Source organism: Sphingopyxis sp. USTB-05, from assembly GCF_023822045.1.
GTDB lineage: Bacteria > Pseudomonadota > Alphaproteobacteria > Sphingomonadales > Sphingomonadaceae > Sphingopyxis.
The window spans coordinates 3291626-3346549 of sequence record NZ_CP084712.1; the positions used below are offsets into that span (position 1 = coordinate 3291626).

The following is a 54924-nucleotide window of genomic DNA, read 5'->3' on the forward strand; positions in this document are numbered from 1 at the left end:
TGCGCCCAGTCGAGCGCCATCACCTTTTCGAGCGGCGGGGTCTGCGAGCGTGGGTCGTCATTGGCAAGAATGCCGCCGACATCGCGCCCTAGCACTGCCGCCGGCGTCGCGTCGTTCGCCGCATATTGCTGAGGCAGCACGCGGCGGATCAACGCGAGCCCGTCGGCGCGGTATCCGGGGTGCGTAAGATAGGCCGCCATCAGCTTGGCCTGCAGCGCGAAATCCTCGGGCGAGGTCAGCGCGCTACCGCCAAAGGCATCGGTGGAGTTGCCGAAGACCGGGCTGATCGTCTTGCCTGCAAGGATCGAGCGCAGATCGTCGAGGCTGTGCGCCTCGAGCCCGCCGAGCATCAGCGACCCCGCAAGCGACACCTTCGTCGGATCGTCTCGCGTCGCGAGCAGGTTACCGCCGTCGACGCGCAGCGACAGCATGACCTTGTCCTTCTGGAAATCGGTCGTCTTGATGTTGAGCATCACATTATTGGCAAAGCGGATGCGGCGGATACCAAGATCCTCGACGCGTTCGTCGCTGACGATTTTGCCCGGGGTACCGAAACTATCGTAGGCAAAGGCAGCATTCGCCGCCTCGGTCGGTGCAGCGACGGCAACCTTGGTCGATGCCCGCAAATCGGCGAGGATCGCGGCCGTGCCGCCCTCGATCGGCTTTTTCGCCGAGACGCGCGCGAGCGGCGCACTCAGACCTTCCATTCGCTTGCGAAAAGCCGCGGTGACCGCTGCGGCGTTCAGCGAAGGCGCCGCCGCTTCGAACAATGCCTGCGACGTTTCCGGACGCACGAAGACGAAATCGCCCTCGGCCGCCGCGATCAGCGTATCGGCCAGGCCGTCGCTGCGCCGCGTCGTGACGCCCGCAACGGCATTTTTGAACGCGGTGCGGCGGTTCGCGATCTGCTCGTCGACCTCGGCCTGTGTAAAGCCATGCTCGACCGCGCGACGCTGTTCCTGCTCGACGAGCGCGAGCGCCTCTTTCCACGCGCCTTCCTTGGCGACCGCGCCGATGGTGACTTGATCGAATTTCTTCCACCCTTCGGCGTCGCTGAAATAGCCGGTCAGGATCGGCGAATCCTCATTCAGCGCGATCTTTGCGAGCCGGCGGCTGATGATCGCCTCACCGACGTCCTCGGCAAGCTTGCGCGCACGCTTCGCTTTGGTGTCGGGCTCGTCCACCCAAGGCTTGAAGCTTGCGATCGTCACAGAATCCTGGATCGCGGGATCGACGAAATCGTCCGCCGCGGATGCCCGCTTATAGTCGACATTGCCGATATCCGGGTCGGCACCGGCGGGGCCGCGCCCTTTCCAATCGGCAAAGCGCGCCTTGATCTTCGCCTCCATCGCCGCAGGATCGAAATCGCCGACCATCACCAACGTCGCGCGTTCGGGGCGGTAATAGCGCTCGTAAAGGTCACGGATACGCGATGCGGGCGCGGTCTTGATCACCTCCTCGGTCCCGACGGGGATGCGGTTCGCAACCGTCATTCCCTTCATCTGGAAATCGAGCTGGTCGATCAGATTGCGCAGTTGATAGGTATCGCGCGCGCGCCGCTCGGACAGGATGATCCCGCGCTCGCGGTCGACCGCGGCGGGATCGATCGTCAGATTACCGCCCGTCTCGCGCATCAGCATCAGGCCCGTGTCGATCAGATCGTCCGATGCGTTGGGCAGGTCGAGCTTGTAGATCGTCTCATCGAAGCCGGTCGACGCATTGGTATCGGCGCCGAACGCCAGCCCTTTGCGTTCGAGCAGCTTGATCATCTCGCCCTCGGGCACGTTGGTCGATCCGTTGAACGCCATATGTTCGAGGAAGTGCGCGAGGCCGCGCTGGTCTTCGGCCTCTGCGAAGCTGCCGACCGCGAAGCGCATGCGCAGCACGACGCTGTCCTTGGGCGTGCTGTTCTTCAGCAGCGCATATTTCATCCCGTTGGTCAGCACGCCGAAGATGATGTTCGGGTCGACCGGCACGTCGCTCGCCGCGAAGTTCCACGCCTTGGCCGCCTCGCTCTGCGGATTGACCGCCGCCGATGCGGCAACCTTTACGGCCGCTTCTCTGGCCCAGGCCGGGGCGGTGCTGGCGATGAGGAAAACGAGGGGCGACAGCGCGGTCGAAGCACGCCGGACAAAGGACTTGGTCATTCGCCAGATGTGGCCACCGCCCTGCGGGCGGTCAAGCCAGTGTTACGCGACCCGGCCGATGCTTTCGACAGACGACGTCTTCTCGCGATCGGCGGCTTTCGCAGCATAGAGTGCGCGGTCGGCAACCTCGAGCAATTTGCGCGCGCTGTCGCCATGTTCGGGCCAGCTCGCGGTGCCGATTCCCGCGCCGACGCCGATCGACCGGCCGCCGATGCGGTAGGGCGCGGCGAGCGCGGAAAGAACATGGTCGGCGAGCGATGTTTTGAGCAGGATCGACCCGGCGGGGACGAGGATCGCAAATTCATCGCCGCCTTGGCGCGCGACCACCGCATGATCGCCGCATGCGCGCCGCAGACGCTCGGCGAGTTCGCACAAGACGCCGTCGCCGATAGCGTGGCCGTGCTGGTCGTTGATCGGCTTGAAGCCGTTGAGATCGAGCAGCGCGATCGCAAACGGGCTCGACGCGTCGCCTTTCGCAATTTCCTCGTCGAGCCGCATGTCGAACTCGCGGCGATTGGCGAGGCCGGTCAGCGGATCGGTGTGCGCAAGGTCGCGCATCTGATGCTGAAGCTGGAGCAGGTCGATGAGTTGGTCATGCTGCTGAAGAATCATGCGGAGCAGGAAGATCGTGGCGACGACCAGGCTGGTGCCCGCAGCGATTTCGGGCGGGTTACCCGACGTCAGCATCAGGAACGAAATCGGCACAAGCCCGATCAGCAGGTTGATGAAGGTCGCCAGGCGGATCGACGACAGGCAATAAGCGGTCGCGAGCGAGCCCATCGCCATGATCATCGCATAATAGCTGTGCGTCGAGGGCGGAGCGGCCATCCAGTTGATCACCGTCCAGCTACTGCACATCGCGCCCGTCGTTCCCGACAGCCACATCGATTCCTTGATCATCCTCCGCGCGCGGCGCAGGCTCATTCGCCGGCCGCGATTGTGCATCAGAAAAATGAAGCCGAGCAAACCGATGATCGCGAGCGTAACCGGAAAGCCGATGCGGACGATCGGGTGAACCGTGTCGACGCCCGCATAGATGGCGGTCGGCGTCGTCGCCGCCAGCATCAGGAACAGCATCGGGGTCAGCGTTTCGACGCGATTGGCGCGCAGCAAGGCGACGTCGTCCCGAATCGCATCCGGAATCGGCGGAAAAAAGCGCGTCCGCAGCCAGTGATAGACCCCCGTCATAGGGGCTGGATAGCAAGCGCAAGTAAAGCAGGGGTTAAGGAATGAAAACCTGTCTTATCACTTACCTAACGGCTCCGCACGGGCACATGGCTTGCGAAATATTAACCATGTTTAGCGATAGCGACCGCCGAATTTATCGCGCCCGACAGGAGCAACGCCATGTCTTATCCGATGACGCCTTTGACTTCACCCGCCGCCGCGCCGACCGTGCCGATGCCGGCAAGCGATCCCACGCTGCCGCAGAATGACACGCCTGCCGAGCAGGCCGCGCGCGCCGCGCAGCTCACCGCGACGCAGGCGGTCTACACATGGACGACCGAAATCCCGACCCTGCCCGGCGTTCCACTCGCGACCGATGTGCCGAAGAGTGACGAGCCGACGATCGCCTGGTTCGTGATCCTGATCGGCGTCGGGCTCGGCATCGTGCGCAACGCGCTGACGGTAAAGCTGGGCGCCGTCGACAAGGGCGAACTTAACAGTCCGCGTGCCGAGTATGAGGCGGCATTGGTCGAGTGCGACGCGATCGAAACCTCGGCGGCGAAGATCGCGGCCGAACATGGCGTCCACACCGGTGGCAATATTTTCGAGCGCATGATCGGCGATGTCGAAAATGCGGTCGCCGCCGCGGAGCGTGATGCGCATGTCGCTTTGCTCAAGGGTTATAAGGACCGCCTCGAAGAACTGATGAAGGTCGAAGACGCCGACGGCCTCGGCAGCAAGACCCCGCGCAGCATTGAGGCGTATCGCGCACTGTTCGCGACGCTGCCGGTTCCGGGCATCAGCTATATGTTTCAGGACGATAACGAGTTCGCGCGCCTCCGCGTTCAAGGCCCGAACTGCATGTTGATCGCCGCGGTCGGCGATGCGTTGCCCGCCAATTTTCCGCTCAGCGCCGCGAAATATGCCGCCGTCGTCAATGGCGATACGCTGGCCGCCGCGCTGGCTGACGGACGCCTGTTCATGCTCGACTATGCCGCGCTCGCGGTGATCGACCCCGGCACTTATGGAACCGAGGCAAAATATATCTGGCAGCCGATGGCGCTGTTCGCGGTACCCCCGGGCGGATCGTCGCTGATTCCCGTCGCGATCCAGTGCGGACAGGATCCGGTCGACTATCCGATCTTCAGCCCCTCACCCGTTGCCGAGAAAATCTGGGGATGGGAAATGGCGAAGTTCGTCGTCCAGGTCGCCGACGGCAATTATCACGAGCTGTTCGCGCACCTTGCGCGCACGCATCTGGTGATCGAAGCCTTTGCGGTCGCGACGCACCGCCACCTCGCCGAAGTGCACCCGGTTTGGGCCCTGCTCGTCCCGCATTTCGAGGGCACCTTGTTCATCAACGAACAGGCGGCGACCTCGCTGATCGCGGCAGGCGGCCCGATCGACCATATTTTCGCGGGCACTATCGCATCGAGCCAGCTCGCCGCGGTCGATGCGCGCCTCGCTTTCGACTTTTATGGCAAGATGCTTCGCACCGACCTGTCTGCGCGCGGGGTCGGCGTCGATACTGCGCTTACCGACTATCCGTACCGCGACGACGCGCTGCTCGTGTGGGACGCGATCCACGAATGGGCGCGGCAATATGTCGACCTCTATTACGCCCATGACGCCGACGTCGTCGCCGACACCGAGCTGACGGCATGGGCGACGTGCCTCGCCGGCGAAGCCAAGATCAAAGGCTTCGGCCCCGTCACGACGCGCGCGCAGCTCGCCGAAATCTGTACGATGGTGATGTTCACCGCGAGCGCGCAGCATGCCGCGGTCAATTTCCCGCAAAAGAACATCATGGCCTTTGCGCCCGCCGTCACCGGCGCGGGCTGGCAGGCGGCACCGAACGGCCAGCGCGGGCACGACAAGCCGGGTTGGCTCGCGATGATGCCGCCGATGGCCCTCGCGCTCGAACAGCTCAATGTGCTCGAACTATTGGGGTCGGTGCATTATCGGCCGCTCGGCGATTATCGCAGCAACGCCTTTCCCTATCCGCTCTGGTTTCAGGATCCGCGCGTGACGGGGGCCGAGGGGCCGCTGGCATGGTTCCAGGCGGTGCTGCAGGGCGTCGAGGCGGAGATCGCCACGCGCAATGCCGAGCGGATGCAGCCTTATCCCTATCTGCAGCCGAGCCTGATCCCGACAAGCATCAATATCTAGTCAGACCAACCCCATCCGTTCGTGTCGAGCGAAGTCGAGACACCCCTAGGGGCAGCGCCAGGCCGAGAGGCATCTCGACTTCGCTCGATGCGAACGGGGATTAGAGAGCGAGTTGAAGCTCAGCTACCCTTTTTCTTCCGATGGCTCTCAAGGTCGAGCACCGCATTCTCGCTGCCCTCGGGCATCAGACCCAGCCGGCGCGCGACTTCCTGATAGGCCTCGACTTCGCCGCCAAGGTCGCGGCGGAAGCGGTCCTTGTCGAGCTTTTCATTCGTCGTCATGTCCCACAGACGGCAGCCGTCAGGGCTGATCTCGTCGGCGAGGATGATGCGGCTGAAGTCGCCTTCATAAAGGCGGCCGAATTCGAGCTTGAAGTCGACGAGGCGGATGCCGACCGCGGCGAACATGCCCGACATGAAGTCGTTGATGCGGATCGCCATGTCCTGAATGTCGTGAAGCTCGTCCTGGCTGCACCAGTTGAAGCAGGCGATATGCTCTTCGGCGACGAGCGGATCGCCCAGCGCGTCATCCTTGTAGCAATATTCGATCAGGGTGCGGGGAAGCTGCGTCCCTTCCTCGATGCCGAGGCGCTTCGACAGCGTTCCCGCGGCGACATTGCGCACGATCACTTCGATCGGCACGATCTCTACCTGGCGGATCAGCTGCTCGCGCATGTTGAGGCGGCGGATGAAGTGGGTCGGCACGCCGATATTGCCGAGCAGCGTGAACACATGCTCAGAAATTCGGTTGTTGAGCACGCCCTTGCCGTTGATCGTGCCGCGCTTCTGCGCGTTGAACGCAGTCGCGTCATCCTTGAAATACTGAATCAAAGTGCCCGGTTCGGGGCCTTCGTAAAGGATCTTGGCTTTGCCTTCGTAGATCTGGCGGCGACGGGCCATGGGCACAAACTTTCTGTCGGAACCAAATGAATGACCCCGGCAAAGCGACTCAGGCAGAGGCGCGGCGCCGGGGCGGTTGGGCGCCCTATAGCGGCAAAGGTCGGGCGCGTCATCCCCGGCATGACACCCTCTCCCCTTACGTTTACGTAAAGTGCTTGCGCTCGGGGCGCTCGCTTGCAAGGCTGTGCCAAACCAAGGAGAGAGATGGATGAGCTTCGACCAGATTCGCCTCGACAAGCATGAGGGTATCGCGCTGCTGACGCTGCACCGGCCCGACCGGATGAACGCCTTCACCACCGAAATGATGCTCGAAATCGTGGCGGCGCTCGACGAATGTGACGCCGACGATGGCGTGCGCGCGGTGATCTTCACCGGATCGGGCGACCGCGCCTATTGCGCCGGCGCCGACCTGGGCCAAGGTGCCGCGACCTTCGATTATGACAAGCGCACCGACAAGCAGGCAATCTTGCCCGACGGCATGTCGGCCAGTCCCGTTGCCGAAGACGGCACGATCGACTGGTCGCACCCGCTGATCCGCGATTCGGGCGGCCGCGTGTCGATGCGCATCTTTGACTGCAAAAAACCCGTGCTCGGTGCGATCAATGGCGCCGCGGTGGGTATCGGCGCGACGATGACGCTGTCGATGGACGCGCGCCTCGCCAGCGAAACCGCCCGCTATGGCTTCGTTTTCGCCCGCCGCGGGATTGTGCCCGAAGCGGCGTCGAGCTGGTTCCTGCCGCGCCTCGTTGGCATCCAAAACGCGGTCGACTGGTGCTATTCGGGGCGGCTGATCGACGCCGCCGAGGCGCATGACAAGGGCCTCGTCCAGTCGGTGCACGCCCCCGGCGAACTCATCGACGCCGCGATCGCCAAGGCGCGCGAACTCACCGAGCACAGCGCGCCGGTATCGGTCGCCCTCACCCGCCACATGCTGTGGCGGATGCTTGGCGCGCCGCACCCGATGAGCGCGCATCGCTGGGACAGCCGCGCGATCTTCGCGCGCGGGCGCAGCGCCGATGCCGCCGAGGGCGTGTCGAGCTTCCTTGAGAAGCGCCCCGCGAACTTCACCGTCAGCGTCGCGAACGATTATCCGTGGTTCGCCGAGTTCGAGGACACGCCGCCCTATAGCTGAGAGTTCAGCCCGCTGCGCTGCCGCGCTTCCTGAAATAGGGCCGGAAGAACATGTAGAGCCCGGAGAATATCAGCAGGAACAGCGGCGGCAGCGGCAAATAATAGACCCATTGGGCGGGCTCTTGCCCCGCCCCCAGCATGACGAAAATCGCTAGCACGATCGCCGAAAAGATAATCGATACCCAGCGGTGAAACTGCCGGATCCACAGACTCCAGTTCATAACTATCTCCCTGTTTCGATTATGCGCCGAGGCCCGCGACCACCTTCTCGAGATTTTCGAGGTGAATCTTCCAGCCACCCTTGGCACCGCCGAACGCCTGCTTCTGATCGGGGCGGAAACCGACCTGTTCCATGCGGAGCAAGGTGCCAGCGGCCGTCGGTTCGAGCGTGAATGTCACGGTGCTATCAAGCCGGTAGGCCGGGTCGTCGTGCGCGTAGTTCCATGTGTAGGAGAGGCTGCGGCCGGGCTCGACGTCGAGTATCTCACAATCGACATTGCCCCAGTCGCCGCGCAACTGAAAACGATGGCCGAGATCGAGGCCGAAGTCGTTTTTCATCAGCCATTCCTCGATCAGATGCTGCGTCGTCAGCGCGCGCCAGATCTTTTCGGGCGGATGCGGGATTTCACGCTCCACGGTCACGCTACGCACGTCGGTATCGGTCATTGATCCATCCTTTTGAGCAAATCTTCGAGATCGTCGAACCGCGCTTCCCAGAAGCGGTTCATGCGCCCGGTCCAGTCGACGAGCGGCGCGAGCGCGCGTTGCTGGGCGCTGTAATGCGTTTGGCGCCCCTCCTCCCGGCCCTCCACCAGCCCCGCCTGTTTGAGAATGCCGAGATGCTTCGAAACCGCGGGCTGCGATATGCCCGCGCCGGCGGTAAGTGCGCCGACCGTCTGTTCGCCGCCCAGGCAAAGCCGCTCGAACAGCGCACGCCGGCTGGGATCGGCGAGTGCCTTGAAAAGAAGGTCGGGCGATGTGTCGGTCATAATTCATAACTCTCTGGCTATGCGTTTCCAATAACCATATGGTTATGAGTGTCAAGCGCCGTCGTTATGCCGGGCGGGCCGCCGATCGGACGCTGGAGCGTACCATCGCCTTCACGTTAGATGCGGTGGTGAACATATCGGACGCCCCTCTCCGTCACTCCTCGCGTCGCTCGGTCTGTGCCGGGGTGCTGGCGGGGATAGTCGTCCCGTCCATCCGAATGACGAGGTCCCCCATGCCCAATCGCGCGATCAATCCCACCGGCGTCTCCTACGCGCAGGCGCATCTTGTCGAAAACCCGACGCGATGGCTGTTCGTCAGCGGCCAAATTCCCGTCGATGCGAAGGAGGAGGTGCCGGCGGCGTTCGAGGATCAGTGCCGGCTGGTCTGGCGCAACGTCGAAAAACAGCTCCTCGCTGCGGGGATGAATTTGCAGGACCTCGTCAAGGTCACCGTATTCCTGTCGGACCGCCGCTATCGCGAAGCGAACTACAAGGTGCGGCACGACGTGCTGGGCGGTCATTCGCCCGCGCTGACGATCATCATCGCCGACATCTACGATGCGGCGTGGTTGCTTGAGATCGAAGCGATCGCGGCCGTTTAGCCGAGCCCGTCAGCGATCCTTGTCGCGTTTCAGAATCAGCGCGGTCGTCGTATCCTCCACCCCTGCGATCAGCGCAATCCGGTCGCGCGCGGCGTTGAGCTGCGCCGAGTCCGCCGCCGCGATTTCAACGAGCAGATCGATCTCGCCGCTCAGCGAATAGCAGCGCGCAACCTCCGCCATCCCCGTCACCGCCGCAACGATCTCCGGCGAGGGCGTGCGCGCGAGCCGCAGTTGCAGGATCGCCGCGATCCCGCCTTCATCGACGATGCGCGCGTGATATCCGCCGATCGTTCCCGCGGCCTCCAGCTTCGACAATCGCTCGCGAACCGAACTGCGCGCCAGCCCGACGGTCGCCGCGATCGTCTTCAGCGGCAGGCGGGCATTGTCGCGCAGCATCGCCACAATTTGTCGGTCGATCGCGTCCATATCCTCTCCCCGCCGCCCTTTCGGCGCCGCCGCCGCCGATCGGACGATGGCCAAGCACCTGCACTCGGGCAAAGATCCTCAATGCTTCTGCTAGCGTCTTGCCGGAGAGAAAGTCCATGCCGTTTGCCAACCGCGCGCCGCCCCTCCTCTGCCTTACGGTGCTTGCCGGGTGCACCGCCGCCGCGGATACGCCCGGACCGGCTAGCGCGACGCTGTGGACTCCCGCTGCCATCTCGGGGCCCGGCTATGAATCCTCGCCAACCTTCACGCCGGACGGCCGGACGATGCTGTACCTTGCGGCGGACAAGGATTTCCGAAACTACCGGCTGATGCAGTCGCGCTGTGAAAACGGCGCTTGGGGAAAACCTGCGCCGCCGACCTTCGCCATGCCGTCGCCGGTGATCGAGGCCGATCCGTTCGTCACCCCCGACGGAAAGCGGCTCTATTATATCTCGTCGCGCCATGCGCCCGCGAAGGAGGACTTCGACATATGGTATGTCGAGCATACCACCGAGGGCGGCTGGGGCGAACCGCAGCGCCTGCCCGAACCCGTCAACTCGCCCGAGGCAGAGCTCCTCCCGCGCGCCGACGCCGCCGGCCGCCTCTATTTCGGATCGAGCCGCGCGGGCAGCGCGGGCGGCGGTGACATCTATGTCGCAACCGAAGTCCGGCCCGGCGAATGGAAGGTCGAAAATCTCGGCCCGCCGGTCAGCGCGGGCGGTTATGAATATGAGGCGGAGATTTCGCGCGACGGGCGGACGATGATCGCCGTGTCCGACCGCGGCGACCGGTCGCATCTCTATCGCTTCCGCCGCGAAGGCGATCGCTGGGTCGAAGTCGGTCGCATTCCGGCCGATCTTGACCAGTTTCAGGTCGGTCCATTGCTGTCGCCGACAGGCGATCGGCTACTCTTTGCGCAGCGATACGGCGACCGTTCGGGCGAGATGTTCGTCATCGATCTGGTGCCTGAACCAGACCGGTCGTGGCCATCCGACTGCCGCGATCAGGCGGCGTTATAGACGCGCCGCCCGCGATCTGCCGTCATGCTGTGCGTGCCCTTCAGCGCGAGCGAACGCGCCCGGATCGTTTCGACGCTGTGCCAGTTTGCCGTCACTCGCTCGGGTGCGAATTGGACAGTCACATAGCCCCGATCTGCAGTATTCGCCCATTTGAGTTGCGGCGACGCCCGGCGCAGCGCCGCGACGCGCGTTTCGTCGGAAACGCCGCGGATATAGCTTTCATAGCCCGGCGACGTGACGCTCTGTCCCGCGATCTCGATCCCCGCCGGCCGGCCATCCTCGGCGAGGTCGAAGGCCCAGGCGTTGTGCGTGTCGCCCGTCAGCGTGACGAGGTCGGCGTCGGCACGCTGCGCGGCGGCGAGCAAGCGGCTGCGCGCGGCGGGATAACCATCCCATGCGTCGAGGTTGAGCGGCAAGCCCGCCTTCGCCGCCAGCTGACCGGTTTCCACCCGCCGGCGGACATAGTCAGGCTGTTCACCCGCGAACCAGTCGCGTGTCTCGGGCGGAGTGAACAGCGTGCCCATCACGACCTGTTGAGCGCAGACCTGCCAGCGCGTACCCGCCTTGGTCGAAACCGCGAGCCCGTCGAACAGCCATTTCTCCTGTTCGGCGCCGAGCATCTGGCGCGCGGGGTCGCGATAGCCGGTTTCGGCAAACTGCTTAAGCTTCGCCGCGGCATCGCCGCCCCCTGTGACGATCTCGTCAATTTCGAATTGCCGGTCGCGCGCCGTCACGCGCGTTTCGGGAAGGAAGATCGTCGCGAGGTCGCCGACCTGATATTGGCGCCAGCGCTTGTCGGCGACGGGCATCCATTCGCGATAGGCGCGCTCGGCGGCGGCCATGCGCGCGGGCCATTCGCCCTCACCCTCATTGTGATTTTCGGCGCCGCCCTTCCAGACGTCGTTCGCGAATTCATGATCGTCCCATTGCGCGATCATCGGAAACATCTGGTGCAACTTCTGGAGGTCGGGGTCGGCACGATAGGCGGCATAGCGCAGCCGATAATCGGCAAGCGCGACGATCTCGTGCGCGGGCTGGATCTCGCGCCCCGGAAGCGCCTCTTTTGCTGACGGATAGTCGCCCGCCTTATACTCGTAGAGATAATCGCCGACATGCGCGACAAGGTCGATGTCGCCGCGCGCCGCGGCATGGCCATAGGCGGTGAACCAGCCGAACGGCATGTTCGAACAGGAAAAGAGCGCAAGGTTGAACGCCTTGGTCGATCCCTGCGGCAGGGTGCGCGTGCGGCCGGTCACCGACTTGGTGCCATCGGGGGCGACGAAGCGATAATGATACCAGCGGCCGGGCTTGAGCCCCTCGACGACCAGCTTTGCGGTATGATCGCGTTCGCCCGCCGCCACGACGCTGCCGCCCGCGACGACCCTTGAAAAATCCTCACTTTCCGACAGTTCGACGGTCAGCCTTGTGTCATTCGCCGCCGCATAGCGCGTCCACAACAGCACCGAATGCGCGCCCGGCTCTCCGCTTGCGACGCCGTGGGTAAAGCCCTGCGCCATCGCCGCCTGTGCCGCGCCGGGCAGCGACAGCGCGGCAAGCCCCGCCGTGCCAAGCTTGATGAGCAAACGGCGATCGATTTCGTTCCACAGCTGATGCATCGCATATCCTCCCGCGTCGCCGGGTCTGTGGCGCGTCTTTGTTACAGATTCGCGCCTATCCGCTGATCCCGAGCGCGAGCAGCAGAAGCATGAACCAGATTACCGAAAACAGGCTGAAAAAGAGCAGCAGCGCTGCGCGCACAAGCGATCCGAAGCGCGACGAGCGATAGGCGCCGCGAAGCTGGCGATACATATGGAAGGGCACATAGAGCATCGCAAAGAAAGTCGCGACATCGCCAATGATCGTTAGGTTCAGCAGGCGCACGACGACGAAGAGGAGCAGCATGAAGCTGATCGAGTAGGTGACGAAAACGAAATGGTCATAGGTGTGAAAGCGCCGGCTGAAAGGAAAGAGCAACCACATGAACGGCAGCGACAGCGGGATCAGCGCCCAGGCGAATTTATAGGCGTTCGCCTGCAATTTATAGAGGACGAGCGCGGGGTTCGCGAACGCCTTCTTCAGCCCGTGATCGATGAACGGCACCCCGGTATCGATCTTGTTCTGCGAAATGAAATCGGCGCTCGTCTTCACCTGCGTGACGGGGTTTTCGAGGACGGGCGGCCCCGCGGCGCGATCGGCAGCGCGTTCGGTCTTGCTGCGGCTGCGCGCAACGCCAAGATAGTCGGCGCTTTTTTGCAGCACATCGCGTTCGGTCTCCAACTCCCGGCGCTTGTCGGCGGACAGGTCCTTCCGGACCAGCTCGGCGTCGACCCGGTCGACCTCGGCCTGCATACTGTCCTTGATCGCGGTCGTGCGCGTCTGTTCGGCCGCCGCCTTGCTCAACCCCTCGCCGACCCCGCCGCCGCTGCCGACCATCGCGAGCACCGCATAGGTCAGAAAGACGGCGAACAGGAACAGCGCGAGCGGCGAGATGAAGCGCGCGCGTTCACCGTGGATATAGCGACGCGTCAGGTCGCCGGGCCGCCAACTGAGGAGTGGCAGCGTATTCCAGATCTTGCCTTCGAAATGAAAGATCGCGTGGACGAGGTCGTGTCCGATCGCGCTGAAACTGCGATGCACGTCCGCGCGCTGTCCGCAATGATGGCAATGCGAGCCCGCTAGGCTGGTGCCGCAATTCAGACAGCGCAGCGGCGCTTGGCCGTGCGCGGCACCACCGTGCCCTGGCTCGACCGTATGCCCCGCCAAACCGGCGGTCACCGCCGCCCCGATGCCTTCAATATCCCCGCTCATGACGCCCTGCCTAAAGGCGCGCGCGGCGGCACGCAACGGGACTTTCGCGGCCCGTGCAAAGCGTGATAGTGGCAGCGCCATGAACGCCGAAGCCCTCACCGCCCCGCCGATGCCCGGCGATGCCGTCGCCCTGATCGCCGACATGGGCGCGCGTGCGCGCGCCGCGTCGAAAGCGCTCGCGCTCGCGCCGACGGCGAACAAGGCCGCGGGACTGGTTGCTGCGGCATCGCAAATTCGTGCGCGGGCGGCCGACATTCTGGCCGCCAATGCCGAAGACATGGCCGCTGGACAAAAGAACGGCCTGTCCGGCGCGATGCTCGACCGGCTGCGGCTCGACGATGGACGGCTGGGCTCTATTGCAGATGCGATCGACGATGTTGCGGCGCTGCCCGACCCCTCGGGCGCCGAGATCGACCGCGTGACGCGGCCTAACGGTCTGGTGCTGAGTCGCGTGCGCGTGCCGCTCGGCGTTGTCGGCATCATCTATGAAAGCCGCCCCAATGTGACCGCCGATGCGGCGGCGCTCGGGCTGATGTCCGGCAACGCCGTGATCCTGCGCGGCGGCAGCGAGGCAGCGCATTCGAACCGCGCGATCCACGCGGCGTTCGCGGCGGGGCTGGTCGAGGTTGGGCTGCCCGCCGATGCGGTGCAGCTCGTCCCGACGCAGGACCGCGCTGCGGTTGGCGCGATGCTTCGCGCGCAGGGACTGATCGACATCATCATCCCGCGCGGCGGCAAGGGCCTCGTCGCGCGCGTGCAGGACGAGGCGCGCGTGCCCGTGCTCGCGCATCTCGACGGGATCAACCACCTGTATATCGACGGCGCCGCCGATCCCGCAAAAGCGGTCGAGCTTGCGGTCAACGCCAAGATGCGCCGCACCGGCGTCTGCGGCGCGACCGAGACGATCCTGATCGACCGCGCCTATCCCGCACCGCTCGCCATCATCGAGGCATTGGTGCAGGCGGGTTGCGAAGTGCGCGGCGACAAGGCCGTCGAGGCGCTGAGCCCGCATGTCGACGCCGCATCGGCCGGCGACTGGGACACCGAATATCTCGACGCGATCGTATCGATCGCCATGGTCGACGGACTTTCCGGCGCACTAGCACATATCGACGCGCATTCGAGCAAGCACACCGACGCGATCGTCACCGAGGATGCCGCGACCGCCGAGCGTTTCCTCACCGGCGTCGACAGCGCGATCGTGATGCACAATGCCTCGACGCAATTCGCCGACGGCGGTGAATTCGGCCTCGGCGCCGAAATCGGCATCGCCACCGGCCGCCTCCACGCCCGCGGGCCCGTCGCGCTCGAAGGGCTGACGACCTATAAATGGTTGGTACGTGGGACGGGGCAGGTCCGGCGTTGACGGCGACCAAACGCCTGTGGCGTCCCGTCGGCCCCAAGGAACTCGCGCTGATCGCCGCCAGCGGCATGCGCGAGTTCCCGCCAAGGCTTCCCGAACAACCGATTTTCTATCCGGTCACCACATTCGACTATGCGGTGAAAATCGCTCGTGACTGGAACGTCCCCGCGTCGGGATCCGGTTTTGTCACCGAGTTCGACGTCGCGACCGACTATCTCGCCGGCTACAAGATCGAGCAAGCGGGCGGGCACGCACATGAAGAATACTGGATTCCGGCGGAAAAATTGCCTGCGTTCAATGAAGCGATCGTCGGCCATATCCGAGTGGTGAAATCATTCCCCGAATGATCCCCACCGGCCTCCTCGGCGGCAGCTTCAATCCGGCGCATGGCGGCCATCGCGCGATCAGTTTGAATGCGATCGATGCGCTGGGGCTCGACGAGCTCTGGTGGCTGGTCTCTCCCGGCAATCCGCTGAAGCCCAAGGTGGGAATGGCGTCACTCCCTGCGCGCCTCGGTTCGGCGCAGCACATGGCGCAGCGGTCGCCGATTCGGGCGACGGCAATCGAGGCCGAACTCGGCACGCGCTACACGATCGATACGCTCAAAAAGCTCGTCCGGCGTTACCCGAACCGGCAGTTCATCTGGATCATGGGGGCCGACAATCTGGTCCAACTGCCCCAATGGCGCGACTGGCGGGGGATCGCCCGACTCATGCCGATTGCGGTTATCGCGCGTCCGGGCTATAATGACCGCGCCCATGCAAGACGTGCGATGGGTTGGCTTCGGCGCTTCGTCCGGCCCGTGGACCAGAAATTGCATTGGACGGACTGGAGACCGCCCGCCCTCGTGTTCCTGCGATTTTCGCCCGATGTGCGATCCGCAACTGCGATACGGCAGGCCAACCCCCGCTGGTTCGAACGCTATGAAGGCCGCGCAATGCGCGACCCGCTAACGCGTTCGCGGCTTGTGGACACGAACAGGAAAGGACGCATTTGATCTCCGCAACCCAGGATGCCGCCAATGGCGCCGCATCCGCCCAAAAGTCTTCGGACGCCAGCGTGGATACGCTCCACGCGCTGATCCTCCACCAACTGGATGAGGACCAGGCCCAGGAAACCATCTCCATCCCGCTTGCCGGTAAAAGCAGCATCGCCGATCATATGGTGATCGCGAGCGGCCGGTCGACGCGCCATGTCTCGGCCATCGCCGAGAAACTTGCGCAGCGTATCAAGCAGGAAGCGGGCCGCCAGGTTCGCGTCGAGGGACTGCCCAATGCCGATTGGGTGCTGCTCGATGCGGGCGACGTCATCGTCCACCTGTTCCGCCCCGAGGTCCGTAGCTTCTACAACCTCGAACGCATGTGGTCGTTCGGCGACGCGCCGCCGGTTGCCGCCGCAAATTGACGTCCGCCCCGCCTACCGGCTAGGCGGACGCTCATGTTGCTGCACATCATCGCGCGCGGGCGCATCGGGCGCGGGCCCGAGGCCGAGCTGGTCGAGCGCTATATGAAGCGCGTGACCTGGGCGCAGAAAATTTCGGAGCTTCCCGATACGGGCGGCCGCATGCCAGCTGCCGCCGACAACAGCCGCACTGTCCTGCTCGACGAGGGGGGCGACCAGATGTCGTCGCTCGAATTCGCGAGACTGCTCGAAAAATGGCGCGATGGTGGCGTCCGCGAGGCACGCTTTTGCCTCGGCGCTGCCGACGGTTTCACACCCGAGGAGCGCGAGGGCGCCGACAAGGTCATTGCCTTTGGCCGCGCGACCTGGCCGCATCTGATGGCGCGCGCGATGCTCGCCGAACAATTGTGGCGCGCGACGAGCATCGTCGCCGGCCACCCCTATCACCGCGAGGGTCGCCAATGAGGCGCGCCCTTTCAGCCATCGCGATGGCGGGCGTGTTCGCGGGCGGGGCGCTCGCGCTGGCGCAGAGCGACATTTTCGATCCGCAAGCGATCGCCGCGCGCGAGCGTACGCAGTTGATCGATGCCAAGCAGCAATCGGCGGCCGCTATGGCGCGCAGCGCGCTGCTCGAACGACAGGCCGTGGCGGCGAACAGTGAAGCCGACCGGCTGAAAAAGCGTAGCGCCGCGCTCGCCGCGCGCATCCAGTCTGCCGAGGCTGATATCAGCGCGGGCGAAGCGCGCGTCGCGCTCGTCACCCGCCGCCTGTCGGCACAGCGCGCCCGGCTTGCTCAGCAACAACAGCCCCTGCTCGAACTCGCCGCCTCGCTCCAGCAACTCAGCCGCCAGCCGCCGGTGAGCGTGCTCGCGCAGCCCGGCTCGCTTACCGACATGGTGCACGCACGCGCCGTGATCGACGCCGCGATGCCGGTGATCGAGCGCCGGACCGCCGGCGCGCGGCACGAACTCGCGATGCTGCAGACGGTGCGACGGCAACAGGCCGTAGCGCTGAAGTCGCTCTCGGCCAGCAAGGCGCAACTCGCACAGCGCCGCGATGCGCTGACGCGGCTCGAAAATGAAGGCCGGCTGCGCTCGCGCGAGCTGATGAGCAGCGCGCAGCTAGAGGCCGACCGCGCATTGGGGCTTGGTGAGAAGGCGCGCGATATTGTCGACCTGATGGACTCTCTCGAAGCCGACAGTGCGGTTCGCGCCGAGCTTGCGCAGCTCGCGGGCCCGCTGCCGCGTCCACGCAATCCGGAAGGCAGCATCGTGAATGCAGCGCCCCCGGCGGAGGCAGAGGCCGACCTTGCCCAGGGCGCCTATCGCTTGCCCGTCGTCGGACGCATCGTCGCGGGACTGGGGGAAGTCAATGAAAGCGGCGTGCGATCGCGCGGTGTCACCATCGCCGCGCGTCCGGGTGGGCAGGTCGTCGCCCCAGCGCCCGGCCGCGTCAGCTTTGCAGGCGACTATCGCGGCTATGGCAAGATCGTGATCATCGACCATGGCGGCGGCTGGGTGTCGTTGCTGACCGGCATGATCGCGCTGTCGGTCGGGGTTGGCGACACGCTCGATGCCGGCGCGCCGGTCGGCCGCGCGGGATCCGACGACAGCCGCATCACCGTCGAGCTGCGTCGCGCCGGGCGTCCGGTCGATATCGTCGCGATGATCGGCTGACCCGCGGCGTTAATCGCCCATTATGCTGCATTTCGGTAGAGCGATGCCGTGCTTGACGCCCGCAGATTTGCGTAGGAGGATGGCGCGCTGGGGATTATAAGGCGGGATTGCTCTCGCGTGACTGAAAGACGCCCATGACCGAATCGACCAAGACCACCTCGTCTCCCCGGCGCCGTTTCGCCCTGTGGCAGGGCGCTGCCGCGCTCTCGACGCTGGCGCTCGTCCCGCTGGCGACCGGCGCGATGGCAACCGTCGATTCGAAGACGCAGGAAGAAATTTCGCGCTTCATGGACGTCTATCTCGAGGTCAAATCCAACTATGTCGAACAGGTCGACGATTCGAAGCTGATCGAGGGCGCAATCAACGGCATGCTCGCCAGCCTCGATCCGCATTCAGGTTATCTCGACGCGCGCGGCTTTTCGAACCTGCGCACCCAGACAGACGGCGAATATGGCGGGCTCGGCCTGTCGGTGACGATGGAAGACGGCGTGGTCAAGGTCATCGCGCCGACCGCCGACACCCCGGCCGCCAGGGCGGGAATCAAGGCGGGCGACTATATCACGCATATCAACAAGGAACTGATCTTCGGCCTGACTTTGGACGAGGCGGTCGAACAGATGCGCGGCAAGCCCGGAACCAAGATCGACGTCACCGTCGTTCGCGAAGGTCAGGACAAGCCGATCGAGATGTCGCTGACGCGCGAAATCATCGACCTGAAGCCCGTGAAATGGGAAGTCAGCGGCGATGTCGGCGTGCTCACCGTCTCCAGCTTCTCGGCTGACGCGACGACCGACCTCAAGGCCGCGATGATGGCGGTCGAAAAATCGCTCGGCAAGAAACCGCGCGGCTGGATCCTCGACCTCCGCTCGAACCCGGGCGGGTTGCTGGACGAAGCCGTCGGTATCAGCGACCTGTTCCTCGAACGCGGCGAGATCGTTTCGCAGCGCGGCCGCAAAAAGGGCGATATCGAACGCTATTTCGCCGAACCCGGCGATCTGGCCGGCGGTGCGCCGGTCGTCGTGCTGATCGACTCGGGCTCGGCCTCGGCGTCCGAAATCGTCGCGGGCGCGCTGCAGGACCAGCATCGTGCGGTCGTGATGGGCGAACGCAGCTTCGGCAAGGGATCGGTGCAGACCGTCTTGCCGCTGACCGACACCACCGCGCTCCGCCTGACCACCGCGCGCTACTACACGCCGTCGGGTCGCAGCGTACAGGAAGGCGGTATCGAGCCTGATATCCGCGTGCCGCAGATTTCGGACCCCGACTATGCCTCGCGTCCGAAGTTCCGCGAAAGCGACCTGCGCCGTCACCTGATCAACGAGAAAAAGGTCGACAACGGCCTGCTCGAAAAGGACGAAAAGGCCGACCCGCGCTTCACCGCGACCGCCGCCGAGCTTAAGGAAAAGGGCATCGAGGACTTCCAGCTTCACTATGCGCTGCAGACGATCGGACGGATCAACGCGGCCACGCCGCGCATGGCGCAAAGCGGAAAGGCCCCGGTGAAGCCCGCCGCCAAGCCCACCGCGCGCAACTAAGGGACGTGCGGACATGCTGAAATCGCGCCTCGCCGCGCCCTTCGTCGCGTTCCTCGCGCCGCTGCTGCTCTATGGCGGCGCGCTCGTATCGCAATATGGCTTTGGCCTGCACCCTTGCGAGATGTGCTACTGGCAGCGTTGGCCGCATCAGGCGGCGATCGTGCTGGCGCTGCTCGCGCTGTTGCTCCGCAGCAATGACAAGGCGATGCGCGCGCTCACCCTGCTGGCGGCCGTCGCAATTGCCGTCAGCGGCGCGATCGGCATTTTCCATGCCGGGGTCGAATATGGCTTCTGGGAAGGCATCACGACCTGCGCGACCGGCGCCAGCGGCCCCGTGTCGCTCGATTCGATCATGAACGCCCCGCTGATCCGCTGCGACACCGCGCAATGGACGCTGCTGGGCATCTCGCTCGCGGGTTTCAACGCGATCTTCTCGGCTTGCGCGGCGGCACTCGTCTTGACCTTGCTGCGCCGGAAGACCACATCGGCGGCATGAGCCCAAAAAACTCCAGCGCCGGAAAAAACGCATCGATGATCCGCGTCGACCAGGCGGGCGAATATGGCGCGACGCGCATCTACGCCGGCCAGCTCGCGGTGATGGGCGACCGCCATCCGATGGCCCGCGAAATCGCACATATGGCCGAGCAGGAAGAACGACACCGTAAATTCTTCGATGCCATGATCGCCGAGCGGGGGGTTCGCCCCACCGCGCTCCAGCCCTTCTGGAATGTCGCGGGCTTTGCGCTCGGCGCGGTAACCGCCGCGATGGGCCCCCGCGCCGCAATGGCTTGCACAGCAGCGGTCGAGACCGAAATCGACCGCCATTATCAGCATCAGCTCGACGAGCTTGGCGACAGCGACCCCGAACTCAGTGCAGCGGTCGAGGATTTCCGCGCCGAAGAGCTCGAGCATAAGGAAGCCGCCCTCGCTGCGGGCGCCGAGAGCGCCCCGGGTTACCCCGTTCTCAGCCTCGCGATCCGCGCCGGTTGCCGTGCAGCCATCGCGCTGTCGAAACGTATCTGATACATAAGGGCCCGCACCGTTCATGACGGATGCAGGGTCGCGGTGCCAAGCCGCACCAAATTGACAAAGGAAGATCGAGATGACCCGCCTCCCCCTGTTCGCGCTGATCCTCGCCGGCAGTGCTGCCGCCATGCCCGCCGCGGCGCAGCAGCAGACGGTCGATGCCGAAAAGATCAACCAGGTCATCGTTTACGGCAACGACAAGTGCGAACAGTCGAGCCCCGACGAAATCGTCGTCTGTAACCGCCTGCCCGAGACCGAACGCTATCGCGTTCCCGAAATGCTCCGCGGCAATCCGCTCGACGTGCGTAACGAGGCCTGGGCGAACAAGGTCGTCGCACTCGAACGCGTCGGCCGTTTCGGCACCGATAGCTGCTCGCCGACCGGACTGGGCGGCTTTACCGGCTGTACGCAGGCGCTGGTCGCGGGTGCGAAGGCCGAACGTCAGGCGGCGAACAAGACCGACTGGCAGGCAATGATCGCCGACGAACGCGCCAAGCGCATCGCGGGCATCGACGCCGCGGCGGACGAAGTCGAAGCCGCCGTCGTCGCCGAAGAGCGCGCGCTCGCCGAACGGCAGAAGGCGGCCGAAGAACTCGAACGGCAGGCCAGCGGCCAGGCCCCCGCGCCGACCGCCCCCGACGAAGCCGACGCGCAGCCGCTGCCGACCCCGCCGAAACGCTGATCTTCCCCCCTTAGCAATAAACCCCGCTCCACCGCCCCAAAAGGGGCGGCCATCCTGCCAGAAATGTAGCATTTTTGCGGCTTAGCGCGATTCAGTTGCGAATCCGCGCCGAACTGAGTGCAAAAATTAACGAATCGCTGGCAGAGTGTCTTGACTTGGGAATTTTTGGGGCAAAACGTGCGGTTCTGGGAATCGCCAGCCTAAGGGGGCTGTAACATGGCATCAACTTTTGGACCGCGCCTGTGGAGGCGCACGACCGTCAGCGTGCCGCCGGCACGGAGTCTCGGTCGCCGAATGACCTGGCATGCCGCTGCTGCCCTCCTCGCCTTTGCCGCTCTTCAGATCTGGCTCGTGATGAGCGCCGTCGCTGCCGGAGCGTCGTCGGCCTTCATCGTCGTCGCGCTGATCATGCTGGTCGCGCTCGCGCTTCCCGTGGCGCGGTCCACCGAACGGCACTGGTATCGGCTGAGCCGGCAGGCACTCGCAAGCTGGGGCCTTCATGCGCGCTTCCGCCGCGACGTCCGCCGCCTTTGGATCGCCGCGCTGACGCTGCCCTTCCTGTGGACCAGCGGCGCAATCGCCGCAACCGACGCGCTCGCTGCGATCATCAAATAAGCTTTTCCTTGTCACCGTCACCCCGGACTTGATCCGGGGGCCAAGACTTTGCCGCCGAAATGGATTTCGGCTCGAGCCTGCACTGAGCCTGTCGAAGGGTTCAGGCTGACGGGTTCGGTGACTTTATTTTGACCCTTGCCCGCGTGCCGTATAGGGCGCGGGGATGCTGACCGTTTCCGAAGCCCTCGACCGCGCAAAGATGCTGTGCGACGCCGCGACCAAGGCCGGCGCCGATGCCGCCGACGCGCTCTATTATTGCAACGCCGCGACGTCGGTCTCGATGCGGCTCGGCGCGCTTGAGGATGTCGAGCGGTCCGAAGGGCAGGATATTTCGCTGCGCGTCTTCGTTGGCCAGCGCAGCGCGAGCGTGTCGACCGCCGACATGGACGCGGGCGAACTTGCCAAGCTGGTCGAACGCTGCGTCGCGATGGCACGCGAAGCCCCCGAGGACCCCTATTCCGGTCTCGCGCCCGAAGAATTGCTGTTCAAGGGTGCCACCCCCGATTTCGACCTCGATGACGGCAGCGAAGCCGACCCGGCCGCGCTGCGCGAAGCCGCCCTGGCGGTCGAGGAAGCCGCGCGCGCTGTCGCCGGCGTCACCAACAGCGAAGGCGGCAGCGCCAGCCACAGCCGCACGCGCTTCGCTCTCGCCACCAGCCACGGCTTTGCCGGCGGCTATGGATCGAGCGGCCACAGCCTGTCGGCAAGCGTCATCGCGGGCGAAGGCGCAGGCATGCAGCGCGACTATGGCTGGCACAGCGCGCACTACCTCACCGACCTCGAAAGCGCCGCAGAGATCGGCGCGCGCGCTGGCACGCGTGCCGTCGCGCGGCTTAATCCCGGCAAGGCCCCGAACGGCAAGCTTCCGGTCCTGCTCGACCCGCGCATCAGCGGCGGCATCGTCGGACACCTGCTCGGCGCGATCGCCGGACCCGCAATCGCACGCGGGACGAGCTTCCTGCTGGGCAAGGAAGATCAGAAGCTGTTCGACAGCAGCATCGTCATCCGCGACGAACCCCATCGTCCGCGCGGCCTGCGCAGCCGGGCCTTCGACGGCGAGGGCCTGCCGACCGCGGCACGCGATCTCGTCGCCGATGGCAGGATCACCGGCTGGCTGCTCGACACCGCATCGGCCAAGCAGCTTGGCTTGGCCCCGACCGGCCACGCGAGCCGTGGCGGCGGCGCGTCGGGGGTCGGCGCAAGCAACCTGCATCTCGCGGCGGGCAGCGCGACCCCCGCGGCACTGATGGAAGGCATCGCCGAGGGCGTCTATATCACCGAGTTGATCGGTCAGGGCGTCAACCCGGTCACCGGCGACTACAGCCGCGGCGCATCGGGCTTCCTGATCAGGGACGGCGCGCTCGCCGGGCCGATCGCCGAGTTCACCATCGCGAGCAATCTTATCGATATGTTCGCCGCACTTATCCCGGCGAACGACCTTGAATTCCGGCACGGCACCAACGCGCCGACGTTGCGCATCGACGGCATGACCGTCGCGTCGAGCTAGGACCGGCGCCGATGCCCGGCCGCAACCTCGAAGCCGCGATCGCCGCGACCCGCGAAGTCGGCGACATGGCGATGGCGCGCTGGCGCGGCGAGGGGCAAGCCGTCAACGTCTGGAACAAATCGCACGACAATCCGGTCAGCGACGTCGATCTGGCGGTCGACGCACGGCTGAAAGCGGTGCTGGGCGCGATGGTGCCCGAGGCGGGATGGCTCTCGGAAGAGACCGCCGACAACGAAGCCCGCCTGTCGTGCCGTGCGATGTGGTGCGTCGACCCGATCGACGGCACGCGCGATTTCATCCGCGGCCGCCCCGGCTGGTGCGTGTCGGTCGCGCTCGTGATCGACGGCACGCCCGAATTCGGCATTCTCTATGCCCCTGCCCTCGACGAATTATGGGTAGCGCAAAAGGGTCAGGGAGCTTTGCTGAACGGCGAGACCCTGCACGCCAGCCAACGCACGCGGTTTCCGGGATCGCGTGTTCCCGCCGACGCGCTGCCCAAGGTCGACAGCGATCTGGTCATCGTGACCAAACCGAACAGCATCGCGCTGCGCATGGCACTCGTCGCCGACGATCGCGCCGATCTGGTCGCGACGCTGCGCTGGGGGTTCGAGTGGGACGTCGCGGCCGCCGCGCTGATCGCCAGCGAGGCGGGCGCGACCGTCACCGACGCGTTCGGCGAGCCCCTGAAGTTCAATACGCCCCGCGCGCAAGCCTTTGGTGTCATCGCCTGCGCGCCCGGGATTCATGCGGCGGTCGTCGACCGCTTGCGCGATCGGGCGGTCGCCCTTACATCGCATTCGTGAGCACCCGTTCCGACACGCAATCCACCGCAGTTCACTTGACTTTCGGGGCGACTCACCCTAACTGCGCGATCATTCCGACAGCCTGACCGGACGGCGAAGCGCCCTCATGCGCATCGTGGTCCGTTTTTTGCGTTGGAAATTCAGACGCTTTGAGATGGGGTCGTTTGCCTGCGACCCTGTGGAGCAGGAGAAAGTTACCAATGGCACGTATCGCGGGCGTCAACTTGCCCACCAACAAGCGCGTGATCATCGCGCTCACCTATATCCACGGCATCGGCCGCAAGAGCGCGATCGACATCGCCGACAAGCTGGGCATCGACCATACGCGCCGCGTACAGGACCTGTCCGACGCCGAAGTGCTGCAGATCCGTGAAACGATCGACGCCGACCACACGGTCGAGGGTGACCTTCGCCGCAACACGGCGATGAACATCAAGCGCCTGATGGACCTCGCCTGCTATCGCGGCCTGCGTCATCGCAAGGGCCTTCCGGTCCGTGGCCAGCGCACGCACACCAATGCGCGCACCCGCAAGGGCAAGGCCAAGGCGATCGCCGGTAAGAAGAAATAAGGTTTGAGCGCGTCCATCTGGGCGCGCTTCCTTGTTTCCCCCTGCCGGGGCAGCGGCGCATCGCCCGCCACCGGCCGTTCAGGATTTAGGTTAGGAATATATCATGGCTCGTGAACCGCAGCGCCTTCGTCGGCGCGAACGCAAAAACATCTCGTCGGGCGTCGCCCACGTCAACGCGACCTTCAACAACACGATGATCACCATCACCGACGCACAGGGCAACGCGATTGCCTGGTCGAGCGCCGGCATGATGGGCTTCAAGGGCAGCCGCAAGTCGACCCCGTATGCGGCGCAGGTTTGCGCCGAAGACGCCGGCAAGAAGGCCGCCGAACATGGCGTCCGTACGCTGGAAGTCGAAGTGAAGGGCCCGGGCGCCGGTCGTGAATCAGCTCTCCGCGCGCTGCAGGCTGTCGGGTTCCACATCACGTCGATCCGCGACGTGACGCCGATCCCGCACAATGGCGTCCGCCCGGCCAAGCGCCGCCGCGTCTGACGTCTTTTTTCGGGCGCGCCTCACCGCCGGGGCGCCGCCCGCATAAAAATCCTCGCTGGACAGGCAGCCGACCCCCGCCCGTCCCGCCCAAAGCAAAGGGAAATCCATGACTGTCAATATCCGGAACTGGCAGGAATTGAAGAAGCCCAGCAACCTGGAAATCAAGGCTGGCAGCGACGGCAAGCGCAAGGCGACCTTCGTCGCCGAACCGCTCGAGCGCGGCTTTGGCCTGACGCTTGGCAACGCGCTGCGCCGCGTGCTGCTTTCGTCGCTCCAGGGTGCGGCTATCACGTCGATCAAGATCGAGAACGTCCTGCACGAATTCTCGAGCCTGGCCGGCGTGCGTGAAGATGTCACCGACATCGTCCTCAACGTGAAGCAGATCGCGCTCAAGATGGAAGGCGAAGGCCCGAAGCGTCTTCAGCTTTCGGCGACCGGTCCCGCGACCGTCAAGGCCGGCGACATCATGGTTTCGGGCGACATCAAGGTGATGAACCCCAACCACATCATCTGCCACCTCGACGATGGTGCGACGCTGAACATGGAACTCGTTGCCGACACCGGCAAGGGTTACGTCCCCGCGACCGCAAACCGTCCGATCGACGCGCCGATCGGCCTGATCCCGGTCGACTCGCTCTACTCGCCGGTGCGCCAGGTCGCCTACAAGGTCGACAATGCCCGCATCGGTCAGGAACTGGACTATGACAAGCTGAACCTGACCGTCGAAACCGACGGCACGATCACCCCGGAAGACGCCGTCGCTTATGCCGCGCGCATCCTCCAGGACCAGCTCCAGGTCTTCGTCCACTTCGAAGAAGCGATGAACGACAGCGGTCTCATCGGCATGGCGGCTCCGTCGGCCACTGCCGACGAATCGGACGTCAACCAGCTCAACCGCTTCCTTCTCAAGAAGGTCGACGAGCTCGAACTGTCGGTCCGTTCGGCCAACTGCCTCAAGAACGACAACATCATCTACATCGGTGATCTCGTTCAGAAGACCGAAGCCGAAATGCTTCGCACCCCGAACTTTGGCCGCAAGTCCTTGAATGAAATCAAGGAAGTGCTGTCGTCGATGGGTCTTCGCCTCGGCATGGACATCCCCGGCTGGCCGCCGGAGAACATCGAAGAAATGGCCAAGAAGCTCGAACAAGAGCTGCTGGGCTAATCGAGATAGCGCCCCGGTTCGCCGGGGCGCCGTCACAACGGGAATGGGTCGGCCCGCAAATCGACCTGGCTTGGGGTACCTTGAACGGCCCCTCTGACAAACGAAGGACAAAGATATGCGTCATAAATCAGGTGGCCGGAAGCTTCAGCGCACGAGCGCGCATCGCACCGCCCTTTTCCGCAACATGTCGGCATCGCTCATCAAGCATGAGCAGATCACGACGACCGTCGCCAAGGCGAAGGAACTGCGTCCCTACGTCGAAAAGCTGGTGACGCTCGCCAAGCGCGGTGGCCTTGCCAACCGTCGCCTCGCGAACAGCCGCCTTCTCGACGACACGCAGCTCAAGAAGCTGTTCGACGTCCTCGCCGAGCGCTACAAGGACCGCAACGGCGGTTACACCCGCATCATCAAGGCCGGCATCCGCGCCTCGGACGCGGCACCGATGGCGGTCATCGAATTCGTCGACCGCGACGTCGACGCCAAGGGCCAGGATTCGGGCCCCGTCGAGCAGTATGACGACGAGGTGGAAGCCGCGTAAAACGCGCTTTCAGCGAAACGAGATCAAGGGCGGCATCCGAAAGGATGGCCGCCCTTTTTCATGGCCGCGGTGTCGGCTTTGGGTTGGAAAGCGGGCATCCCGTCCCCCGCTTCCGTCATCCCGGGCTTGACCCGGGATCCCGCTTTTTGACGCACTCACTGGCTTCGATTTCAAGCGGGACCCCGGATCCAGTCCGGGGTGACGAAAAAGGATTGGTCGGCAACCGGTCGTTTCCCATTTGCGCACCCCGGCGAAGGCCGGGGCCCAGGGCTTCAGAGAGCCGACCTCTGCTCGTTGCGCTCTGGACCCCGGCCTTCGCCGGGGCACACACCTGCAACGGCAGCAATCGGTCATTACCCGAACCTCGTCATCCCGGGCTTGACCCGGGATCCCGCTTCTTGAGGCGCCCACTGGCTTCAACTTCACGCGGGACCCCGGATCAAGTCGAACGAGCCACGTGTCGCGTTCGAGGGTAACGATGATGGAAAGGGCCGCAACCGGTCGAAACCCGCCCGCCGGTACTTGACTTCCTATCCCCTATGTCCGATATTTCTGTCATGACAGAAATTACCGAAAACCTGTCGAAGCTTTCCCCGGCCGCGACCGAGTTCATCCTTCACTGGGGCAATCTTGGCAACCAGTGGGGCGTCAACCGCTCGGTGGCGCAGATCCACGCGCTATTGTTCATCTCCGACCGCCCGCTCCATGCCGAAGAAATCGCAGAAATGCTTGGGCTGGCACGTTCCAATGTTTCCAATTCGATCAAGGAGCTGCTCGGCTGGCGGCTGATCGAACGCGTTCCGCTGCTCGGCGACCGGCGCGACCATTTCACGGCCGAGAAGGACATCTGGGAAATGGTCACGCGCATCGCCGCGGGGCGCAAGGCGCGGGAGGTCGACCCCGCCGAAGCGGCGCTGAAAGCGTGTGTCGCCCGCGCGGCGGATGACCCACAATTGAGCGGCGAAGCCAAGGCGCGGCTCGCCGACATGCTCGATTTCGTCACGACGATGGGGCGCTGGCACGACGAGATGCTGAGCGTGCCCAAACCTGCACTGATGCGGCTCATCAAACTCGGCGCCGGGGTGACCAAGCTGATCAACTGGCGCCCGGGCAAGGGCAAGGACGCCGGATAGGAGGCCAGCGATGCGCGGCACGGCAAAGCGGATGATCGACGCACGGGAACCCGCCGCGTGCGAAAGTGGCGAGGCGCTGTCCGACGATCGCTTCCGCCGCCTCGTTCCGCGCGCTGCATGGGACGCACTCCCCCATGATGTCCGTCAACGCTTCAGCAAGCGCCTCTCCGGCACGGCGGTCGCGACCTATCGCGGCGAGATTGTCTGGACGCGCCTTTCGCGCGCCGGATGGTTGCTCGCACAGTTCTGCCGGTTGATCGGCGCGCCCTTGCCGACCAGCCGCAGCGGCCCCGCACCTGCCGCCGTCGCCGTCAGCGAAGACCGCAAAAGCGGCGGCCAATGCTGGACGCGACTCTACGGTCGCGCCCGTGGCCACCCGCAAGTCATCCATAGTGCAAAAAGCTTTGCGGGACCGACGGGGCTGGAGGAACATATCGGTGGCGGCTTCGGCATGGCGCTTGCCGTCCGCGCCGAGGCCGACGCGCTGATCTTTACGTCCGATCATTATTTCTGGCAGGCGGCGGGACTTCGGTTCCGCATCCCCGGCTGGCTCTCCCCCGGCACGACCGTCGTGACGCACCAGCATCTGGGCAGCGGCCTTTTCGCCTTCGATCTCAAGGTCACGCATCCGCAGCTTGGCGAACTCCTCAACCAGCACGGGCTGTTCCGCGATGCCTGACCAAGCCGGCCCGATCATCCTGTTCGATGCCGAATGCGTGCTGTGCTCGGCCAATGCGCAATTCGTCCTGCGCCACGACAAGTCCGCACGGTTCCGCCTTGCGTCGATCCAGGGCGAGGCGGGCCGCGCATTATGCCGCGAACACGGTCTCGATCCGAACGATCCGACGACCATTCTCGTGATCAAAGACGCGCGCGTGCGGCGCGATAGCGATGCGGTTCTGGCGATTTACGAAGGGCTCGGCCGGCCCTGGCGGCTATTTTCGCTTTTACGCCTCGTTCCCGCGTTGCTCCGCGATCCGGTTTACCGATGGATCGCGCGCAATCGTTACCGGCTGTTCGGAAGACGCACGTCCTGTTGGATCGCCCCGCCCGAATATCGCAGCAGGATATTGCCATGAAGATATTGATCCTCGGGGGCTATGGCGTGTTCGGCGGCCGCCTTGCCGAACTGCTCGCCGATTTGCCCGACCTCGACCTGCTGATCTGCGGCCGCGACCTCGCCCGCGCGGAACGCTTCTGCGCGGCCTATCGTGGCGCCGCGCGCGTCCATCCGCACGCGCTCGACCGGCGCGATATCGCCGGCGCGCTGGACGATCTCCTGCCCGACCTCGTCGTCGATGCGTCGGGGCCTTTTCAGGACTATGGCGCCGACCGTTATCGCGTCGTCGAAGCCTGCATCGCGGCAAAGACCGACTATCTCGACTTTGCCGATGGCGCCGATTTCGTCTTCGGCATCGATCGCTTCGATGCACAGGCAAAGGCCGCCGATATCTTCATCCTGACGGGCGTCAGCAGCTTTCCCGCACTTACCGGGGCGGTGCTGCGCGAGATGGCAAAGACGATGGACATCCGCACCGTCGAAGGCGGGATCGCGCCCTCGCCTTTTGCAGGAATCGGGCTCAACGTGATGCGCGCGGTCGTCGGCTATGCCGGCGCGCCGGTTAAATTGCGGCGCGGCGGTCGGGACGGCCATGGCATCGGCCTGGCCGAGAGTCTGCGCTATACCGTCGCAGTCCCCGGCCGGTTGCCGCTCAGGAACATTCATTTCTCGCTCGTCGACGTCCCCGATCTCCAACTCATTCCGCGCGCATGGCCTGCGATTACGGACATCTGGATGGGCGCCGGGCCGGTGCCCGAAATCCTGCACCGCATCCTGAACCTTCTCGCCAAAACGCGCGCGCGTTTTCACCTGCCCTCGTTCGAGCCGTTTTCTCGACTTTTCTATGCAGTGCTCAACCGCATGCGTTTCGGCGAGCATCGCGGTGGCATGTTCATCCGCGCGCGCGGTCTGGTCGACGACCGGCCGGCGGAGCGGAGTTGGCATCTTTTGGCCGAGGGCGATGACGGCCCCTATATTCCTTCGATGGCGATCGAGGCGATCGTCCGCAAACTGCGCACCGGCGACCGCCCGGCCGCGGGCGCGCGATCCAGCGTCGATGCGCTGACGCTGGCCGACTATGACGCGCTTTTCGACGGCCGCTCGATCCACACCGGGTTTCGCAGCGAAGAAGCGGGCGCCCCGCTCTATCGTCAGATACTCGGAGCTGCCTTCGACACCCTGCCGCCGCAGCTTCGGTCGCTGCACGGAAGCAAGGCCGAACGCCGGTGGCAAGGCCATGCGGAAGTCCGCCGCGGCACGGGGCTGCTCGCGCGCCTTGCCGCCGCCATCATCGGTTTCCCCAAAGCCGCGGCAAGCGTGCCGGTCACGGTCGCTTTCACCGCCGAAGAGGGGGGCGAGCGCTGGAGCCGCGATTTCGGCGGCAAGCGCTTTTCGTCGCTGCAGTCGCGCGGAACCGGACGAAGCGACTATCTGCTCGTCGAACGCTTCGGTCCCCTGTCCTTTGCCATGGCGCTCGTGACCCGGGATGAGCGCCTCTATCTCGTCCCGCGCCGATGGTCGGCCTTTGGCATTCCCATGCCGCGCTGGCTGATGCCGGACGGCACGAGTTTTGAGGCGGAAGCCGATGGCCGGTTCTTCTTTGACGTGGAAATCTCTGCGCCGCTTGTCGGATTGATCGTCGCCTATCGCGGATCGCTCGAACCCGTCTGACGGGTATCAAATCCCCTTGCCCGTCTCCTGTCGATGCCTACATATCGGCGCACGATAATTTCCCCAGAAAAGAGGTCGCCTTGCCATGCCCCGTAAAACCCTGTCCGCGCCGCTGGCGCTTGTTGCCCTGACGATGATTCCGGGCGCAGCACAGGCGGCCGACGCCGCCGCGGCATCGGCATCGGCATCGGTCAAGGCGCTGGCCTATCCCGATACGGCGCGCGGCGACACGATCGACCCTCAGTTCGGGGTCGATGTCGCCGACCCCTATCGCTGGCTCGAGGATGATGTTCGCGTCAACCCCAAGGTCGCCGACTGGGTCGTGGAACAGAACAAGGTGACCGATGCCTATCTGGACACGCTGCCCGGGCGTGACACGTTCAAGAAGCGGATGACCGAACTTTACAACTACGAGCGCTTCGGCCTGCCGACGAAGGCGGGGACGCGCTATTTCTACAGCCGCAACGACGGGCTCCAGCCGCAGTCGGTGCTTTACGTCCGCGAAGGGTTGAAGGGCGAAGGCCGCGTGCTGATCGACCCCAATAGCTGGGCCAAGGACGGCGCGACCGCGCTCGGGGAATGGAATCCGTCGGAGGACGGCAAACATCTCCTCTATTCGGTGCAGGACGGCGGCACCGACTGGCGCATCGTCCGGGTCAAGGATGTCGCGACCGGGCAGGATTTGTCCGACGAGGTCCGCTGGGTTAAATTCTCCGCGCTCGATTGGGCAAAGGACGGCAGCGGCTTTTATTATTCGCGCTTCCCCGAACCCAAGGAGGGCGAGGCCTTCCAGTCGCTCAACGAGAATCACAGCGTCTATTTCCACAAGCTCGGGACGCCGCAGAGCGCCGACGTGCTGATCCACGCGACCCCCGACAAGCCCAAGCTGAACAACAGCGCGGTGGTCACCGACGACGGCAAATATCTGCTCGTCGTCTCGTCCGAAGGCACCGACGAACGCTATGGCCTGACGCTGTATCCGACCGACAAGCGCAGCGCGAAGCCGATCGTGCTGGTGGACGACTTTGCGAACAATTGGGAATATGTGACCAACGAGGGGCCGCGCTTCACCTTCGTCACCAACAAGGGCGCACCGCGCGGGCGCCTGGTCTCGCTCGACATCAAAAAGTCCGCGGCGCTGACCGAACTGGCCGGCGAGAATGAGGCGACACTGGTCGGCGCGTCGCGCGTCGGCAATCGCATCATCCTCTCCTACCTCGGCGATGCGAAGTCGGAAGCGCGGATGATCGCGCTCGACGGAAAGCCGGTCGCCAACATCAACCTTGCCGACATCGGTTCGGCCTCGGGCTTCGGCGGCAAGTCGAGCGATCCCGAAACCTTTTATGCCTTTTCAAGCTATGCGCGGCCGACGACTATCTATCGCTTCGACACGCAGACCGGGCGGAGCGAGATTTTCGCCGAGCCGAAGCTGACCTTCAAACCGGCCGATTTCAGCGTCGAACAGCGCTTTTACAAATCAAAAGACGGTACCGAAGTGCCGATGTTCCTGGTGATGAAAAAGGGCCTCGACCGCAGCAAGGGCTCGCCGACGCTTCTTTACGGCTATGGCGGCTTCAACGTCTCGATGACCCCCGGCTTCTCGCCGACGCGCCTCGCCTGGGTCGACAAGGGCGGCGTGCTGGCGATCGCCAACCTGCGCGGCGGCGGCGAATATGGGAAGGCGTGGCACGATGCCGGCCGCCTCGACAAGAAGCAGAATGTCTTCGACGATTTCATCGCGGCGGGCGAATATCTGATTGCAGAGGGGATTGCCGGCAAGGGCCAGATCGCGATCGAGGGCGGGTCGAACGGCGGGCTGCTCGTCGGCGCAGTCACCAACCAGCGCCCCGACCTGTTCGCCGCCGCGCTGCCCGCGGTCGGCGTGATGGACATGCTGCGCTTCGACCGCTTCACCGCGGGGCGCTATTGGGTCGACGATTATGGCTATCCGTCGAAGGAAGGCGATTTCAAGAACCTGCTCGCCTATTCGCCCTACCATAATATCAAGGACGGCACCGCCTATCCCGCGGTGCTGGTGACCACCGCCGATACCGACGACCGCGTCGTTCCGGGGCACAGCTTCAAATATACCGCCGCGCTCCAGCACGCGAAGGCGGGCGACAAGCCGCATCTGATCCGCGTCGAAACGCGGGCGGGCCATGGCAGCGGCAAGCCGACGGACAAGATCATCGCAGAGGCGGCCGACAAATATGCCTTTGCGGCGAAGTGGACCGGGCTGAGCGTCGAATAATGAGTTACGCGCTTTCCTTCACCGCAACCGATCCCGCTGAACTCTGGGCCGAGGCAGGCGACGCTGCCGCGGCGCTCGTCGAGGGCGAGCCCGACGGCATCGCCAATATGGCGAATGTCGCGGCGCTGATCTGGCAGGCGATCCCCGACCTCAACTGGGCGGGTTTCTATCGGTTCGACGGGACAGAACTGGTCCTCGGTCCATTCCAGGGCAAGGCAGCGTGCATCCGCATTCCGCTCGAAAAGGGCGTATGCGGTGCCGCCGCGCGGCTGCGTGCGACTCAGCGTGTCGAGGACGTTCACGCCTTTCCCGGCCACATCGCGTGCGACGCCGACAGCCGCAGCGAACTCGTCGTGCCGGTGATCGCGGGCGATCGCCTCATCGGCGTGCTCGATCTCGACAGCCCGCTTCCCGCGCGCTTCACGGCCGCCGATCAGGCGGGCGCCGAAGCACTGGTCGCGCGCATCGCTGCGTCGCTCGCCGCCTGAATCCCTGACCCAAAACGGGACGCATTCTTCAGGGTTAACGGATTCGCGACGAATCGCTAATTTTGCTAACAAACTGTTAACCAATCGGTTCGCGCCGAGGGAACAGGGAGTTTGGCATGCGTACGACTATGTTGTTGGGACTGGCCGCAGGGACGTTGCTGTTGACGGCAAACGCCAGCGCCGAACAGCCCGCGCTCGACTATGGCGTTCCGGCCGACCCCGATGCCCGCGTCTATACCGGCTATCCCGATCGCGTGCCGAGCGAAGTCGAGTACCGCCGCGTCTCGGGCTATGATGCCGAGGGTCGCTGGACCGGGACGTGGGACGGAACCTACGAGACTCCCGACGGCCGCCGCTACGAAGGCCGCTACGAAGGCACCATCGAAGGCCATGGCCCCGACTACCCCCCACCCCCCGCTTACGATCCTTATTATCACGGCGGATATGACGCCCGTTACAACGAAGAGATGGAACGCCGCTGTGGCCGGGGGGGCACAGTGGGCGGCGCGGTTGTCGGCGGGCTCGTGGGGGGCATCGCCGGCAACCGCATAGCCGGACGCGGTGACCGCACCGCCGGCACGCTGATCGGCGCCGGAGTCGGCGCGCTTGCCGGCAGCGCGATCGGCAATGCCGCGGACAAAAAGAAGTGCGAAGATTATTGGTCGAGCCGCAGCGCGCGCTACGACGGCTATTATCAGGGCGGCACTTATCCGGGCGGATATTCGACGACCTACCAATATGGCGGCTACGGCTATGGCTATTACACTCCCGGCGTCGTCGTCACGACGATCATCAGCGGAGCGCCAGTCGTGACCGAGCGGGTCGAGACCTCGACGCGCACCTATTATGAAAATGTGCCGGTGCGGAAACGTTATGTGGCGAAGAAAAAGTGGAGGCCGAAACCCAAGGCCGCCCCGCGCTGCGTCTGCTGAGATTTAAGAGACGGGTCTGGTCACCTGTAGCTGGTCCAAAGGCCCGTCATCTTCAGGATGGCGGGCCTTTTCTTGGGGCTCGCCTTACCGCGCTGCGGCAACGGTTCAGCGGCGCGAAAGCATCGCGGGCGTAGGGCGGGATCATTGCGGGCCGGACCATCCGGGGCCCACAGGGAGTTTCCCTCGATGCGCAAATTGACCAGCTTCACCACCGCCGCGGCGATCGTCGTGACCTCGATCGGCCTTAGCGCCACCCCCGCCGAAGCGCGTGGACGATATGGCGGCTGGGGCTATCGCCACCACGACCGGATCAGCACTGGCGACGTGCTCGGCGGGCTGCTCATCATCGGCACCATTGCAGCCATCGCCAGTTCGGTCAGCAAGGACAAGCGCGAGCGCGCGCCCGATTATCGGTACGAGCCGCCGTATCGCAGCGATGACGGCCGGCAAGAAGTGCCGCGTTACGAACCCGAAGCGCAGAACGACGCCGTCCCCGGCCCCTATGGCCGCGGCGAAGCCGAAAGCCGTGCCGCCGATGCCTGTAGCTGGGCGGTCGAGGGCGAGTTGGGCGACGACGCCCGCGTCGACAGCATCACCGGGACCGAGCCCAACAATGGCGGCTGGTATGTCACCGGCACCGCCTCGCGCCTCGGCGGCGAGGTGAAAAGCTTTGGCTGCAGTTACCGGAATGGCCGCGTCGTCGACGTCAATTTCGGCTGACGGAATGCCATAGCGGCAAAGGCCCCCCGCCCCATGGCGCGGGGCCTTTTTCTTTATGAACGCCAGCAAAACCAAGGCTGAACGCCAGATAAGCGCCGGGTTCAGGACGGCGTCACAGCGCCTGCAATATATCATCCTCAACAGGCCGCGAAACGCCGCCTGCGCTTTTTGAGGAGACCGAACCATGGCTATCAATACCAACCTGACCAAGGCCGCAATTGGTGCGGCCACCGCCGGCGCGATGCTGATGAGCGCTGCCCCCGCCGCGGCACGCGACCGCTATGACCGCGACGGCATCAGCGCAGGCGAAATCATCGCCGGCGCGGTGGTGATCGGCGGGCTCGCCGCGATCCTGTCGAGCGGCAATAACGATCGTTACGACCGCGATGGCCGCTATGACGATCGTTATCGTGGCCGCTACGACGATGCGCGCTACGGCTACGGCTATGACTATAACCGCTATGGCAACAGCCGCAGCGCGGTCAGCCAGTGCGTCAACGCCGTCGAACGCGGCAGCCGCCGCTATGGCCGCACCGACGTCACCGAAGTGACGAGCATCGACCGCAAGCGCGAGGGTTATCGCGTCAAAGGCCGCGTGATCGTTAACGACGGCTGGCGTGGCCGCTGGGGCCGCGGCGGATCGTATGACAGGGGCAAGTTCACGTGCGACATCCGCTATGGCCGTGTCCAGGATATCCGCTTCTCGGGCCTCGGCTAATCTCCCGATGCCCTGACGATCCGGCCCGCCCGTGCTCAGGCACGCGGCGGGCCTTCTTTTTGTGCGGTTCCCGCCTCCGCGGCTGGTTGGGCCGCCGGATCCCGCGCTGGTGGAGGAATCACGTCCGCCAAATATCTTCGGCGACCCGAATAATTCGTGGATATTATCAAACACGCTATACGAAAATTTACCTTCCTCCTTTAGGACTGGGATCGGGACCAATCAGATAACCGTCCGAGGTGGGAATCGGGCGGCAGTTGTCGAGTCGCGCATGTCGAATCCCGAGGCCTCCCCTGCCTCATCGCTACCGGATGAAAAGCGCCAGCCGCGACAGTCACGGCTGGTCAAGGCGGCGCTCGGCTGTCAGCGGCTGGGCCGGTTCGACGTCACGCTTCGCAACGTCTCACTAACGGGAATCGGCGGACAAGGGCCGCATATCCTGCAGATCGGCGAGCGCATGACGGTGTTCTTGCCCGGGCACGAGCCAATGATGGGAACCGTACGCTGGGTCGCGGGAACACGCTTCGGAATCCAGACCGACCGCGAAATCGAAACCATCCGCCTGCGCGCTGCGCACAACGACCAGATCGTCGCCGCCGACAGCCGCGCCGATTTCCAGATCGTGCCGCCGCCGCGCGTCGACACCTGGCGCCCGGGACTGACGCGCGCGACCAGCCTGCCAGGGCAATTCGGGCGGAAGCGCTGACCGACGTCCATCCTGGAGCCGAGAAGCCGGTTGTGGACGTATCTTCGCGATCCGCTGACGCTTAAAGCCACAGCAGTTTTTTGCGGAAATCCGCCTAAGGGTGGCGAGCGGAGGCCAGCAGCTCCAACCCGCACCCCGGGACCGCGATTCGCCTATTTCTTGAGCCCGATTTCGCGGAGCCGTTCCTGCAAATAATCGTCCGCGGTTATCGGCGTCGGATAGAGGTTCGGGTGCGAGGCGTCGATGCAGCTTTCGAGCGTTTCGATCGGATAGTCCGAACGGAAATGCAGGAAGAAAGGCATCGAGTAACGCGCGACACTCGCGCGGCCTTCGTCGGGGTTGCGGACGCGGTGCGTCGTCGAGGGCAGCTTGTTGTTGGTCAGCCGCTGCAACATGTCGCCGACATTGACCGCCATCGCACCAGGCGGCGGGCTGACCGGAAGCCAGCTACCGTCCTTGTCGAGGATCTCGAGCCCAGCCTCTTCAGCGCCGAGCAGCAGCGTGATCGTGTTGATATCCTCATGCGCTTCGGCGCGGATGCCCTTTGCGGGAGCTTCGACCGGCGGGTAATGGAGCAGGCGCATCACGCTGTTGCCATCGGCGACGGTGTCATCGAAGAAATCGGGTGCGAGGCCAAGGTAGCGCGCGATCCCCGAAAGCAGCCGACCGCCCACACGGTCGAATTCGGCGAACAGCTTGTCATAGGCGGTGCGGAATCCTTCGACCTCGGCGGGCCAGACATTGTTCGGCTGCTGCGCCGCGAGGCGGTGGCCGACGGGCAGGTCGCGGCCGACGTGCCAGAATTCCTTGAGGTCGACTTCCTTTGCGCCCTTCGCGATCTCCGTCCCGAACGGGGTGTAACCGCGCGCACCGCCGCCGCCGGCGATATGATAGGCGCGCTTCGTTTCTTCGGGCAGCGCGAAGAAGGCCTTCGCCTTGTCCCAGGCTTCGTCGATCAGCGCAGGGTCGATGCCGTGGTCGGTGATCATCGCGAAGCCGAAACGTTCGAACGACGCTCCGAAATCTTTCGCGAACTGATCGGCAGGAAGCGACATGGAAATGACGGGAACGGCAGCGGTCATGAAAGATAAGTCCATCTGATAAGGGGCGGCGCCCGTCGGGGCGCGTCATGAGTCGCGATTTAGGCGCTGCGCGGCCGCGGTTAAAGGGAAAAAGGCGGTTTCGCCGCGCGATCGGCTCGGCTAAGTCCCGCCCCATGGCAAAGCAATATTGGCTGATGAAATCCGAACCCGACGCCTATGCGTGGGAACAACTCGTGCGTGAAGGCACAGGGATGTGGGACGGGGTGCGCAATCACACCGCGAAGCTGAACCTTATGGCGATGAAGGTCGGCGACGAGGCGCTCTTTTATCACAGCAATATCGGCAAGGAATGCGTGGGGATCATGACGATCACCGAGACCGCCTCGCCCGATCCCACCGCCGAAAAGGGTTCGCCCTGGGTCATCGTTCGCGTTGCCCCGGTGCGCGCGCTGAAGCATCCGGTAACGCTTGCGGCGATCAAGGCCGACCCGGCACTCGCTGACATGGACCTGATCCGTCAGTCGCGGCTGTCGGTCGGGCGCGTGACGCCCGCCGAATGGAAGCATATTCTGAAAAAGTCGGAAAAGCCCGAGGGCTGATCCCGCACCGTTACCGGGCTCCGTCACTCGCCACGAAGTTTCGCCTGCAGGTGCGCCGCCACCGACACATGAAGCGGGTTGACGAATTCGCAGCCGTAATTGTTGCCGTCGGCACGGCGGACGACGGCCTCCAGAGGCTGAAGTCCTGGCAGGTTCACCCAGATATTCTTGCCGATTTGCGGGCGGAACGAGGTTACCATGCGAAAACCGGTCGACGACAGGTCGAACAGCTCGACGTCGAAGGGGTTGAGTCCGGGTTCCCGAAAGCGCGCGCGCGCCTTAACGGGAGCGCGTTCGGCGCCACGCCCGGCGGTCGGCGCCTTTCTGGTTTCGATGGTGCGATTCCCCAACACGGCTTGGTCCCTGCGTTGATCTTTTGATTCGCCCGCTTTTAGGGCGCCGTTGGTTATCGTAAAGTGAAGCGATATGGTGAAAATCAGCTACACTGGAGGCGTGTCGCCCACCGCCATCAACTGGCTGGGATAGGGAATTGCGAGCGTCACCGCGGCACGCCATTCGCCGCTTAGCCAAGTAGCATAGTCCTCAGGATGCACGATCACCGGCATGCCCTTCGGCTGATGATATGCGACGAGCCGGTTCGGGTCGGTCATGAGCATCGCGAAGCAGGGCCAGTCCTCACCCTGGCGCAGGATTCCGGCGAAGGCGAACACCGGCCGCGATGGCACCGAAAACCAGTGCTGGCGCCGCGCGCCTTCGCTGCCCGACCAATATGCAAAGGCGGTGACCGGAATCAGGCAGCGCAGCTCGGCGTGGCGGAGCGTGCCGATCCAGAATGGGCTTTGAAGATTGCGGACATGGGTGACCGGCTGGGTGCCCTGCGGCGGCGGCGGAACGCCCCATAATTTTGGGCGGAGATAGCGGCGCGCGCCGCCGCGGCCGTCGCTGACGATCACCGGCGCAGGGCGCGCCGGCGCGACATAATCGCCGGTCCAGGGGTCCTTCCCCGCCTCGGCGCCGAACGCGGCGGCAATCGCGCTCGCGGGTGCATCGAGGCGGTAGAGACTTGTAATTGCGGGGCCTCAGTCGCTTCCGCGCACCCGCCCGCGTCCGGCCTTGATCGTGCTGCGCGCCTTCTTGCTGTCGACGCGCTTCGCCTTGGCCGCCTTGCTCGGCTTGGTCTTGATACGGCGTTCGGGGCGGATGAGTGCGGCGTCGATCAATTCGGAAAGGCGCGCACGCGCATCGGCGCGATTCGCTTCCTGCGTACGAAAGCTCCGGGCGAGAATGACGAGTTCGCCCGCTGCGGTCATCTTGCTCCCTGCGAGCGCCTTGAGCCGCCGATAGGTATCCGGCGCCAGCCCCAGCGCAAAAACGTCGACGCGCAGTTGGCAGGCGGTCGCGACCTTGTTTACATTCTGCCCCCCAGGGCCCGACCCCGCGAGAAACTTCTCGCTGATCGCGCTTTCTGGAATTTCAGCCACGCGTGGGCTCCGCTCCCTCCGGTGCCGCAAAGCCCAATGCGACGAAGCTGTCGGGGAACGGCGCCTCGGCAATTATAGACGGCTTGACGTCACGTTTTACGACCAGCCTTTCGGCGTGGAGCAAGGTGCGCGTTTTGGTGCCGCCGCGGCCGTAGACGGGATCGCCGACGAGCGGGAAGCCGAGCCCTTCGAGCGCATGGACGCGCAACTGGTGGGTGCGGCCGGTTTCAGGGCGGAAGCGCAGCAGGCTGCGGCCCTCGACGACGGCAAGCTTTTCCCAGTGCGAAACCGACGGCTTGCCCTTGGGATCGCCGACCATGCGCCAGCCATCTTCGGCGGTCGACACCTTGGCGAGCGCAATATCGATCGTGCCACCATCCCCTTCGGGCACGCCATCGACGATCGCCAGATATTGCTTTTCGACCTCGCGGCTCTCGAACGCGCGGGTGAAGCGGCCGTGCGCCTTGGGATTGCGCGCAAGGAGCAGGCAGCCCGAGGTGTCGCGATCGAGCCGGTGGACCGCGAGCGGCCAGCGCTTGAATCCGAACCGCAACAGGTCGAGATGATTTTCGAGGCTGAGGCTGCCGTCGCGCGGCGCATCGACGGGAAGGCCCGCTGGCTTGTCGATGACGAGGGCCTCGCCATCGAGGAAAAGGACACGATCTGAAAGGAGCATGGCGCGCTATAGGCGCGCCGCCGCCTAGTCGAAAGTGTAAACGTCCATTGCGAGCAGGCCATAGGTGACGCTGTGGTGCAAACGTTCGGCCTTAAGCGGCACTCCGCCAGCGCCCATCGCGACGAACAGCGGCAAAATATGGTCGGGCGTCGGATGATTGTCGGCGCCGTGCGGCGCCCGTTCGACGCAGTTCAGCACATCGTCGATGGCCCCCGCAGACATGCGTTCCGCGATCCAATCGGTGAAGTCGGTAACCCAGGCTGGCGCCGGGGCGTCGATCGGCAGCCGCGCCGAAAACAGCGCGCGGAGGTTGTGCGTGATGCTGCCCGATCCGACGATCAGCACGCCCTCGTCGCGCAGCGGCGCCAGCGCCTGCCCCAATGCGAAATGCCATTCGGGCGACGCGTTCGAGTGGATCGAAAGCTGGACCACGGGAATATCGGCGTGCGGATAGATCAGCGACAGCGGCACCCATGCGCCATGGTCGAGCCCGCGTTCGTGATCGGCGGTGACGGCAAGGCCGTGGCCAGCGAGCAATTCGACGACGCGCGATGCCAGCGCCGGATCGCCCGGCGCGGGATAGCGCATCGCGAACAGTTCATCGGGGAAGCCACCGAAGTCGTGGATCGTCGGCGGCGCGGGTGATGCCGTCACCGTCGCGCGGCCGCCCTGATACGCCGCGTCATGGTGCGCCGATACGACAAGGATCGCGCGCGGGCGTGGCAATTGGTCGCCCAGCCCAGCGAGGAAGTCCCGCGCCGGGCTGGGCTCGAGCGCCATCATCGGCGAGCCGTGCGAAAGGAAAAGGCTCGGGAGACGGCGCATCGTCTCAGACAATCAGTTTCGCGGCGGTGCGCGCGACGCGCTCGCCAAGATAGCGGGCGCCGGCAAGGTCGGCCTCGCCCGGCTGGCGCGAGCCGTCGGCACCGGCGATCGTCGTCGCGCCATAAGGCGCGCCGCCCTTCACCTCGTCGACTCCCATTTGGCCAGCAAAGCCATAGTCCAGCCCGACGATCGTCATGCCGAAGTGAATGAGGTTGGTGAGGACCGAGAAGAGCGTCGTTTCCTGGCCGCCATGCTGCGATCCGGTCGAAGTGAAGGCCGCGCCGACCTTGCCATTCAACTTGCCCTGCGCCCAGACGCCGCCGGCGGTGTCCCAGAAGCTTGCCATCTGGCTCGACATACGGCCGAAGCGCGTCGGCGTGCCGACGACGATCGCGTCATAATTGGCGAGTTCGTTGGGATCGCTGAGCAGCGGATGCGCGGTGTCGGTCTTGAACCCCGCGGCCTGCACGACCGCGGCGGGCGCGGTCTCGGCAACGCGGCGGATATCGACCTCGGCGCCCGCGGCGCGGGCGCCGTCGGCGACGGCGTCGGCCATCTGTTCGACATGACCATAGCTCGAATAATAAAGCACCAGTACCTTGGCCATCATATAGTCCTTTCATTCAAACGAAGCCGCCGCCGCGGGAGGAAGGCGCGACGGCGGCAGGGAGTCAGGCGGCCTGTTTCAGGTCTGCGATCGCAGTGGTCGCCTGGTTGATCGCTTCGCCGTTCATCATCTGCTGGTCGGCGGCGATGATGTTGACATCGGTGATGCCGACGAAGCCCAGAACGTGGCGCAGATAGCCGGTGGCGAAGTCATAATCGCTGCCGACGGGCACGCCGCCCGAGGTGACGACAAGATAGGCCTTCTTGCCCTTGAGCAGCCCCTCCGGCCCCGCTTCGGTGTAGCGGAAGGTCTTGCGGGCGCGGGCGATCAGGTCGATCCACGCTTTCAACGCGGCGGGGATGCTGAAATTATAGATGGGCACGCCGATGACGATCGTGTCGGCGGCTTCGAGTTCGGCGATCATTTCGTCCGACGCGGCGAGCGCGGCTTTCTGGTCATCCGAACGGTCGGCATCGTCGGTGAAATTGGCACCGACCCAGTTTTCGGTGAGCAAGGCCGGCGGCGTGTTCGCGAGATCGCGGTGGGTAACGGCGGCGCCGTAACCTTGTTCGACCAGGCGGGTCACAAGCTGGTCGGTCAACTGACGGCTCGTCGAACCATTGTGGCGGGCGCTCGAATCGATGCGGAGAATATGGCTCATCTTGCTGCTCCTTGATTTTGGATGGGAGGGAGGGGGTGCCGCGAGTCGCCCGATCTTTGGGGGGAAGGGAACTCGCGGCACAGGTTGGGCCGCCGACAGGGAGGGGGTTAGGCGGCGGCCCAGGGGACTTCGTCAGAGGCTGTCCACGAGCACCAGTTCGGCGTCGTCGAGCGCCTCGACCTCGATCGTGCCGACATCGCGGAGTGCGATGCCGTCGCGGGGGTCGGCGTCCGTGCCATTGACGCGGATGCGGCCCTTCGCGGCGACCAGATAGGCGTGGCGTCCGGGCTCGAGGTCGTAGGAGACGCTCTCACCAGCGTTCACCGCTGCTGCCGCGACGCGGGCATTGGCGCGGATCGGAAGGGCCCCAAAGCCCTCGACGTCGCCCTCGATGCCGCTTGCCAGCGTCACGAACTGGCCCGACCGGTCGGCTTTGGGGAACTGTCGAGCGCCCCAGCCGGGATTGCCGCCGTCGCGGTCGGGCATGATCCAGATCTGGAAAAGCGTCGTTTCCTCATCTTCCAGGTTGAACTCGCTGTGCGTCACGCCGGTGCCGGCGCTCATCACCTGGACGTCGCCCGCCGCGGTGCGGCCGGTGTTGCCCATGCTGTCGCGGTGCGTGATCGCGCCGGTGCGGACATAGGTGATGATTTCCATGTCACGGTGCGGGTGCGGCGGAAAACCCGACTGCGCCGCGATGGCATCGTCATTCCAGACGCGCAGCGCGCCCCAGCCCATCCGCTTCGGGTCGTGATAGCTCGCGAAAGAGAAATGGTGACGGGCGTCGAGCCAGCCGTGGTTGGCGTGGCCCAGCGTGTCGAATTTGCGGATGTCGATCATTGGCCTTGTCCTTTCCTTGCCGCCCGGCAGCTTTGATGCCCGGCGGCGTTCATCTGTTGAGGACAAAATAGTCATTGGGATCGTTTCGAAAATAGCGTAGATGGAAAACCATCGTTTCCAATCATGAGGTATTCGTGGCGCTTCCCGACTATGAAGGCTGGGCCTGTTTCGTTGCCGTCGCCGACGGCGGCAGCTTTACTTCGGCGGCGGCGTCGCTCGGCCTGTCAAAGGCGAGCGTGTCGAAGGCGGTGACACGGCTCGAGGCTTCGCTTGGCATCACCCTGCTTCATCGCAGTTCGCGCGTCGTCGCGGTTTCGACCGCCGGCGCGGGCCTGCTGGACGAGGCGCGCGCCATGGTCGCGGCAGCGACGGCGGCGACCGAGGCTGCACGCGGCGACCGCGTCGACCTTGCGGGCCCGATCCGCCTCGCCGCGCCGATGAGCTTCGGGATCAAAGTGCTCGGCCCCCCGCTCGCGGTTTTTCTCGACCGGCATCCCGCGGTCGAGATCGAGGTGTTGCTGAGCGACGCGCGCAACGATCCCGTCGCCGAAGGCATCGACCTGACTCTGCGTATCGCCCCGCTCGCCGATTCGAGTCTGCTCGCCCGCACGATCGCCCCGGTCGCGGCGTCGGTGATCGCAAGCCCCGCCTATCTGGAAAAGCACGGCGTCCCGAAACACCCGCTCGAACTCGCGGGCCATCGGTTGATCGGTTACGGTCACCGCCAGCGCGCGATGCCGCTGCACTTCCATCGCAAGGGCGAGGAAGCGACCGTGCTGCCGACCGGGCCGCTGTTCGCAAACAATGGCGATGTCGCGGTACCCCTGGTCGTCGCCGGGGTGGGAATTGCTGCCCTGCCCGACTTCATTGCCGCCGAGGCATTGGCATCGGGCGCGGTCGTCCCGATTCTGACCGACTGGTCGCTGCCGCAGTCGCACCTGCACCTGTTGTCGCCGCCGTCGCGGCTGCGTCCGGCACGCGTGCGCGCGCTTTCTGACCATCTCGTCGACACGCTGAAGATGTCCTGTACCGGGGCACATGACCGCTATGTGGCGCTTCACCATGATCTTAAAACGGCCTGAGCTACTGTTGCAAAATGGCCGCGACTCGCGGACTTCTGCGGGTTAAATCAAAATTAACCTTTTCCCTTCATTAGTTTCGTGGTTAATGTTCCGGCAGTCCCGCAACGGGGGTTGGTCGGTGACATCCTTGATGGTCACGCGATCGGTTCGCGGGATTATCGTGGGAAAAAGGGGTGCCCAATGCGCGTACTGCTGATCGAGGACGAGCCGACGACCGCGAAAGCGATCGATACGATGCTCACGACCGAAGGCTTCAATGTCTATACCACCGATCTCGGTGAGGAAGGCTTGGACCTGGGTAAGCTCTATGATTACGACATCATCCTGCTCGACCTGAACCTGCCCGACATGCACGGCTCTGACGTGCTGAAGAAGCTTCGCACCGCCAAGGTGCAGACGCCGGTGCTGATCCTGTCGGGCATTTCGGAAATGGATTCGAAGGTGCGCTCGTTCGGCTTTGGCGCCGACGATTATGTCACCAAGCCGTTCCACCGCGACGAACTGGTCGCCCGCATCCATGCGGTCGTCCGCCGGTCGAAGGGCCACAGCCAGAGCGTCATCAAGACGGGCAAGCTGGCGGTCAATCTGGATACCAAGACGGTCGAGGTCGACACGACGCGTGTGCATCTGACCGGCAAGGAATATCAGATGCTCGAGCTGCTCAGCCTGCGCAAGGGCACGACGCTCACCAAGGAAATGTTCCTGAACCACCTTTATGGTGGGATGGACGAACCCGAACTGAAGATCATCGACGTCTTCATCTGCAAGCTGCGCAAGAAACTCGCGCTCGCCTGTCACGGCGAAAATTATATCGAAACGGTCTGGGGCCGCGGTTACGTCCTTCGCGATATCGATGACGAAGGCAATGAAGTACGCCGCGTCGCCTGACGCGTAGCGCATTATAGCAGTTTACCGAGGGAACCCGGCGCGGAGCGATCCGCGCCGGTTTTCGTTTTGGCGGTGTCGGTGATAGAGCGCGGAGTCAGATGACGACCGATTGCGGACCTCTCCATCATCGTCACCCCGGACTTGATCCGGGGTCCCGCTTGAAGTCGAAGTCGGTGAGTGCGTCAAAAAGCGGGATCCCGGGTCTAGCCCGGGATGACGAGAGCGAAGAAACGACCGGACACTAACGACGGTATTGTGTGCCCCGGCGAAGGCCGGGGTCCAGGGCGGCAATCCGCATAACTCGGCTTTCCAATGCCCTGGGCCCCGGCCTTCGCCGGGGTACAACATAGTAGCAAACGTCCGCTCCCCACCCCAAACAGACATCGCCTCCAAAAAGGTCTTTCCTACATTATCCGGCCGTGCCAGCCTTCATCCGGCTCTTTCATTCGGTGAACAAAAAGGGGGTCGCTGCCGGGCTTACGGTTGCGACCATGATGGGACGTGCCGCGCACATCCAGCGCTCTACAACTTGCAAATCGGCGCGCTCATAGGGCTGAACTTTCCTGAACTTTGGAATATTGCGCGGCCCTGATCCCGGATCCTGCCGGCGATATCCAAAGGGGGTAACGGCAGTTCCCCACCCCAATGCAGCCCCGCATCAGGTCCGCGACTGTGTCAGCCGATGAACCGGGCCGAACTGTGCAATTGCGGCACCGACGAACGGTAGCGCGACAAGCCAGAGCCGCACGCCCGTCACGCCCAGCGGACTCGCGATGCTGATCGCAGCCGTGGCGCCGAGTCCTGCGCAAATCAGCAGCAGGCCTACGATCAGGCGCCAGTGCGGCACCTCGCCGCTGTCCTTGCTCGCGCGTTCGTAGCGCGCGAAGAGCGTGATCAACGGGAAAAGCGCCGCGATGTAGAGGATGAACCACACCGGGCGCGCGAGCCACCATGCCGCGCTGCCGGGTTGCACATCGAGCCCGATCCCGCCGAGCAACCACGCCGCGACCATCACAAGGACAAAAGCGGTGAGGTGCCAGAGATAGATCGTCATGATCATGCCGTTGACGAGCACGACGCCGGTCCAGATGCGAAGATTATCGAGCATCCGCCGCCCCGCGGGTTCAAGCGCAAGCGCGAAACCCGCCTGTGCAATGCCGAGCGCAAGCAGCGCGAGCGTCGGCGGCATCGAGTTGCTGAGGCCGCTTCCCGGTACGCCGATCATCGCGATCGGATAGGGTCCGAGACCGACAAGCAGCGCGAGCGCGGCTAGCCCGCCAATGCCCCATAGAATCGCCCTGCCCGGCGCAAGTCGCCCCTCGCTCCACGCGAAACCGAGCTGGTGGATCGCAAGCCAAACGAAGGCGAAGTTGAGGAAATTGACGTAGGGCACGCCGAAGTGCAGGGCCGCGACGTCGATCGCGACCGCCCCCGCGACGAGCGCCCAGAAGGACGCAAAGCCCCAGCGTTTCCAGGCCTTCCAGGTCAACGGCACGACCGCCGCGACCATCAGATAGACCGACAGGAACCATACCGGGATCAGCGCGAGTTGCGCCGCCATTGCGACGATGCCGCGGTCGATCCCCGCGAGTGTCCCGAACATCGCGACGAGCGTCCAGATCAGGAACAGGGGCAGCACCGGGTTGATCAGCCGCTGCAATCGTCCGCTGTACCAGCTTTCATAGCTGCCGCCCTTGCGCAGCGTTGCCGCCCACGACATGCCGTTCGAGAAACCGCCGACGAGGAAAAAGAGCGGCATGACCTGAAAACCCCAGGTCAGCCACTGCGTCCACGGCAGGATGCCGAGCAGATGCCCGCCCTCGACCGCGCCGTCCTTCATATAGGGCGCGGCGACGAGCCAGTGACCGACGACGACCGCGAGGATCGACAGCGCGCGGAGGAAATCGACATAGCGGTTGCGTTCGGGCGGCGCCTGTTGCGCCATGTCCTTCGCGCGCGACCAGATGCTTTTGCGAACGGTGCCAGTGGTTTCGCTCAAGATGTCGTCCCTCTCCCGGTGGATATGCCAAGCTAGTGTTGCGCAGCGTCAACGCAAGCCTTTGCCTTGGCGCGCCAGCCTTGCTATCGGCTCCGGACAATGGCGAACACCACAGACGACTTCCCCCCTTCCGAACCCGTCCCCGGCATGACCGACACCTCGTTCGACAGCGCGCTGTCCGAACGCTATCTGGTCTATGCGCTGTCGACGATCACCGCGCGTTCGCTGCCCGACCTTCGCGACGGGCTGAAGCCCGTTCACCGCCGCCTGCTGTGGGCGATGCGCGCGATGCGGCTCGACCCGTCGCAGGGCTACAAGAAATCGGCACGCGTCGTCGGCGATGTCATCGGCAAATTCCACCCGCACGGCGACACCGCGGTCTATGACGCGATGGTCCGCCTCGCGCAGGATTTCTCGCTCCGCTATCCACTCGTCGACGGTCAGGGCAATTTCGGCAATATCGACGGCGATAATGCCGCCGCCTATCGTTATACCGAGGCGCGGCTGACGCGCGTCGCGGTCGACCTGATGCAGGGGCTCGACGAGGGCACGGTCGATTTCCGTCCGACCTATAATGGCGAGGATGAAGAGCCCGAGATCATGCCGGGCCTCTTCCCGAACCTGCTCGCCAATGGCGCGAGCGGGATCGCGGTCGGCATGGCGACGAACATCCCGCCGCACAACGCCGCCGAGGTGATCGGCGCCGCGCTGCTGTTGATCGAAAACCAGAACGCCGAGCTGTCCGAACTCCTCGAACATGTGAAAGGTCCCGATTTCCCGACCGGCGGGATCGTCGTCGACAGCGCCGAAACGATCGCCCACGCCTATGAAACCGGGCGCGGCGGCTTTCGCGTTCGCGCGCGCTTTTCGACCGGCAAACTCGGTGATGGCAGTTGGGAAGAGAGCGGGATCGAGAAATTGTCAGGCGGTACCTGGCAACTGGTCATCAGCGAAATCCCCTATGGTGTGGCCAAGGGTAAGCTGATCGAGCAGATCGCGCAATTGATCGCCGACAAGAAGCTACCGATCCTTGAGGATGTTCGCGACGAAAGCGCCGAGGATCTGCGCATCGTGCTCGAACCGAAGAGCCGCAATGTCGATCCCGAGGTGCTTAAGGACAGCCTGTTCCGGCTGACCGACCTCGAAAGCCGTTTCGCGCTCAATCTCAACGTCTTGGACGCGACGCGCACGCCGAAGGTGATGGGGCTGAAACAACTGCTCACCGAATGGCTGCAGCATCAGATCATCGTCCTCGTCCGCCGCGCGCAGCACCGCATCGCGAAGATCGACGACCGGCTCGAACTCGTCGCCGGCTATATCATCGCCTTCCTCAACCTCGACCGGATCATCGAAATCATCCGCACCGAGGACGAGCCGAAACCGGTGATGATCGCGGAATTCATCCTGACCGACCGACAGGCTGAAGCGATCCTCAACATGCGGCTGCGGAGCCTCCGCCGGCTCGAGGAAATGGAGCTGAAGCGCGAACAGGCCGATTTGACCGCCGAGCGCGAGGAGTTGGCCAAGCTCGTCGAAAGCCCGGCGCGGCAAAAGACGCGGCTGCGCAAGGACCTTGAAAAGCTTCGCGACGTCTATGGCTTGGAAACGCTGCTCGGCGCGCGCCGCACGACGATAGCCGAGGCCGCTCCGACCCGCGAAATCCCGCTCGATGCGATGATCGAGAAGGAACCCGTGACGGTGATCCTGTCGAAGCGCGGCTGGATCCGCGCGCAGCGCGGCCATGTCGCTGCCGACCAGTGGGGCGAGTTCAAGTTCAAGGAAGGCGACGAACTCCTGTTCGCAGCGCACGCTCAGACGACCGACAAGCTGCTGATCGCGGCGAGCGACGGGCGTTTCTTTACCGTCGGCGCCGACAAGCTGCCCGGCGGGCGCGGCTTCGGCGAACCGTTGCGGCTGATGGTCGATATCGATCCCGAAGCACGTATCGTCGCGATGATCCCCGCGAGCGCCGAAGGGCGGTTGCTGCTCGCCTCGACCAGCGGCCATGGCTTCGTCGCGCAGATGGCCGAAGTGGTCGCCGAAACGCGCAAGGGTCGCAACGTCGTCAACCTGAAACCCAAGGCTGTGCTTGCGGTAGTCCGGCCGATCGCGGCGGGCGACGACAGCGTCGCGGCGGTGGGTGAGAATCGCAAGCTCGTCGTCTTCCCGCTTGCCGAGGTGCCGGTGATGGCGCGCGGCCAGGGCGTAATGCTGCAACGCTATCGCGACGGCGGCTTGTCGGACGCGGTGAGCTTTGCCTTTGCCGAAGGGCTGAGCTGGGCGATGGGCGGCGATACGGGGCGCACGCGCACCGAAACCGACCTTGCGCCCTGGCGCGTCGCGCGCGGCGCTGCCGGCCGAATGCCTCCGACCGGTTTTCCAAGGAACAATCGCTTCGGCTGATCGTAATTCCGGGTAGCCGTAAATCCCTTCTTTACTTCCCGTGACCTAGGCTTTGGGCAATGGGGAAAGGTCGCACAAAACCCTCTGTTATGCCTATCGATAGAACCGGCGAAGACCGGCCCTTGTTGTTCGTCGGCTGGATCGACGCGTTGCCCGTTCCGGCCGCGCTGATCAGACCGATGGCGCGCGGCAATTTCCGACTCCACGCGAGCAACGCGGCGTTCGACCGGCTGAGCCTGTCGCCGGTGGGCGTCGATGCGCCGATCGAGCTGCTGCGCGCGATCGAACGGGCGTCGCAATTCCCCGATGAATCGCAGGAATTTTCGTGCCAGCTCGGCGACGGCCCCGCAGCCCGCGACCTGCGCGGATCCATCGGGCCGTTGCCGACCGAATCGGGCGACGACGGGCTGTTCCTGTTGACGCTGATCGACCGGACGCAGGAAATGATGACCGAGCGCAACCTGCGCCGCGAACTCGTTTCCGACAGTCTGACCGGCCTTCCCAACCGCGCCGGGTTCGAGGAACTCGTCGAACAACGCTCGATCACCGACGGCATCGGCGCCGACCATGCCATCCTGCTGCTCGACCTCGCGCGGTTCAGCCGCATCAACGAACATATCGGGCCGATGGCGGGCGACGAGTTGATCATCACCGTCGCGCGGCGGCTGAAATCGAGCCTGCGCAGCGGAGACATATTGGCGCGCACCGGAGGCGACGAGTTCGCAATATCGACGCGCGTCGCGGGCGGGCGCGCCGACGTGCGCGAGATGGCGCGGCGCATCCGTGGCTGTTTCGATCACCCTTATCGCATCGGCGAACTCAAGGTCAGCGTCGACTGCGCGCTCGGCTGCGCGATTCAGCCGGCGATTGACACCGATATCGCGGACCAGATCCGCCATGCCCAGATCGCGCTCAAGCGCGCAAAGCAGACCGACCGCATCGAAATCTATGAGCCTGAAGCGGCGATGCTGTCGGACAATCGTTTCGGGCTGGAAACCGAGCTGCGCAACGCGATCGAGGAAGACCGCCTCCACCTCGCCTTCCAGCCGTTGATCGAGCTGTCGAGCGGGCGCGTCGCCGGCTTCGAGGCACTCGCCCGCTGGGACAACAGCAACGGCCACTCGGTCTCTCCAACCGAATTCATCCCGATCGCCGAGGATTCGGGATTGATCGTCCCGCTGGGCCAATGGGCGATCGGCAAGGCGGCAGCCGTGCTCGCCGACTGGGACAAGCAGAATGGCGGCGCGGTCGTCGATGCCTATTTCTCGGTCAATGTGTCGGCGATCCAGCTAGTTCGCGACGATGTCGCCGCGGTCGTGCGCGACGCCCTCGAACGCGAAAAAATCGGCGGCGAGCGGTTGATGATCGAACTTACCGAAAGCGCGATCATCGGCGATCCCGACCTGGCGCTGTCGGTCCTCAGCGAGTTGAAGGCACTCGACGCGCGCGTCGCGATGGACGATTTCGGTACAGGCTATTCGAACCTAGCCTATCTGCAGCGGCTGCCGATCGACGTTCTCAAGATCGACCGCAGCTTTGTCGAGCATATGGTCGACGACCGCGACAAGGTGGCGATCGTCCGCACGATCCAGAGCCTGGCCGAGGTGCTGGGGATGCGCACGACGGCGGAGGGCGTCGAGACCGCCGATCAGGCGCGGCTGCTGTCGGCGCTCGGATGCGATTTCGGCCAGGGCTACCTGTTCGCGCGGCCGATGGATGGCAAGGCCGCGCTCGAATATTGGCGTCAGTCGTTGGTGCGGCCGATCTTCTGATCGACGAACTGGGCGACAAGCTCGGCGACTCTGGCGGCATCCGGAAAATCCTCCGCGACCCATTCGGCCTCGACCGCCTTCAGGATATGCGCAACCTCCGGCCCCGCCGCAATCCCGCGCGCGACGATGTCGCCGCCTTTCAGCGGCATTTCGGGGACGGTCCAGTCCGACAACGCCTCGACCGCCGCCCGTGCAGCAGCCGCATCGTCCGCGAGCAGATGCACGTCGCGCGCGGCGTCGACACCGACCGCATACGCCAGTTGCCGAACCGGGCGCACAATGTCGGCGCGGTGCCTGCCGAGCGCGGCGAGGTGCTTGCGCTGCCGCGTCGACAGGCGAAGGCGGCTCGCAACCTGTTCGGCGACAGCAGCGTCAGCGGGAAGCAGCGCCGCAAGACGGCGGAGCGGCACGATGACGGCGGCCGACGCTTCCTCATTCGCAATCAGACGATCGAAAGCCGAAGCGAAATCCGGTTCGAGTTCGGGAAGCAGCACCGCAAAAATACCGTCCGCCGCCATTTGCCGGACGATGCCGCGCGGATCGGCGAGTGACAGTATCTTGAGCAGTTCATCCGCGACGCGTTCGCGCGACAGGCTTTTGAGCGACTGGCGCGCGGTTACCACCGCAGCATGGCTCTCCGCGTCGAGTTCGCCACTACCGAAGCGCGCCGCAAAGCGGTAGAAGCGCAGGATACGCAGATGATCCTCGGCGATGCGCGTCGCGGCATCACCGATGAAGGCGACGCGCCCGGCGTCCAGATCGGCGATGCCGCCGAACCAGTCGTCGAGCGCGCCGCTATCGACATCGGCATAGAGCGCATTGATCGTGAAGTCGCGCCGCGCCGCGTCATCGCGCCAGTCGTCGGCGAAGGCGACCGTCGCGCGGCGACCGTCGGTTTCGACATCGCGGCGCAGCGTCGTGATTTCGTGATGATCGCCGCTTGCGATCGCAGTGACGGTGCCATGCGCGATGCCAGTCGGGATAACCTTGATATCGGCCGCCTGAAGCCGCCGCGTTACCTCGGTCGGCAGGAGCGGGGTGGCAAGGTCGATGTCGGCGACGGGGAGCCCAAGCAGCGTATCGCGTACCGCGCCGCCGACCGCCTTGACCGCGCCGCCATCGGCAGTCAGCGCCGCAACGATGCGACGGAGCCCCGGTCGTTCGCGCCATTCGGCGGCGGGCAGCACGGTCACCGGTGCCACCCCGCAGGCAGACGCCGTGCCAGATTGATGATGATACCCGCCGTCACGCCCCAGATCCGCCGTCCCTGCCAGTCCATGTCGTAATAATGGCGGTCGTGCCCCTGCCAATTCGCATGTTGGCGCGCATAATTGTCGGGATCGAACAATATGTCGAGCGGCACCTCGAACCAATCCTCGACCTCGTCGGGATTGGGATCGAGCGGCAAGTCCGGCGGGATGACGCCGAGCACCGGGGTGATGAGGTAACCACTGCCCGACCGATAGGCTTCGGTGGCACCCGCGACCAGGACGTCGCGGCGGTTGAGGCCGATCTCCTCCTCGGCCTCGCGCAGCGCCGCATCGATCGCATCGCGGTCGCCCGGATCGATCTTGCCGCCCGGAAAGGCGACCTGCCCGGCATGGCTGCGCAGCCATTGCGGCCGCTGGGTCAGGATGACGCCAGGATCTGGCCGATCGGTGAAGGCGATGAGCACCGCAGCATCGCGCAGCGTCGGCATGCCGAGGTAGGTTTCGTCCTCGCCCGCGTCGGGCAGCAGATTGTCGAGCGCAGTACGCAGCTTTTCGGAGAGCATCAGCGATCCACCAACGGGAACCGCGCGCCGTTCGACCAGATCGCAGGCGGATCGCTTGCGTCGGCGAGCGCCATCTCGACAATCTCATAGTAAAGCGCGCGGTCGATCCGCGCCTCAAGCCCGTTGCCGACCGCGCCGCGCACATGCAGACGCGGGTCGGGGTTGTCGGGGTCGCTGCCAAAACCGAGTGGATGGTCGGGTCCCGCCATGACGAGATCATCGGTATCGAGGCGAAAGACGAGCTTGCGGCCCTCCCCTTCGCCTTCGCTTTTCATCTCGACCGCGCGGAAAGGCGTGTCCGCGACGGCAATTACCAATTTCTCCGCCGGGGTAACCAGAACATGGCTGCCGTCGGCTTCGCGGCGCAGGATGGTCGAGAAGAGTTTCACCATCGCGGGTCGGTTGATGCGTCCGCCCTCATGATACCAGCTTCCGTCGGCGTGAATCTCCATCGCGCTGTCACCGCTGCGCTCGGGATGCCATTGTTCGACCGGCGGCAGTTTGCGCGCCGCAAGCAGTTCGGCAGCCTCGGTCAGCGAAAGCTGCGCGAAGTCCTTGGGAAGTGAAGGTACGGGGGTGACCATCTCCCTGACATAGGAAGGTGGGTGCGCATGTAAAGGCGCGACGGCGCGGGCTTGCACAGTAAGAGCAGCGGAAAACTGCGCAACTTCACTCGCGATTTGCATTTGAGACGGTTGCGGTTGGCGGCCACGACGCGCGCGCACCCAGTCACGTCCGGGGTGACGAACGAGCGAACGTAGATAATGCGGGCGCGGAACGGCCATATTTTCGAAATCCGCAGAAAACTGCGTAACTTCACTCGCAAATCGCATCTGAAGAGGGAAAATCAGCACCATCCCACAACGCTATGCGGGCCGGATAATGTAGGACAGAATTTTTTGCCCCTATCGCGGCCCGATCATTCCCGCATCGGTCGGCAGGCTGTGCCCATTCACCGCCCGCGCGAGCAGGCGGCGCGCCTCGAACGGTCCGGGCAAGTCCCACGCGGCGGTCGCATCGGCATCGAAGCCGAAGAACCGGCCATAATATTCCGGATCGCCGATCATCATCAGTGCGCTGTCCGCTTTGGTTTCGGCGGCTTCGAGCATATGCGCCATCAGCGCGCGACCATGGCCGCCACGCTGGACGTCGGGGCGCACCGCGACGGGTCCGACCATGACAAGCGGCGTTATGGTGCCACCGGCCGCGCGGTGGGCGACGGGCCAGCACTGGATCGTGCCGATCAACATGCCGTCCTCGACCGCCGCGAAACTCAACGCCGGCACCGCATCCATGCCTTCGCGGATGCGGTAGGCGGTTCGTCCAAAGCGATCCGATCCGAAAGCGACGTCGAGGAGATCCTCGACTGCCTGCGGTTCGATATCGGACAATGGAAGTAACTCGACCAACGCATACCCTTTCGCTAATGCGGCGGCGCTTTAGGGTCCGGCGTCGGCAATGCAAAGCCGAATGTCGCGCTCGTTCGACAGGAATTTCTTGTGACCGATACATTGTGGCTGGAAGTGAACGGGCTGACCGTCGACGTACTGACCGGCATCTATTCCGAAGAAACGCACCTGCCGCAGCCGCTGCGCATCTCGGTGCGCGCGAAGCTGGCGATGGCCGATCACTACGAGCCGACGACGCCTTTGAGCCGTTCGAAGAACTATATGCACCTGAAATTCGCGGCGACCGAGGGTATTCCCAAGGATGTTCATTTCGTGCTGATCGAAAGCGTCGCCGACCATATCATCGACACCCTGTTCCTGCAGGACGAAAAGGTCGAGGAGGTCGAGGTCAAGATCGTCAAGCTCGCGATCGCTGAGGACGGCGAAGAGATCGGCATCACGATGCGGCGGGCGCGCAAGTGACGCAGAAGCTCGCTCTCGTCACGGGCGGGCTCC

The 54924-nt window shown here is 64.6% G+C and carries 61 protein-coding genes (2 of these 61 only partly in view); 38 read left to right on the forward strand and 23 right to left on the reverse strand.

The genetic code is table 11. The features are described from left to right. Both KEC45_RS15290 and KEC45_RS15295 read right to left on the reverse strand, forming a co-directional pair. A protein-coding gene (locus tag KEC45_RS15290; RefSeq protein WP_252171135.1) for a pitrilysin family protein crosses the window boundary here: on the reverse strand, window positions 1-2147 show its 5' portion. The gene continues 748 nt to the left of window position 1, outside the view; 2147 of the gene's 2895 nt are visible here — the first part of the coding sequence; its start codon is at window positions 2145-2147; its stop codon lies beyond the left edge, outside the window. A 42-nt stretch (window positions 2148-2189) separates the two neighbouring features. Beyond that, window positions 2190-3335, reverse strand: a complete 1146-nt coding sequence (locus KEC45_RS15295; RefSeq protein WP_238586537.1) for a diguanylate cyclase — start codon at window positions 3333-3335, stop codon at window positions 2190-2192. Between the two features lie 159 nt (window positions 3336-3494). On the opposite strand from KEC45_RS15295, the gene KEC45_RS15300 reads away from it, so the two are divergent. Next, window positions 3495-5483: a lipoxygenase family protein gene (locus KEC45_RS15300; protein WP_062177027.1), complete on the forward strand. Its 1989-nt coding sequence runs from the start codon at window positions 3495-3497 to the stop codon at window positions 5481-5483. Between the two features lie 119 nt (window positions 5484-5602). On the opposite strand, the gene purC is transcribed toward KEC45_RS15300, so the two are convergent. Next, window positions 5603-6382, reverse strand: a complete 780-nt coding sequence (purC, locus tag KEC45_RS15305) for a phosphoribosylaminoimidazolesuccinocarboxamide synthase (RefSeq protein WP_062177026.1) — start codon at window positions 6380-6382, stop codon at window positions 5603-5605. A 208-nt stretch (window positions 6383-6590) separates the two neighbouring features. Here purC and KEC45_RS15310 point away from each other — a divergent pair, with 208 nt between their 5' ends. Continuing rightward, window positions 6591-7514, forward strand: a complete 924-nt coding sequence (locus KEC45_RS15310; protein ID WP_062177022.1) for a crotonase/enoyl-CoA hydratase family protein — start codon at window positions 6591-6593, stop codon at window positions 7512-7514. Window positions 7515-7518: 4 nt separating this feature from the next. Here KEC45_RS15310 and KEC45_RS15315 read toward each other — a convergent pair whose 3' ends face one another. From KEC45_RS15315 to KEC45_RS15325, 3 genes are read right to left on the reverse strand one after another with little or no spacing between them, the layout of a single operon-like run. Continuing rightward, window positions 7519-7734, reverse strand: a complete 216-nt coding sequence (locus KEC45_RS15315; protein ID WP_062177019.1) for a hypothetical protein — start codon at window positions 7732-7734, stop codon at window positions 7519-7521. A 19-nt stretch (window positions 7735-7753) separates the two neighbouring features. Next, entirely contained in the window at window positions 7754-8179 is a 426-nt protein-coding gene (locus KEC45_RS15320; RefSeq protein ID WP_062177016.1) for an SRPBCC domain-containing protein, read from the reverse strand. Continuing rightward, window positions 8176-8502 carry a helix-turn-helix transcriptional regulator gene (locus tag KEC45_RS15325; RefSeq protein WP_062177012.1) on the reverse strand — a complete coding sequence of 109 codons (327 nt, stop codon included), beginning with the start codon at window positions 8500-8502 and terminating at the stop codon, window positions 8176-8178. The genes KEC45_RS15320 and KEC45_RS15325 overlap by 4 nt, the downstream gene beginning before the upstream one ends. Window positions 8503-8735: 233 nt before the next feature. On the opposite strand from KEC45_RS15325, the gene KEC45_RS15330 reads away from it, so the two are divergent. Further along, window positions 8736-9104: a RidA family protein gene (locus KEC45_RS15330; protein WP_062177009.1), complete on the forward strand. Its 369-nt coding sequence runs from the start codon at window positions 8736-8738 to the stop codon at window positions 9102-9104. A gap of 9 nt (window positions 9105-9113) precedes the next feature. Here the strand turns inward: KEC45_RS15330 and KEC45_RS15335 are convergent, their stop codons facing one another. After that, window positions 9114-9530 carry an Lrp/AsnC family transcriptional regulator gene (locus KEC45_RS15335; protein ID WP_062177006.1) on the reverse strand — a complete coding sequence of 139 codons (417 nt, stop codon included), beginning with the start codon at window positions 9528-9530 and terminating at the stop codon, window positions 9114-9116. 116 nt (window positions 9531-9646) lie between these two features. On the opposite strand from KEC45_RS15335, the gene KEC45_RS15340 reads away from it, so the two are divergent. Beyond that, window positions 9647-10549, forward strand: coding sequence for a TolB family protein (locus KEC45_RS15340; RefSeq protein WP_062177003.1), 903 nt, complete (start codon window positions 9647-9649; stop codon window positions 10547-10549). Here KEC45_RS15340 and KEC45_RS15345 read toward each other — a convergent pair. Beyond that, complete coding sequence (locus tag KEC45_RS15345; protein WP_062177000.1) at window positions 10534-12165, reverse strand: alkaline phosphatase; 1632 nt, start codon at window positions 12163-12165, stop codon at window positions 10534-10536. The genes KEC45_RS15340 and KEC45_RS15345 overlap by 16 nt on opposite strands. A 55-nt stretch (window positions 12166-12220) precedes the next feature. Then, window positions 12221-13357: a DUF3667 domain-containing protein gene (locus KEC45_RS15350; protein WP_062183395.1), complete on the reverse strand. Its 1137-nt coding sequence runs from the start codon at window positions 13355-13357 to the stop codon at window positions 12221-12223. Between the two features lie 79 nt (window positions 13358-13436). Here KEC45_RS15350 and KEC45_RS15355 point away from each other — a divergent pair, with 79 nt between their 5' ends. The 27 genes from KEC45_RS15355 to KEC45_RS15485 all read left to right on the forward strand — a co-directional run bounded on the left by KEC45_RS15355 (window position 13437) and on the right by KEC45_RS15485 (window position 36409). Continuing rightward, a complete protein-coding gene (locus tag KEC45_RS15355; RefSeq protein ID WP_083435628.1) occupies window positions 13437-14723 on the forward strand; it encodes a glutamate-5-semialdehyde dehydrogenase in 1287 nt (428 codons plus the stop codon). After that, window positions 14720-15067 carry a hypothetical protein gene (locus KEC45_RS15360; protein WP_252171136.1) on the forward strand — a complete coding sequence of 116 codons (348 nt, stop codon included), beginning with the start codon at window positions 14720-14722 and terminating at the stop codon, window positions 15065-15067. The genes KEC45_RS15355 and KEC45_RS15360 overlap by 4 nt, the downstream gene beginning before the upstream one ends. Continuing rightward, a complete protein-coding gene (locus tag KEC45_RS15365; RefSeq protein WP_062176994.1) occupies window positions 15064-15717 on the forward strand; it encodes a nicotinate-nucleotide adenylyltransferase in 654 nt (217 codons plus the stop codon). The genes KEC45_RS15360 and KEC45_RS15365 overlap by 4 nt, the downstream gene beginning before the upstream one ends. Then, window positions 15714-16124, forward strand: coding sequence for a ribosome silencing factor (rsfS, locus tag KEC45_RS15370; protein ID WP_083435627.1), 411 nt, complete (start codon window positions 15714-15716; stop codon window positions 16122-16124). The genes KEC45_RS15365 and rsfS overlap by 4 nt, the downstream gene beginning before the upstream one ends. A 33-nt stretch (window positions 16125-16157) precedes the next feature. Further along, window positions 16158-16586 (forward strand): 23S rRNA (pseudouridine(1915)-N(3))-methyltransferase RlmH, encoded by a 429-nt coding sequence (locus KEC45_RS15375; protein WP_062176991.1) that lies wholly within the window; start codon window positions 16158-16160, stop codon window positions 16584-16586. After that, the gene (locus tag KEC45_RS15380) at window positions 16583-17797 is read left to right on the forward strand and encodes a murein hydrolase activator EnvC (protein WP_062176988.1); all 1215 of its coding nucleotides are present in this window, start codon (window positions 16583-16585) and stop codon (window positions 17795-17797) included. The genes KEC45_RS15375 and KEC45_RS15380 overlap by 4 nt, the downstream gene beginning before the upstream one ends. A gap of 134 nt (window positions 17798-17931) precedes the next feature. Beyond that, a complete protein-coding gene (locus KEC45_RS15385; RefSeq protein WP_062176986.1) occupies window positions 17932-19332 on the forward strand; it encodes a S41 family peptidase in 1401 nt (466 codons plus the stop codon). Window positions 19333-19345: 13 nt separating this feature from the next. Further along, the gene (locus KEC45_RS15390; RefSeq protein WP_062176984.1) at window positions 19346-19828 is read left to right on the forward strand and encodes a disulfide bond formation protein B; all 483 of its coding nucleotides are present in this window, start codon (window positions 19346-19348) and stop codon (window positions 19826-19828) included. Beyond that, on the forward strand, window positions 19825-20355 hold the full coding sequence (locus KEC45_RS15395) for a demethoxyubiquinone hydroxylase family protein (protein ID WP_062176980.1): 531 nt from the start codon (window positions 19825-19827) through the stop codon (window positions 20353-20355). The genes KEC45_RS15390 and KEC45_RS15395 overlap by 4 nt, the downstream gene beginning before the upstream one ends. A 79-nt stretch (window positions 20356-20434) precedes the next feature. Next, window positions 20435-21040 (forward strand): hypothetical protein, encoded by a 606-nt coding sequence (locus KEC45_RS15400; RefSeq protein WP_062176977.1) that lies wholly within the window; start codon window positions 20435-20437, stop codon window positions 21038-21040. Window positions 21041-21256: 216 nt separating this feature from the next. Then, complete coding sequence (locus tag KEC45_RS15405; protein WP_062176974.1) at window positions 21257-21655, forward strand: hypothetical protein; 399 nt, start codon at window positions 21257-21259, stop codon at window positions 21653-21655. A gap of 163 nt (window positions 21656-21818) precedes the next feature. Further along, window positions 21819-23162 carry a TldD/PmbA family protein gene (locus KEC45_RS15410; protein ID WP_062176971.1) on the forward strand — a complete coding sequence of 448 codons (1344 nt, stop codon included), beginning with the start codon at window positions 21819-21821 and terminating at the stop codon, window positions 23160-23162. Window positions 23163-23173: 11 nt separating this feature from the next. Further along, a complete protein-coding gene (locus KEC45_RS15415) occupies window positions 23174-23965 on the forward strand; it encodes a 3'(2'),5'-bisphosphate nucleotidase CysQ (protein ID WP_062176968.1) in 792 nt (263 codons plus the stop codon). Between the two features lie 200 nt (window positions 23966-24165). After that, on the forward strand, window positions 24166-24534 hold the full coding sequence (gene rpsM / locus KEC45_RS15420) for a 30S ribosomal protein S13 (protein ID WP_062176965.1): 369 nt from the start codon (window positions 24166-24168) through the stop codon (window positions 24532-24534). Window positions 24535-24637: 103 nt separating this feature from the next. After that, window positions 24638-25027, forward strand: coding sequence for a 30S ribosomal protein S11 (gene rpsK, locus KEC45_RS15425; RefSeq protein WP_003040416.1), 390 nt, complete (start codon window positions 24638-24640; stop codon window positions 25025-25027). Between the two features lie 106 nt (window positions 25028-25133). Further along, the gene (locus KEC45_RS15430) at window positions 25134-26192 is read left to right on the forward strand and encodes a DNA-directed RNA polymerase subunit alpha (RefSeq protein ID WP_062176963.1); all 1059 of its coding nucleotides are present in this window, start codon (window positions 25134-25136) and stop codon (window positions 26190-26192) included. Window positions 26193-26307: 115 nt separating this feature from the next. Next, window positions 26308-26730 (forward strand): 50S ribosomal protein L17, encoded by a 423-nt coding sequence (gene rplQ / locus KEC45_RS15435; protein WP_062176961.1) that lies wholly within the window; start codon window positions 26308-26310, stop codon window positions 26728-26730. A 557-nt stretch (window positions 26731-27287) separates the two neighbouring features. Beyond that, on the forward strand, window positions 27288-27863 hold the full coding sequence (locus tag KEC45_RS15440; RefSeq protein ID WP_062176960.1) for a GbsR/MarR family transcriptional regulator: 576 nt from the start codon (window positions 27288-27290) through the stop codon (window positions 27861-27863). Window positions 27864-27873: 10 nt separating this feature from the next. Beyond that, window positions 27874-28542, forward strand: a complete 669-nt coding sequence (locus KEC45_RS15445) for a DUF4166 domain-containing protein (protein WP_238586535.1) — start codon at window positions 27874-27876, stop codon at window positions 28540-28542. Continuing rightward, a complete protein-coding gene (locus KEC45_RS15450; RefSeq protein ID WP_062176958.1) occupies window positions 28535-28942 on the forward strand; it encodes a thiol-disulfide oxidoreductase DCC family protein in 408 nt (135 codons plus the stop codon). Before KEC45_RS15445 ends, KEC45_RS15450 begins: the two co-directional genes overlap by 8 nt. After that, window positions 28939-30594: an SDR family oxidoreductase gene (locus tag KEC45_RS15455; protein WP_062176956.1), complete on the forward strand. Its 1656-nt coding sequence runs from the start codon at window positions 28939-28941 to the stop codon at window positions 30592-30594. Before KEC45_RS15450 ends, KEC45_RS15455 begins: the two co-directional genes overlap by 4 nt. A gap of 85 nt (window positions 30595-30679) precedes the next feature. Further along, complete coding sequence (locus tag KEC45_RS15460) at window positions 30680-32845, forward strand: prolyl oligopeptidase family protein (protein WP_083435626.1); 2166 nt, start codon at window positions 30680-30682, stop codon at window positions 32843-32845. Further along, on the forward strand, window positions 32845-33333 hold the full coding sequence (locus KEC45_RS15465) for a GAF domain-containing protein (RefSeq protein ID WP_062176954.1): 489 nt from the start codon (window positions 32845-32847) through the stop codon (window positions 33331-33333). Before KEC45_RS15460 ends, KEC45_RS15465 begins: the two co-directional genes overlap by 1 nt. Window positions 33334-33449: 116 nt before the next feature. Next, a complete protein-coding gene (locus KEC45_RS15470) occupies window positions 33450-34265 on the forward strand; it encodes a glycine zipper domain-containing protein (protein ID WP_062176951.1) in 816 nt (271 codons plus the stop codon). Between the two features lie 186 nt (window positions 34266-34451). Beyond that, on the forward strand, window positions 34452-34985 hold the full coding sequence (locus KEC45_RS15475; protein ID WP_062176949.1) for a hypothetical protein: 534 nt from the start codon (window positions 34452-34454) through the stop codon (window positions 34983-34985). Window positions 34986-35169: 184 nt separating this feature from the next. Next, a complete protein-coding gene (locus KEC45_RS15480) occupies window positions 35170-35703 on the forward strand; it encodes a hypothetical protein (RefSeq protein WP_062176946.1) in 534 nt (177 codons plus the stop codon). Window positions 35704-35974: 271 nt separating this feature from the next. After that, the gene (locus KEC45_RS15485; protein ID WP_062176944.1) at window positions 35975-36409 is read left to right on the forward strand and encodes a PilZ domain-containing protein; all 435 of its coding nucleotides are present in this window, start codon (window positions 35975-35977) and stop codon (window positions 36407-36409) included. Between the two features lie 152 nt (window positions 36410-36561). Here KEC45_RS15485 and KEC45_RS15490 read toward each other — a convergent pair whose 3' ends face one another. Continuing rightward, on the reverse strand, window positions 36562-37491 hold the full coding sequence (locus KEC45_RS15490) for an isopenicillin N synthase family oxygenase (protein WP_062176940.1): 930 nt from the start codon (window positions 37489-37491) through the stop codon (window positions 36562-36564). A gap of 134 nt (window positions 37492-37625) precedes the next feature. Here KEC45_RS15490 and KEC45_RS15495 point away from each other — a divergent pair, with 134 nt between their 5' ends. Continuing rightward, window positions 37626-38051 carry an EVE domain-containing protein gene (locus KEC45_RS15495; RefSeq protein WP_062176938.1) on the forward strand — a complete coding sequence of 142 codons (426 nt, stop codon included), beginning with the start codon at window positions 37626-37628 and terminating at the stop codon, window positions 38049-38051. A 23-nt stretch (window positions 38052-38074) separates the two neighbouring features. Here the strand turns inward: KEC45_RS15495 and KEC45_RS15500 are convergent, their stop codons facing one another. The 8 genes from KEC45_RS15500 to KEC45_RS15535 form a co-directional block, all read right to left on the reverse strand. After that, entirely contained in the window at window positions 38075-38404 is a 330-nt protein-coding gene (locus KEC45_RS15500) for a PilZ domain-containing protein (RefSeq protein WP_193749081.1), read from the reverse strand. Window positions 38405-38491: 87 nt separating this feature from the next. Next, entirely contained in the window at window positions 38492-39082 is a 591-nt protein-coding gene (locus KEC45_RS15505) for an SOS response-associated peptidase family protein (protein ID WP_083435624.1), read from the reverse strand. Window positions 39083-39091: 9 nt separating this feature from the next. After that, a complete protein-coding gene (gene arfB / locus KEC45_RS15510) occupies window positions 39092-39493 on the reverse strand; it encodes an alternative ribosome rescue aminoacyl-tRNA hydrolase ArfB (protein ID WP_062176930.1) in 402 nt (133 codons plus the stop codon). Next, complete coding sequence (locus KEC45_RS15515) at window positions 39486-40169, reverse strand: RluA family pseudouridine synthase (RefSeq protein WP_062176927.1); 684 nt, start codon at window positions 40167-40169, stop codon at window positions 39486-39488. The genes arfB and KEC45_RS15515 overlap by 8 nt, the downstream gene beginning before the upstream one ends. Window positions 40170-40193: 24 nt before the next feature. Continuing rightward, window positions 40194-40952, reverse strand: coding sequence for a class III extradiol ring-cleavage dioxygenase (locus KEC45_RS15520; RefSeq protein ID WP_252171137.1), 759 nt, complete (start codon window positions 40950-40952; stop codon window positions 40194-40196). Window positions 40953-40998: 46 nt separating this feature from the next. Next, window positions 40999-41601: an NAD(P)H:quinone oxidoreductase gene (wrbA, locus tag KEC45_RS15525; protein ID WP_062176921.1), complete on the reverse strand. Its 603-nt coding sequence runs from the start codon at window positions 41599-41601 to the stop codon at window positions 40999-41001. A 64-nt stretch (window positions 41602-41665) separates the two neighbouring features. Next, entirely contained in the window at window positions 41666-42262 is a 597-nt protein-coding gene (locus KEC45_RS15530; protein WP_062176918.1) for an FMN-dependent NADH-azoreductase, read from the reverse strand. Window positions 42263-42394: 132 nt separating this feature from the next. Then, on the reverse strand, window positions 42395-43102 hold the full coding sequence (locus KEC45_RS15535) for a pirin-like bicupin family protein (protein WP_062176914.1): 708 nt from the start codon (window positions 43100-43102) through the stop codon (window positions 42395-42397). A gap of 134 nt (window positions 43103-43236) precedes the next feature. On the opposite strand from KEC45_RS15535, the gene KEC45_RS15540 reads away from it, so the two are divergent. Continuing rightward, on the forward strand, window positions 43237-44184 hold the full coding sequence (locus tag KEC45_RS15540) for a LysR family transcriptional regulator (protein ID WP_062176911.1): 948 nt from the start codon (window positions 43237-43239) through the stop codon (window positions 44182-44184). A 180-nt stretch (window positions 44185-44364) separates the two neighbouring features. Then, window positions 44365-45072 (forward strand): response regulator transcription factor CtrA, encoded by a 708-nt coding sequence (gene ctrA / locus KEC45_RS15545; RefSeq protein WP_252171138.1) that lies wholly within the window; start codon window positions 44365-44367, stop codon window positions 45070-45072. A 658-nt stretch (window positions 45073-45730) separates the two neighbouring features. On the opposite strand, the gene KEC45_RS15550 is transcribed toward ctrA, so the two are convergent. After that, on the reverse strand, window positions 45731-47071 hold the full coding sequence (locus KEC45_RS15550) for an acyltransferase (protein WP_062176908.1): 1341 nt from the start codon (window positions 47069-47071) through the stop codon (window positions 45731-45733). Between the two features lie 147 nt (window positions 47072-47218). Here KEC45_RS15550 and parC point away from each other — a divergent pair, with 147 nt between their 5' ends. Together parC and KEC45_RS15560 are read left to right on the forward strand one after the other, a co-directional pair. Continuing rightward, window positions 47219-49474: a DNA topoisomerase IV subunit A gene (parC, locus tag KEC45_RS15555; protein WP_152682418.1), complete on the forward strand. Its 2256-nt coding sequence runs from the start codon at window positions 47219-47221 to the stop codon at window positions 49472-49474. A gap of 89 nt (window positions 49475-49563) precedes the next feature. After that, window positions 49564-51246, forward strand: a complete 1683-nt coding sequence (locus tag KEC45_RS15560) for a bifunctional diguanylate cyclase/phosphodiesterase (RefSeq protein ID WP_238586534.1) — start codon at window positions 49564-49566, stop codon at window positions 51244-51246. Here KEC45_RS15560 and KEC45_RS15565 read toward each other — a convergent pair. The 4 genes from KEC45_RS15565 to KEC45_RS15580 form a co-directional block, all read right to left on the reverse strand. Further along, window positions 51219-52439 carry a CCA tRNA nucleotidyltransferase gene (locus tag KEC45_RS15565; RefSeq protein WP_062183380.1) on the reverse strand — a complete coding sequence of 407 codons (1221 nt, stop codon included), beginning with the start codon at window positions 52437-52439 and terminating at the stop codon, window positions 51219-51221. The two genes, KEC45_RS15560 and KEC45_RS15565, sit on opposite strands and share 28 nt — an antisense overlap. Then, window positions 52436-53020 carry a CoA pyrophosphatase gene (locus KEC45_RS15570; protein WP_152682261.1) on the reverse strand — a complete coding sequence of 195 codons (585 nt, stop codon included), beginning with the start codon at window positions 53018-53020 and terminating at the stop codon, window positions 52436-52438. Before KEC45_RS15570 ends, KEC45_RS15565 begins: the two co-directional genes overlap by 4 nt. Then, window positions 53020-53604 (reverse strand): DUF1285 domain-containing protein, encoded by a 585-nt coding sequence (locus tag KEC45_RS15575; protein WP_252171139.1) that lies wholly within the window; start codon window positions 53602-53604, stop codon window positions 53020-53022. Before KEC45_RS15575 ends, KEC45_RS15570 begins: the two co-directional genes overlap by 1 nt. A 321-nt stretch (window positions 53605-53925) precedes the next feature. Then, window positions 53926-54429, reverse strand: coding sequence for a GNAT family N-acetyltransferase (locus tag KEC45_RS15580; protein ID WP_062176896.1), 504 nt, complete (start codon window positions 54427-54429; stop codon window positions 53926-53928). Between the two features lie 90 nt (window positions 54430-54519). Between KEC45_RS15580 and KEC45_RS15585 the strand changes: the two genes are divergently transcribed. Together KEC45_RS15585 and KEC45_RS15590 are read left to right on the forward strand one after the other, a co-directional pair. Continuing rightward, window positions 54520-54891, forward strand: a complete 372-nt coding sequence (locus tag KEC45_RS15585; protein ID WP_062176893.1) for a dihydroneopterin aldolase — start codon at window positions 54520-54522, stop codon at window positions 54889-54891. Further along, window positions 54888-54924, forward strand: the start of a protein-coding gene (locus KEC45_RS15590; RefSeq protein WP_062176890.1) for an SDR family oxidoreductase. 725 nt of this gene lie beyond the right edge of the window; only the first 37 of its 762 coding nucleotides appear in the window; its start codon is at window positions 54888-54890; the stop codon falls past the right edge of the window. Before KEC45_RS15585 ends, KEC45_RS15590 begins: the two co-directional genes overlap by 4 nt.

What these genes read in the sequence shown, in the direction of transcription:
- KEC45_RS15295 (WP_238586537.1), bottom strand. Translation starts at nt 3,335, where the DNA reads ATGACGGGGGTCTATCACTGGCTGCGGACGCGCTTTTTTCCGCCGATT.
- KEC45_RS15300 (WP_062177027.1), top strand. Translation starts at nt 3,495, where the DNA reads ATGTCTTATCCGATGACGCCTTTGACTTCACCCGCCGCCGCGCCGACC.
- purC (WP_062177026.1), bottom strand. Translation starts at nt 6,382, where the DNA reads ATGGCCCGTCGCCGCCAGATCTACGAAGGCAAAGCCAAGATCCTTTAC.
- KEC45_RS15310 (WP_062177022.1), top strand. Translation starts at nt 6,591, where the DNA reads ATGAGCTTCGACCAGATTCGCCTCGACAAGCATGAGGGTATCGCGCTG.
- KEC45_RS15315 (WP_062177019.1), bottom strand. Translation starts at nt 7,734, where the DNA reads ATGAACTGGAGTCTGTGGATCCGGCAGTTTCACCGCTGGGTATCGATT.
- KEC45_RS15320 (WP_062177016.1), bottom strand. Translation starts at nt 8,179, where the DNA reads ATGACCGATACCGACGTGCGTAGCGTGACCGTGGAGCGTGAAATCCCG.
- KEC45_RS15325 (WP_062177012.1), bottom strand. Translation starts at nt 8,502, where the DNA reads ATGACCGACACATCGCCCGACCTTCTTTTCAAGGCACTCGCCGATCCC.
- KEC45_RS15330 (WP_062177009.1), top strand. Translation starts at nt 8,736, where the DNA reads ATGCCCAATCGCGCGATCAATCCCACCGGCGTCTCCTACGCGCAGGCG.
- KEC45_RS15335 (WP_062177006.1), bottom strand. Translation starts at nt 9,530, where the DNA reads ATGGACGCGATCGACCGACAAATTGTGGCGATGCTGCGCGACAATGCC.
- KEC45_RS15340 (WP_062177003.1), top strand. Translation starts at nt 9,647, where the DNA reads ATGCCGTTTGCCAACCGCGCGCCGCCCCTCCTCTGCCTTACGGTGCTT.
- KEC45_RS15345 (WP_062177000.1), bottom strand. Translation starts at nt 12,165, where the DNA reads ATGCATCAGCTGTGGAACGAAATCGATCGCCGTTTGCTCATCAAGCTT.
- KEC45_RS15350 (WP_062183395.1), bottom strand. Translation starts at nt 13,357, where the DNA reads ATGAGCGGGGATATTGAAGGCATCGGGGCGGCGGTGACCGCCGGTTTG.
- KEC45_RS15355 (WP_083435628.1), top strand. Translation starts at nt 13,437, where the DNA reads ATGAACGCCGAAGCCCTCACCGCCCCGCCGATGCCCGGCGATGCCGTC.
- KEC45_RS15365 (WP_062176994.1), top strand. Translation starts at nt 15,064, where the DNA reads ATGATCCCCACCGGCCTCCTCGGCGGCAGCTTCAATCCGGCGCATGGC.
- KEC45_RS15375 (WP_062176991.1), top strand. Translation starts at nt 16,158, where the DNA reads ATGTTGCTGCACATCATCGCGCGCGGGCGCATCGGGCGCGGGCCCGAG.
- KEC45_RS15380 (WP_062176988.1), top strand. Translation starts at nt 16,583, where the DNA reads ATGAGGCGCGCCCTTTCAGCCATCGCGATGGCGGGCGTGTTCGCGGGC.
- KEC45_RS15385 (WP_062176986.1), top strand. Translation starts at nt 17,932, where the DNA reads ATGACCGAATCGACCAAGACCACCTCGTCTCCCCGGCGCCGTTTCGCC.
- KEC45_RS15390 (WP_062176984.1), top strand. Translation starts at nt 19,346, where the DNA reads ATGCTGAAATCGCGCCTCGCCGCGCCCTTCGTCGCGTTCCTCGCGCCG.
- KEC45_RS15395 (WP_062176980.1), top strand. Translation starts at nt 19,825, where the DNA reads ATGAGCCCAAAAAACTCCAGCGCCGGAAAAAACGCATCGATGATCCGC.
- KEC45_RS15400 (WP_062176977.1), top strand. Translation starts at nt 20,435, where the DNA reads ATGACCCGCCTCCCCCTGTTCGCGCTGATCCTCGCCGGCAGTGCTGCC.
- KEC45_RS15405 (WP_062176974.1), top strand. Translation starts at nt 21,257, where the DNA reads ATGGCATCAACTTTTGGACCGCGCCTGTGGAGGCGCACGACCGTCAGC.
- KEC45_RS15410 (WP_062176971.1), top strand. Translation starts at nt 21,819, where the DNA reads ATGCTGACCGTTTCCGAAGCCCTCGACCGCGCAAAGATGCTGTGCGAC.
- KEC45_RS15415 (WP_062176968.1), top strand. Translation starts at nt 23,174, where the DNA reads ATGCCCGGCCGCAACCTCGAAGCCGCGATCGCCGCGACCCGCGAAGTC.
- rpsM (WP_062176965.1), top strand. Translation starts at nt 24,166, where the DNA reads ATGGCACGTATCGCGGGCGTCAACTTGCCCACCAACAAGCGCGTGATC.
- rpsK (WP_003040416.1), top strand. Translation starts at nt 24,638, where the DNA reads ATGGCTCGTGAACCGCAGCGCCTTCGTCGGCGCGAACGCAAAAACATC.
- KEC45_RS15430 (WP_062176963.1), top strand. Translation starts at nt 25,134, where the DNA reads ATGACTGTCAATATCCGGAACTGGCAGGAATTGAAGAAGCCCAGCAAC.
- rplQ (WP_062176961.1), top strand. Translation starts at nt 26,308, where the DNA reads ATGCGTCATAAATCAGGTGGCCGGAAGCTTCAGCGCACGAGCGCGCAT.
- KEC45_RS15440 (WP_062176960.1), top strand. Translation starts at nt 27,288, where the DNA reads ATGACAGAAATTACCGAAAACCTGTCGAAGCTTTCCCCGGCCGCGACC.
- KEC45_RS15445 (WP_238586535.1), top strand. Translation starts at nt 27,874, where the DNA reads ATGCGCGGCACGGCAAAGCGGATGATCGACGCACGGGAACCCGCCGCG.
- KEC45_RS15450 (WP_062176958.1), top strand. Translation starts at nt 28,535, where the DNA reads ATGCCTGACCAAGCCGGCCCGATCATCCTGTTCGATGCCGAATGCGTG.
- KEC45_RS15455 (WP_062176956.1), top strand. Translation starts at nt 28,939, where the DNA reads ATGAAGATATTGATCCTCGGGGGCTATGGCGTGTTCGGCGGCCGCCTT.
- KEC45_RS15460 (WP_083435626.1), top strand. Translation starts at nt 30,680, where the DNA reads ATGCCCCGTAAAACCCTGTCCGCGCCGCTGGCGCTTGTTGCCCTGACG.
- KEC45_RS15465 (WP_062176954.1), top strand. Translation starts at nt 32,845, where the DNA reads ATGAGTTACGCGCTTTCCTTCACCGCAACCGATCCCGCTGAACTCTGG.
- KEC45_RS15470 (WP_062176951.1), top strand. Translation starts at nt 33,450, where the DNA reads ATGCGTACGACTATGTTGTTGGGACTGGCCGCAGGGACGTTGCTGTTG.
- KEC45_RS15475 (WP_062176949.1), top strand. Translation starts at nt 34,452, where the DNA reads ATGCGCAAATTGACCAGCTTCACCACCGCCGCGGCGATCGTCGTGACC.
- KEC45_RS15480 (WP_062176946.1), top strand. Translation starts at nt 35,170, where the DNA reads ATGGCTATCAATACCAACCTGACCAAGGCCGCAATTGGTGCGGCCACC.
- KEC45_RS15485 (WP_062176944.1), top strand. Translation starts at nt 35,975, where the DNA reads ATGTCGAATCCCGAGGCCTCCCCTGCCTCATCGCTACCGGATGAAAAG.
- KEC45_RS15490 (WP_062176940.1), bottom strand. Translation starts at nt 37,491, where the DNA reads ATGACCGCTGCCGTTCCCGTCATTTCCATGTCGCTTCCTGCCGATCAG.
- KEC45_RS15495 (WP_062176938.1), top strand. Translation starts at nt 37,626, where the DNA reads ATGGCAAAGCAATATTGGCTGATGAAATCCGAACCCGACGCCTATGCG.
- KEC45_RS15515 (WP_062176927.1), bottom strand. Translation starts at nt 40,169, where the DNA reads ATGCTCCTTTCAGATCGTGTCCTTTTCCTCGATGGCGAGGCCCTCGTC.
- KEC45_RS15520 (WP_252171137.1), bottom strand. Translation starts at nt 40,952, where the DNA reads ATGATGGCGCTCGAGCCCAGCCCGGCGCGGGACTTCCTCGCTGGGCTG.
- wrbA (WP_062176921.1), bottom strand. Translation starts at nt 41,601, where the DNA reads ATGGCCAAGGTACTGGTGCTTTATTATTCGAGCTATGGTCATGTCGAA.
- KEC45_RS15530 (WP_062176918.1), bottom strand. Translation starts at nt 42,262, where the DNA reads ATGAGCCATATTCTCCGCATCGATTCGAGCGCCCGCCACAATGGTTCG.
- KEC45_RS15535 (WP_062176914.1), bottom strand. Translation starts at nt 43,102, where the DNA reads ATGATCGACATCCGCAAATTCGACACGCTGGGCCACGCCAACCACGGC.
- ctrA (WP_252171138.1), top strand. Translation starts at nt 44,365, where the DNA reads ATGCGCGTACTGCTGATCGAGGACGAGCCGACGACCGCGAAAGCGATC.
- parC (WP_152682418.1), top strand. Translation starts at nt 47,219, where the DNA reads ATGACCGACACCTCGTTCGACAGCGCGCTGTCCGAACGCTATCTGGTC.
- KEC45_RS15560 (WP_238586534.1), top strand. Translation starts at nt 49,564, where the DNA reads ATGCCTATCGATAGAACCGGCGAAGACCGGCCCTTGTTGTTCGTCGGC.
- KEC45_RS15570 (WP_152682261.1), bottom strand. Translation starts at nt 53,020, where the DNA reads ATGCTCTCCGAAAAGCTGCGTACTGCGCTCGACAATCTGCTGCCCGAC.
- KEC45_RS15575 (WP_252171139.1), bottom strand. Translation starts at nt 53,604, where the DNA reads ATGGTCACCCCCGTACCTTCACTTCCCAAGGACTTCGCGCAGCTTTCG.